This is a genomic window from Myxococcus sp. XM-1-1-1 (genome assembly GCF_020037095.1).
GTDB classification, from domain to species: Bacteria; Myxococcota; Myxococcia; order Myxococcales; family Myxococcaceae; genus Myxococcus; species Myxococcus fulvus.
On record NZ_JAIQDH010000031.1, the window covers coordinates 1 to 57671 of the forward strand.

General features: G+C 69.5%; 42 protein-coding genes, 1 tRNA gene and 1 pseudogene (1 of these 44 running past the window's edge). 33 read left to right on the forward strand and 11 right to left on the reverse strand.

The annotated features are described in order from the left end of the window. From tuf to K8640_RS37965, 20 genes and pseudogenes are all read left to right on the forward strand, one after another. Positions 1 to 135, forward strand: a pseudogene (tuf, locus tag K8640_RS37870) (elongation factor Tu); the annotation flags it as partial. 101 nt (positions 136 to 236) lie between these two features. Beyond that, positions 237 to 401, forward strand: coding sequence for a 50S ribosomal protein L33 (rpmG, locus tag K8640_RS37875; protein WP_015349099.1), 165 nt, complete (start codon positions 237 to 239; stop codon positions 399 to 401). A gap of 23 nt (positions 402 to 424) precedes the next feature. Continuing rightward, positions 425 to 500: transfer RNA gene (locus K8640_RS37880), tRNA-Trp, on the forward strand. A gap of 101 nt (positions 501 to 601) precedes the next feature. Next, on the forward strand, positions 602 to 1045 hold the full coding sequence (secE, locus tag K8640_RS37885) for a preprotein translocase subunit SecE (protein WP_223751553.1): 444 nt from the start codon (positions 602 to 604) through the stop codon (positions 1043 to 1045). Continuing rightward, complete coding sequence (gene nusG, locus K8640_RS37890; protein WP_046713309.1) at positions 1045 to 1587, forward strand: transcription termination/antitermination protein NusG; 543 nt, start codon at positions 1045 to 1047, stop codon at positions 1585 to 1587. The genes secE and nusG overlap by 1 nt, the downstream gene beginning before the upstream one ends. A 134-nt stretch (positions 1588 to 1721) precedes the next feature. Then, positions 1722 to 2168: a 50S ribosomal protein L11 gene (gene rplK, locus K8640_RS37895; RefSeq protein WP_015349101.1), complete on the forward strand. Its 447-nt coding sequence runs from the start codon at positions 1722 to 1724 to the stop codon at positions 2166 to 2168. 34 nt (positions 2169 to 2202) lie between these two features. Continuing rightward, complete coding sequence (gene rplA, locus K8640_RS37900) at positions 2203 to 2913, forward strand: 50S ribosomal protein L1 (protein ID WP_141326199.1); 711 nt, start codon at positions 2203 to 2205, stop codon at positions 2911 to 2913. Positions 2914 to 3300: 387 nt separating this feature from the next. Beyond that, positions 3301 to 3822 (forward strand): 50S ribosomal protein L10, encoded by a 522-nt coding sequence (rplJ, locus tag K8640_RS37905; protein WP_141326200.1) that lies wholly within the window; start codon positions 3301 to 3303, stop codon positions 3820 to 3822. 99 nt (positions 3823 to 3921) lie between these two features. Further along, the gene (gene rplL / locus K8640_RS37910) at positions 3922 to 4296 is read left to right on the forward strand and encodes a 50S ribosomal protein L7/L12 (RefSeq protein ID WP_223751554.1); all 375 of its coding nucleotides are present in this window, start codon (positions 3922 to 3924) and stop codon (positions 4294 to 4296) included. 178 nt (positions 4297 to 4474) lie between these two features. Beyond that, positions 4475 to 8704 (forward strand): DNA-directed RNA polymerase subunit beta, encoded by a 4230-nt coding sequence (gene rpoB, locus K8640_RS37915; RefSeq protein WP_223751555.1) that lies wholly within the window; start codon positions 4475 to 4477, stop codon positions 8702 to 8704. A gap of 133 nt (positions 8705 to 8837) precedes the next feature. After that, complete coding sequence (rpoC, locus tag K8640_RS37920; protein WP_141326203.1) at positions 8838 to 13052, forward strand: DNA-directed RNA polymerase subunit beta'; 4215 nt, start codon at positions 8838 to 8840, stop codon at positions 13050 to 13052. A 217-nt stretch (positions 13053 to 13269) separates the two neighbouring features. Continuing rightward, positions 13270 to 13761, forward strand: coding sequence for a hypothetical protein (locus K8640_RS37925; RefSeq protein WP_223751556.1), 492 nt, complete (start codon positions 13270 to 13272; stop codon positions 13759 to 13761). 171 nt (positions 13762 to 13932) lie between these two features. Next, on the forward strand, positions 13933 to 14283 hold the full coding sequence (locus tag K8640_RS37930; protein WP_141326205.1) for a phasin family protein: 351 nt from the start codon (positions 13933 to 13935) through the stop codon (positions 14281 to 14283). Then, the gene (locus K8640_RS37935; protein WP_141326206.1) at positions 14280 to 15020 is read left to right on the forward strand and encodes a lytic transglycosylase domain-containing protein; all 741 of its coding nucleotides are present in this window, start codon (positions 14280 to 14282) and stop codon (positions 15018 to 15020) included. Before K8640_RS37930 ends, K8640_RS37935 begins: the two co-directional genes overlap by 4 nt. A gap of 129 nt (positions 15021 to 15149) precedes the next feature. Beyond that, the gene (locus tag K8640_RS37940) at positions 15150 to 15878 is read left to right on the forward strand and encodes a hypothetical protein (RefSeq protein ID WP_223751557.1); all 729 of its coding nucleotides are present in this window, start codon (positions 15150 to 15152) and stop codon (positions 15876 to 15878) included. A 25-nt stretch (positions 15879 to 15903) separates the two neighbouring features. Beyond that, positions 15904 to 16368, forward strand: coding sequence for a hypothetical protein (locus K8640_RS37945; RefSeq protein WP_046713319.1), 465 nt, complete (start codon positions 15904 to 15906; stop codon positions 16366 to 16368). Positions 16369 to 16401: 33 nt separating this feature from the next. After that, entirely contained in the window at positions 16402 to 17163 is a 762-nt protein-coding gene (gene tgl, locus K8640_RS37950) for a social motility TPR repeat lipoprotein Tgl (protein ID WP_223751558.1), read from the forward strand. 22 nt (positions 17164 to 17185) lie between these two features. Continuing rightward, positions 17186 to 17572, forward strand: coding sequence for a RodZ family helix-turn-helix domain-containing protein (locus tag K8640_RS37955; RefSeq protein WP_223751559.1), 387 nt, complete (start codon positions 17186 to 17188; stop codon positions 17570 to 17572). Between the two features lie 8 nt (positions 17573 to 17580). Further along, positions 17581 to 18315: a DNA repair protein RecO gene (gene recO, locus K8640_RS37960; RefSeq protein ID WP_141326210.1), complete on the forward strand. Its 735-nt coding sequence runs from the start codon at positions 17581 to 17583 to the stop codon at positions 18313 to 18315. Positions 18316 to 18349: 34 nt separating this feature from the next. Continuing rightward, complete coding sequence (locus tag K8640_RS37965; protein WP_223751560.1) at positions 18350 to 19354, forward strand: carbohydrate kinase; 1005 nt, start codon at positions 18350 to 18352, stop codon at positions 19352 to 19354. 11 nt (positions 19355 to 19365) lie between these two features. On the opposite strand, the gene K8640_RS37970 is transcribed toward K8640_RS37965, so the two are convergent. Next, positions 19366 to 20742 carry a hypothetical protein gene (locus K8640_RS37970; RefSeq protein WP_223751561.1) on the reverse strand — a complete coding sequence of 459 codons (1377 nt, stop codon included), beginning with the start codon at positions 20740 to 20742 and terminating at the stop codon, positions 19366 to 19368. 59 nt (positions 20743 to 20801) lie between these two features. Next, a complete protein-coding gene (locus tag K8640_RS37975; RefSeq protein ID WP_223751562.1) occupies positions 20802 to 21311 on the reverse strand; it encodes a GyrI-like domain-containing protein in 510 nt (169 codons plus the stop codon). Between the two features lie 54 nt (positions 21312 to 21365). On the opposite strand from K8640_RS37975, the gene K8640_RS37980 reads away from it, so the two are divergent. From K8640_RS37980 to K8640_RS38000, 5 genes are all read left to right on the forward strand, one after another. Further along, positions 21366 to 22115, forward strand: a complete 750-nt coding sequence (locus tag K8640_RS37980) for a MerR family transcriptional regulator (protein WP_223751563.1) — start codon at positions 21366 to 21368, stop codon at positions 22113 to 22115. An 84-nt stretch (positions 22116 to 22199) separates the two neighbouring features. Further along, positions 22200 to 24071 (forward strand): OPT family oligopeptide transporter, encoded by a 1872-nt coding sequence (locus K8640_RS37985; RefSeq protein WP_223751564.1) that lies wholly within the window; start codon positions 22200 to 22202, stop codon positions 24069 to 24071. A 13-nt stretch (positions 24072 to 24084) separates the two neighbouring features. Next, on the forward strand, positions 24085 to 27966 hold the full coding sequence (locus tag K8640_RS37990) for a serine/threonine-protein kinase (RefSeq protein WP_223751565.1): 3882 nt from the start codon (positions 24085 to 24087) through the stop codon (positions 27964 to 27966). Between the two features lie 165 nt (positions 27967 to 28131). Beyond that, on the forward strand, positions 28132 to 29622 hold the full coding sequence (locus tag K8640_RS37995; protein WP_223751566.1) for a hypothetical protein: 1491 nt from the start codon (positions 28132 to 28134) through the stop codon (positions 29620 to 29622). A 3-nt stretch (positions 29623 to 29625) separates the two neighbouring features. Beyond that, positions 29626 to 31026, forward strand: coding sequence for a serine/threonine-protein kinase (locus tag K8640_RS38000; RefSeq protein ID WP_223751567.1), 1401 nt, complete (start codon positions 29626 to 29628; stop codon positions 31024 to 31026). 3 nt (positions 31027 to 31029) lie between these two features. Here K8640_RS38000 and K8640_RS38005 read toward each other — a convergent pair whose 3' ends face one another. The 3 genes from K8640_RS38005 to glsA form a co-directional block, all read right to left on the reverse strand. Then, complete coding sequence (locus K8640_RS38005) at positions 31030 to 32448, reverse strand: sigma 54-interacting transcriptional regulator (protein ID WP_223751568.1); 1419 nt, start codon at positions 32446 to 32448, stop codon at positions 31030 to 31032. A 423-nt stretch (positions 32449 to 32871) separates the two neighbouring features. After that, positions 32872 to 34068 carry a porin gene (locus K8640_RS38010; RefSeq protein ID WP_223751569.1) on the reverse strand — a complete coding sequence of 399 codons (1197 nt, stop codon included), beginning with the start codon at positions 34066 to 34068 and terminating at the stop codon, positions 32872 to 32874. A gap of 256 nt (positions 34069 to 34324) precedes the next feature. Continuing rightward, positions 34325 to 35488 (reverse strand): glutaminase A, encoded by a 1164-nt coding sequence (gene glsA / locus K8640_RS38015; protein WP_223751570.1) that lies wholly within the window; start codon positions 35486 to 35488, stop codon positions 34325 to 34327. Between the two features lie 259 nt (positions 35489 to 35747). On the opposite strand from glsA, the gene K8640_RS38020 reads away from it, so the two are divergent. Beyond that, positions 35748 to 38552 (forward strand): aminotransferase class I/II-fold pyridoxal phosphate-dependent enzyme, encoded by a 2805-nt coding sequence (locus K8640_RS38020; protein ID WP_223751571.1) that lies wholly within the window; start codon positions 35748 to 35750, stop codon positions 38550 to 38552. An 8-nt stretch (positions 38553 to 38560) separates the two neighbouring features. Here the strand turns inward: K8640_RS38020 and K8640_RS38025 are convergent, their stop codons facing one another. The 4 genes from K8640_RS38025 to K8640_RS38040 form a co-directional block, all read right to left on the reverse strand. Further along, complete coding sequence (locus K8640_RS38025) at positions 38561 to 41440, reverse strand: PAS domain S-box protein (protein WP_223751572.1); 2880 nt, start codon at positions 41438 to 41440, stop codon at positions 38561 to 38563. 96 nt (positions 41441 to 41536) lie between these two features. Then, the gene (locus tag K8640_RS38030; RefSeq protein WP_223751573.1) at positions 41537 to 45130 is read right to left on the reverse strand and encodes an efflux RND transporter permease subunit; all 3594 of its coding nucleotides are present in this window, start codon (positions 45128 to 45130) and stop codon (positions 41537 to 41539) included. Then, positions 45127 to 46254 (reverse strand): efflux RND transporter periplasmic adaptor subunit, encoded by a 1128-nt coding sequence (locus K8640_RS38035; RefSeq protein WP_223751574.1) that lies wholly within the window; start codon positions 46252 to 46254, stop codon positions 45127 to 45129. Before K8640_RS38035 ends, K8640_RS38030 begins: the two co-directional genes overlap by 4 nt. 166 nt (positions 46255 to 46420) lie before the next feature. After that, complete coding sequence (locus K8640_RS38040) at positions 46421 to 47053, reverse strand: hypothetical protein (protein WP_223751575.1); 633 nt, start codon at positions 47051 to 47053, stop codon at positions 46421 to 46423. Positions 47054 to 47192: 139 nt separating this feature from the next. On the opposite strand from K8640_RS38040, the gene K8640_RS38045 reads away from it, so the two are divergent. Further along, on the forward strand, positions 47193 to 47927 hold the full coding sequence (locus K8640_RS38045; RefSeq protein WP_223751576.1) for a TetR/AcrR family transcriptional regulator: 735 nt from the start codon (positions 47193 to 47195) through the stop codon (positions 47925 to 47927). 6 nt (positions 47928 to 47933) lie between these two features. On the opposite strand, the gene K8640_RS38050 is transcribed toward K8640_RS38045, so the two are convergent. Further along, entirely contained in the window at positions 47934 to 48173 is a 240-nt protein-coding gene (locus K8640_RS38050; RefSeq protein ID WP_223751577.1) for a hypothetical protein, read from the reverse strand. Positions 48174 to 48315: 142 nt separating this feature from the next. Between K8640_RS38050 and K8640_RS38055 the strand changes: the two genes are divergently transcribed. After that, positions 48316 to 49515 carry a cyclic nucleotide-binding domain-containing protein gene (locus tag K8640_RS38055; RefSeq protein ID WP_370640437.1) on the forward strand — a complete coding sequence of 400 codons (1200 nt, stop codon included), beginning with the start codon at positions 48316 to 48318 and terminating at the stop codon, positions 49513 to 49515. Between the two features lie 9 nt (positions 49516 to 49524). On the opposite strand, the gene K8640_RS38060 is transcribed toward K8640_RS38055, so the two are convergent. Continuing rightward, positions 49525 to 49914: a hypothetical protein gene (locus tag K8640_RS38060; RefSeq protein ID WP_223751579.1), complete on the reverse strand. Its 390-nt coding sequence runs from the start codon at positions 49912 to 49914 to the stop codon at positions 49525 to 49527. Positions 49915 to 50098: 184 nt separating this feature from the next. Here K8640_RS38060 and K8640_RS38065 point away from each other — a divergent pair, with 184 nt between their 5' ends. The 5 genes from K8640_RS38065 to K8640_RS38085 all read left to right on the forward strand — a co-directional run. Then, positions 50099 to 52399 carry a serine/threonine-protein kinase gene (locus K8640_RS38065; RefSeq protein WP_223751596.1) on the forward strand — a complete coding sequence of 767 codons (2301 nt, stop codon included), beginning with the start codon at positions 50099 to 50101 and terminating at the stop codon, positions 52397 to 52399. A gap of 86 nt (positions 52400 to 52485) precedes the next feature. Next, positions 52486 to 53478, forward strand: a complete 993-nt coding sequence (gene glyQ, locus K8640_RS38070; RefSeq protein WP_046713338.1) for a glycine--tRNA ligase subunit alpha — start codon at positions 52486 to 52488, stop codon at positions 53476 to 53478. Then, positions 53468 to 55573: a glycine--tRNA ligase subunit beta gene (gene glyS, locus K8640_RS38075; RefSeq protein ID WP_223751580.1), complete on the forward strand. Its 2106-nt coding sequence runs from the start codon at positions 53468 to 53470 to the stop codon at positions 55571 to 55573. The genes glyQ and glyS overlap by 11 nt, the downstream gene beginning before the upstream one ends. Before the next feature lie 144 nt (positions 55574 to 55717). Beyond that, positions 55718 to 57190, forward strand: coding sequence for a YncE family protein (locus tag K8640_RS38080; protein WP_223751581.1), 1473 nt, complete (start codon positions 55718 to 55720; stop codon positions 57188 to 57190). Continuing rightward, a protein-coding gene (locus K8640_RS38085; RefSeq protein ID WP_223751582.1) for a hypothetical protein crosses the window boundary here: on the forward strand, positions 57187 to 57671 show its beginning. Its footprint extends 1681 nt past the window's final position; only the first 485 of its 2166 coding nucleotides appear in the window; it begins with the start codon at positions 57187 to 57189; its stop codon lies beyond the right edge, outside the window. The genes K8640_RS38080 and K8640_RS38085 overlap by 4 nt, the downstream gene beginning before the upstream one ends.

The window sequence follows — 57671 nt, forward strand, 5'->3', positions numbered from 1 at the left end:
GTGATGCCGGGCGACAACATCGCGATCGAGGTGGAGCTGATCACCCCTGTCGCGATGGAGAAGGAGCTGCGCTTCGCTGTTCGCGAGGGTGGCCGCACGGTGGGCGCCGGCGTCGTGGCGGAAGTCATCGAGTAACCCGCCCGGGGAGCTTTCAAGCTCCCTGGCCCCAAACACCGGATTCCGAGGGGAAGGTGCCTGATGGTAACCTTCCCCTTCCGTGTCTGAAGAGGTAGGCCATGCCGAAGGGCAATCGTTCCATCATTTCGCTCGAATGCACGGTGTGCAAGGAGCGGAACTACACGACCACGAAGAACAAGCGGAAGAGCCAGGACAAGCTCGAGCTGAGCAAGTTCTGCTCGCGGTGCCGCAAGCACACGGACCATAAGGAAGGTAAGGTCTAGGTCGGTAGTTCCTGAGAGATTCTAGGCCAGTAGCTCCAACGGTAGAGCAGCGGTCTCCAAATCCGCGTGTTGGGGGTTCGAATCCCTCCTGGCCTGCCAAGTCTCAGTGGGAGCGGGGCCCCCGGTACCTGGAGGTACCGGGGGTTCCTGTGTTTCCGCAGTTCGTGAAATTTCGCTTTCGCAGTACCTCGTGAGGCACCATGGCGACGGCATCAGAGGCCAGCCAGCAGGCTAACCGCTCGGCGATGGATCCGAAGCGGCTCGTGGTCATCTTCTACCTCCTCGCCGGCATCATCCTGGCGCTGTTCCTGGAGCGCTTGTTCGGAGCGCTGTGGGCCAGCTTCGGATGGCCCGATGCGGTGCTCGTCGAGGGGTTGGACTGGAAGGTGTCCACGCTCGTGGGCTACCTGGCGGCCGTGGGCCTCGCACTGGCCGGCTACTTCCACCCCAAGACGCACACCCTCTCCATGGAGGTCGCGTCCGAGCTGATGAAGGTGTCCTGGCCTACCTGGCCGGAGACCCGGACGTCGACCGTGGCCGTGGTCGTCGCCTCGCTCGTGGCCGCGGTGCTGCTCTTCTGCATCGACACCGTCGCATACAACTTGATGGTGGAGTGGCTGCCGTCCCTGTGGGGGAAGCTGTAATGGCGATGAAATGGTTCGTGGTCCACACCTACTCGAACTTCGAGAACCAGGCGAAGAAGAGCCTGGAGGAGAAGATCCGCCTCGAGGGGCTCCAGGACCAGTTCGGTGAGATCCTCATCCCCATGGAGCAGGTCGTGGAGATGGTGAAGGGCGAGAAGAAGACCTCTCGTCGCAAGTTCTTCCCGGGCTACATCTTCGTGCAGATGGAGCTGAACGACCGGACGCTCCACCTGGTGAAGAACACGCCGAAGATCACCGGCTTCCCGGGCACGGGGCAGAACGAGCAGCCGCGGCCCATCTCGGAGAAGGAGGTCGCGAACCTCACGTCGCAGATCTCCGAGGGCACGCTCAAGCCCAAGCCCAAGGTGCAGTTCGACGATGGTGACACGGTGCGTGTGGTGGACGGCCCGTTCGCCAACTTCAACGGCACGGTGGAAGAGGTCAACGCGGAGAAGGGTCGCGTGAAGGTGCTCGTGAGCATCTTCGGTCGCGCCACCCCCGTGGAGCTGGACTTCATGCAGGTGGAGAAGACCACCGGCTAGTTTTTCGCGGGCGACTCGGATAGAGCGCGCCTCGCGGTACTTCCGCGTCCGTCAGGACGCGGTCCCATGGGTGGGAGAGCCTCCCCGTCTGGAGGCCCGTCTGGACCACCCCCTCGAAAGGCAGTTGTCAGCCGATGAAGAAGGTCACAGGTCAGGTCAAGCTGCAGATTCCCGCCGGCAAGGCGAACCCCGCTCCGCCGATCGGCCCCGCGCTCGGTCAGCAGGGCGTGAACATCATGGAGTTCTGCAAGCAGTTCAACGCGAAGACGCAGGCGGAGGCCAAGGAGGGTCTGATCATCCCGGTGATCATCACCGTCTATCAGGACCGCTCCTTTACGTTCATCCTCAAGACGCCTCCGGCGGCCGTCCTCATCAAGAAGGCGGCGGGCCTGCACACCGAGAAGAAGAAGGGCTCGGGAGCGAAGAAGCCTGGCAAGGAGAAGGTGGGGCAGATCACCCGCGCGCAGCTCGAGGAGATCGCCAAGAAGAAGATTCAGGACACCACCGCCGCGTCGCTCGAGGCCTGCATGAACACCATTGCTGGCACCGCGCGCTCCATGGGCATCGACGTCGTCGGCTAGGCCGCCGCCCCACTCACGGACGAGGATTTCTGTCATGGCTAATGGGAAGAAGTTCCGGGCGGCCGCCGCGCTGGTGGACCGCGAGAAGCGTTACACGGTGGCCGAGGGTTTCGCGCTGCTGAAGAAGACGGTGGATGCGCGCGCGTCGAAGTACGACCAGACGGTCGACGTGGCCATCAACCTGGGTGTGGACCCGAAGCACGCGGACCAGATGGTCCGTGGCGCCGTGGTCCTCCCGAACGGTACGGGCGCCACCGTGCGCGTGGCCGTGTTCGCCAAGGGCGAGCGCGCCACCGAGGCTGGCAACGCGGGCGCGGACATCGTGGGCGCGGAGGACCTCCAGAAGCGCATCGAGGAGGGCTTCCTCGACTTCGACACCGTCATCGCCACCCCGGACATGATGGGTATCGTGGGTCGCCTCGGTAAGGTGCTCGGTCCTCGTGGCCTGATGCCGAACCCGAAGGTCGGCACGGTGACCATGGACGTGGCCAAGGCCATCCGCGACGCCAAGGGCGGTAAGGTCGACTTCCGCGCGGAGAAGGCCGGCATCGTCCACGCGAAGATGGGCAAGGCCTCCTTCTCGGTGGACAAGCTCGAGGGCAACTTCAACGCGCTGGTGGACCTGGTGATGAAGCTCAAGCCGGCCACCGCCAAGGGCGTGTACCTGAAGGGCATCGCCATCTCCACGACGATGGGCCCGGGCATCAAGATCGATACCCAGGAGATTCTGGCCCGCCACCGCTAGGCGGCCAGCAGGCGGGCGGTGCTCACTTCCCCGCAGTGGGGGAGTCAGAGCTGCCGCCTGCCTGACGTCTCAGGTTCGAAAGTTCTGGATCTTTGCCGAAGCCGGGGGTATAGGCCCCCGGCTTTTGCAATTGGAGCGCCACGTCATGAGGCGTGCGCTTCGACCTGGTTCATGACAGCAGGGACCCGGTCAGAGGAGAAGTGCCCCGTTGGGAACCGGACAACCGGTCGGGGCGTGGCTTCCTCTGTCGGGTTCAAACGGCCGCAAGGCCAGCCCTGCCGAGACTGGAGGTGCGGTGTGGTGTCTCTCGGAGGCTCCTCTCGCTCTGCCACTTTGGCCCAGGCATCACGCCCGTCGGAAGACGGGCCAAGAAGGAGGTGAGTCAAAGTGCTGAAGAGCGAGAAGGAGGAGATGATCAAGGAGCTCCACGAGAAGTTCTCGCGGACCAAGTCGGCCATCGTCGCGGAGTTCTCCAAGGTGGATGTGGAGACGGTGACGAAGCTGCGCAAGAAGTTCCGCGAGGGCGGCGTCGAGTACAAGGTCATCAAGAACACGCTGGCGCGCCGTGCCGCGCAGGGCACGGACGTGGCTGTCATCGCTGATGACTTCACGGGTCCGGTGGCTCTGTGCCTGAGCTACGGCGACGTGGTGGCCCCGGCGAAGATCCTGACCGAGTTCACGAAGGACCTCGAGGACAAGATCAAGATCCGCACCGCCGTGGTCGACGGCCGCAAGGTCGACGTCAACGGCGTCAAGCAGCTGGCGAAGCTGCCGGGTCTCAACGAGCTCCGGGCGCAGCTGCTCGGCATGCTCAACCAGCCGGCTGGCAAGCTGGTTCGGACGATTGCCGCCCCGGGTTCCCAGCTCGCGCGGGTCGTTCAGGCCCACGCGGACAAGGCGCAGGGTTAGTTTTCCTGATTCATCCGAGAAGTTTCTCTACACCAACCTTGACGGCCGTAGCTCCCACGGGGACGCAGGCCGTTAGTCAAACCCAGAAGGACGAGTTCCATGGCTGACCTGAATGCAATCGTTGAGCAGCTCTCCGGCCTGACCATCATCGAGGCCGCGAACCTGGTGAAGGCCCTCGAGGAGAAGTGGGGCGTCTCCGCCGCCGCCGTCGCCGTTGCCGCCCCCGCGGGTGGTGCTGCGACCGCCGCCCCGGTCGAGGAGAAGACGGAGTTCACGGTGGTGCTGTCGAACGCCGGCGCCAACAAGATCAACGTCATCAAGGAGATCCGCGCGATCACCGGCCTGGGCCTGAAGGAGGCCAAGGACCTGGTCGAGGGCGCGCCCAAGACGGTCAAGGAGGGCGTCAACAAGGACGACGCCAAGAAGATCAAGGACCAGCTCGTTGCCGCTGGCGCCACCGTCGACATCAAGTAAGTCGTACAGGGGCTGCTTGGTTTCCGGGAATTTCCAAGCAGCCTCCTGACCGGATGAGCAGGCCGGCGCTCCCAGTAGGGGAGCTGCCGGCTTTGCCCATTTGACCGTTGCAAATTTCCCGGCGCCGCCGCGCGTTATTGAAGTTTGCCCCGCCCGAGCAGCCGTCCCCGGAGCCAGAATGCCGACGCAGATCCAGAACAATTTCCGCGTGCGGAAGACCTTCGCGAAGATCGCGAAGATCATCGACATTCCCAATCTTATCAACATCCAGAAGCAGTCCTACGAGAAGTTCCTCCAGGCCGATATCGCCCCGGAGAAGCGTGAGGACATCGGCCTTCAGGGTGTCTTCAACTCGGTTTTCCCGATTCGGGATTTCAACGAGACGTCGTCGCTGGAGTTCGTCAGCTACCACCTGGAGAAGCCGAAGTACGACGTCGATGAGTGCCACCAGCGTGGCATGACCTATTCCGCGCCCATCAAGGTCGTCGTCCGCCTGGTGGTGTGGGACAAGGATGAGGAGACCGGCGCGCAGTCCATCCGCGACGTGAAGGAGCAGGAGGTCTACTTCGGGGAAATCCCGCTGATGACCCAGAACGGCACCTTCATCATCAACGGCACGGAGCGCGTGGTCGTCAGCCAGCTGCACCGCAGCCCGGGCGCGTTCTTCGACCACGACAAGGGCAAGAGCCACTCGTCGGGCAAGCTGCTCTACAACGCGCGCATCATCCCCTACCGCGGTTCGTGGATCGACTTCGAGTTCGACCACAAGGACCTGCTGTACGTGCGCATCGACCGGCGTCGCAAGCTGCCCGCCACGGTGCTCATCCGCGCCCTGGGCGCCGTCAGCGACACCGCGAAGAAGAACCCGCTGGAGTTCAAGGGTTCCACCGAGGAGATCCTCAACTACTACTACGCCACGGAGACCATCTACCTCCAGAGCGCGACGGACTTCGAGAAGAGCGTCGAGCTGGAGCTGCTCCCGGGCCAGCGCGCCACCCGCGACATCAAGACGAAGACGGGTGAGCTGATCGTCAAGAAGAACCGCAAGTTCACCCGCGTCGCCATCAAGAAGCTCGAGGCGGCGAAGATGAAGACGCTCCCCATCGACGCGGACGAGCTCTTCACGAAGGTGTCCGCGTACGACGTGGTGGACGAGAACACCGGCGAGGTCATCCTCGAGTGCAACGAGGAAGTCTCGCAGGAGAAGGTGGACGAGCTCCTCAAGCGCAACATCAAGGAGTTCAAGGTCCTCTTCATCGACAACCTCAACGTGGGTCCCTACCTGCGTGAGACGCTCATGCTGGACAAGCTCGAGACGCCCGAGCAGTCCATCATGGAGATCTACCGTCGTCTGCGTCCTGGCGATCCGCCGACGCCCGAGACGGCCATCAACCTGTTCACGAACCTGTTCTTCAACCCCGAGCGCTACGACCTGTCCAAGGTGGGTCGCCTCAAGCTGAACTTCAAGTTCGGCCTCGAGGAGCCGCTCGACGGGCAGATCCTCACCAAGCGGGACATCCTCGAGGTGATCCGCTACCTGATCGATCTGAAGAACGGCAAGGGCACCATCGACGACATCGACCACCTCGGCAACCGGCGCGTGCGCGCGGTGGGCGAGCTGCTCGAGAACCAGTACCGCATCGGTCTGGTTCGCATGGAGCGGGCGATCAAGGAGCGCATGAGTCTCCAGGAGATCGAGACGCTCATGCCGCACGACCTCATCAACGCCAAGCCCGTCACGGCGGTCATCAAGGAGTTCTTCGGGTCCAGCCAGCTGTCGCAGTTCATGGACCAGACGAACCCCCTGTCCGAGGTCACGCACAAGCGTCGTCTGTCCGCGCTCGGGCCCGGCGGCCTCACGCGTGAGCGCGCGGGCTTCGAGGTCCGCGACGTCCACCCGACGCACTACGGCCGCATCTGCCCCATCGAGACGCCGGAAGGTCCGAACATCGGCCTCATCGCGTCCTTGTCCACCTACGCGCGCGTCAACGAGTTCGGCTTCGTGGAGACGCCGTACCGCAAGGTCGACGCGGGCGTGGTGACGACGGACGTGGCCTTCTACTCGGCGCTCGAGGAGGAGAAGCACACCATCGCGCAAGCGAACGCGGAGACGGACAAGAAGGGCAAGTTCGTCAACGCGCTCGTGTCCAGCCGCCGCGGCGGTGAGTTCGTCCAGGCGCGCGCCGAGGACGTGGACCTGATGGACGTGTCGCCGAACCAGCTGGTGTCGGTGGCCGCGTCGCTCATCCCGTTCCTGGAGAACGACGACGCCAACCGCGCCCTCATGGGCTCGAACATGCAGCGCCAGGCGGTTCCGCTGCTGCGCACCAGCGCTCCGCTGGTGGGCACGGGCATCGAAGCCATCGTCGCGCGCGACTCGGGCGTGACGTGTGTCGCGCGCCGTGACGGCACGGTGGAGAGCGTGGACGCCGGCCGCATCGTGGTGAAGGCGGACGTGCCGGCCTCGCTGAGCGACGTGTCGAGCGAGGTCGACATCTACAACCTGCTCAAGTACCAGCGCTCCAACCAGAACACCTGCCTCAACCAGAAGCCCATCATCAGCAAGGGCGACAAGGTCCGGAAGGGTGACGTCATCGCCGACGGCCCGGCCACCGAGACGGGCGAGCTGGCGCTGGGGCAGAACGTGGTCGTCGCGTTCATGCCGTGGCAGGGCTACAACTTCGAGGACTCCATCCTCATCAGCGAGCGCATCCTCAAGGACGACGTCTTCACGTCGATCCACATCGAGGAGTTCGAGTGCATCGCGCGCGACACCAAGCTGGGCAAGGAGGAGATCACCCGCGACATCCCGAACGTGGGTGAGGAGGCCCTCAAGGACCTCGACGAGTCCGGCATCATCCGCATCGGCGCCGAGGTGAAGCCCGGCGACGTGCTGGTGGGCAAGATCACCCCGAAGGGCGAGACCCAGCTGTCTCCCGAAGAGAAGCTCCTGCGAGCCATCTTCGGCGAGAAGGCCGGCGACGTGCGCGACAGCTCCCTGCGCGTGCCCCCGGGCGTGGTGGGCACCGTCATCAACGCCAAGGTGTTCAGCCGCAAGGGCGTGGAGAAGGACGAGCGCGCCAAGCAGATCGAGTCCATGGAGGAGGCGAAGCTCCTCAAGGACCAGAACGACGAGATCAAGGTCCTCCAGGACAGCGCCATCGGCCGCATCCGCGCGCTGGTCCGCGGCAAGGAGGTCCAGGGCAAGCTCGTGGACGACAAGGGGAAGATCCTCCTGAAGAAGGGGGACATCCTCGACGACGCGCTGCTGGCCACGGTGCCCTACAAGTACTGGGGTGAGATCTCCGTCGGCGACCCGCTCGACTCCCGCGTGCGCGACATCCTGCGCAACCTGGAGGAGACGAAGGAGGCCGTGAAGCTGGCCTTCGGCGAGAAGATCGCCCGCATCAAGAAGGGTGATGAGCTGCCTCCGGGCGTCATCAAGATGGTGAAGGTGTACGTCGCCATCAAGCGCAAGCTGGCCGTGGGCGACAAGATGGCCGGCCGCCACGGAAACAAGGGCGTCGTGTCCCGCATCCTCCCCGAGGAGGACATGCCGTATCTGGAGGACGGCCGTCCGGTGGACATCGTCCTCAACCCGCTCGGCGTTCCCAGCCGCATGAACATCGGGCAGATCCTCGAGACGCACCTGGGCTGGGCCGCCAAGGGCACCGGCGAGGCGCTGCAGCGCTACGTGGAGGACAACTGGGGCGCGGAGGCCATCAAGGAGCGCCTCAAGGTCATCTACGGCGCGGAGACCCCGTTCGCGGCGTTCCTCGACAAGCTGGACGAGGAGGAGATCCGCCAGCTGTGCCGTCGCTCCAAGCGCGGCATCCACGTGGCGACGCCGGTGTTCGACGGCGCCCAGGAGCTGGAGATCCACCAGCTGCTCGACGAGGGCAAGCTGCCCCGCACGGGCCAGATGGTGCTCTTCGACGGCCGCACGGGTGAGCCGTTCGACCAGAACGTCACCGTGGGCGTGATGTACATGCTCAAGCTGCACCACCTGGTGGACGAGAAGATCCACGCGCGCTCCATCGGGCCCTACTCCCTGGTCACCCAGCAGCCGCTGGGCGGCAAGGCGCAGTTCGGCGGTCAGCGTCTGGGCGAGATGGAAGTCTGGGCGATGGAGGCCTACGGCGCGGCGTACACGCTGCAGGAGTTCCTCACCGTCAAGTCGGACGACGTGGTGGGCCGCACGCGCATGTACGAGGCCATCGTCAAGGGCGACAACGTCCTGGAGAGCGGCCTGCCCGAGTCGTTCAACGTGCTCCTCAAGGAGCTCCAGTCGCTCGCGCTGGACGTCGAGCTGCTCGAGAGCGCCCCCCCGGAGCGGCAGCGCAGCTTCGGCGGCGACTTCCTCGGCGGCGGTGACGGCGAGGAGCGCAAGACCGGGACCGAGGCCTGAGTTAGAGCCGGCGCGCCCGCCTGACCGGCCGCCCGCCACCCCGTGAGGGGGTGGGCGCGGCCGGGTCCGGGGCGGGGGCCCGAATCAGCTGGCGTTCCCCACGGGGGACGCCTCACGAGATTTCGGAGGCAACGTGAAGGACATTTTCAACTTCTTCGAGAAGCCGAAGGACCCGTTGTCGTTCAACGCCATTCGCATCGCGCTGGCGTCGCCCGACAAGATCCGCCAGTGGTCGCACGGTGAGGTGAAGAAGCCCGAGACCATCAACTACCGCACGTTCAAGCCGGAGCGTGACGGCCTGTTCTGCGCCCGCATCTTCGGGCCGGTGAAGGACTACGAGTGCAACTGCGGCAAGTACAAGCGCATGAAGCACCGTGGCGTGGTGTGTGAGAAGTGTGGCGTGGAGGTCATCCAGTCGAAGGTCCGCCGCGAGCGCCTGGGTCACATCACCCTGGCCACGCCGGTGGCCCACATCTGGTTCCTCAAGTCGCTGCCCAGCCGCATCGGCAACCTGCTCGACATCACGCTCAAGGAGCTGGAGAAGGTCCTCTACTGCGAGAGCTACATCGTCCTCGACCCCAAGTCGACGCCGCTGCAGGCCGGTGAGCTCATCAGCGAGGAGAAGATGCACCGGCTCTACCAGGAGCACGGTGAGGACTCCTTCACCACGGGCATGGGCGGCGAGGCCGTCCGCGAGATGCTCAAGGGCCTGGACGTGGAGAAGCTGTCCGAGGCGCTGCGCAAGGACATGCGCGAGACCACCAGCGAGGCGAAGCGGAAGAAGTACGCCAAGCGCCTGAAGGTGGCCGAGGCGTTCCGCGTCTCCGGCAACAAGCCCGAGTGGATGATGCTGGACGTGATTCCGGTCATCCCGCCGGACCTGCGCCCGCTCGTTCCCCTCGACGGTGGCCGCTTCGCGACCTCCGACCTGAACGACCTGTACCGCCGCGTCATCAACCGCAACAACCGTCTCAAGCGCCTGCAGGAGCTCAACGCTCCGGACATCATCATCCGCAACGAGAAGCGGATGCTGCAGGAGGCCGTCGACGCGCTGTTCGACAACGGCCGCCGCGGCAAGACGATCACGGGCCCCAACAAGCGCCCGCTCAAGTCGCTGTCCGACATGCTCAAGGGCAAGCAGGGCCGGTTCCGTCAGAACCTGCTCGGCAAGCGCGTGGACTACTCGGGCCGCTCCGTCATCGTCGTCGGTCCCGAGCTGCGCCTGCACCAGTGCGGCCTGCCGAAGATCATGGCGCTCGAGCTGTTCAAGCCGTTCATCTACAACAAGCTCGAAGAGAAGGGCTACGTCACCACCATCAAGTCGGCGAAGAAGATGGTGGAGAAGGAGCGTCCCGAGGTCTGGGACATCCTCGAGGACGTCATCCGCGAGCACCCGGTGCTCCTCAACCGCGCGCCCACGCTGCACCGCCTGGGCATGCAGGCCTTCGAGCCCGTGCTCATCGAGGGCAAGGCCATCCAACTGCACCCGCTCGTCTGCGCGGCGTTCAACGCCGACTTCGACGGTGACCAGATGGCCGTGCACGTGCCGCTCTCCATCGAGGCTCAGATGGAGGCCCGCGTGCTGATGATGTCGACGAACAACATCCTCAGCCCCGCGAACGGCAAGCCCATCATCGTCCCGACGCAGGACATGGTGCTCGGCATCTACTACATGACCCGAGCCCGCGAGTTCGCCAACGGCGAGGGCCGCGTGTTCAGCTCGCCCGACGAGGTCCGCGCCGCGTACGACCACGGCGAGGTGCACCTGCAGGCGAAGGTGGTCTGCCGCATCGACGGCAAGCGCAAGGAGACCACCGTCGGCCGTGTCCTGCTGTGGGAGGTGGTTCCCCGCCGCGTGGGCTTCGACGCCATCAACAAGGTGCTCGACAAGAAGTCGCTCGGCGGCCTCATCGACCTCTGCTACCGCCTGACGGGTGAGAAGGAGACGGTGCTGCTCGCGGACCGCATCCGCAGCCTCGGCTACTTCAACGCCACGCGCGCCGGTATCTCCATCGCGCTGAAGGACATGATCATCCCCGCGAAGAAGCAGGAGTTCCTGGACTACGCGGGCAAGGAGGTGTCGGAGATCGAGAACCAGTACCTCGAGGGTCTCATCACCGACGGCGAGCGCTACAACAAGGTCATCGATATCTGGGCCGAGGTGACGGAGAAGGTCGCCCAGGAGATGATGCAGCAGATCTCCCAGGAGGAGGCCTCGCGGGAGAAGGACGGCAAGCGGGAGTCGCGCAAGCAGCCGTCGTTCAACCCCATCTACATCATGGCCGACTCGGGCGCGCGTGGTAGCGCCCAGCAGATCCGTCAGCTCGCCGGTATGCGCGGACTGATGGCGAAGCCGTCCGGCGAAATCATCGAGACGCCCATCACCGCGAACTTCCGCGAGGGTCTCTCGGTGCTCCAGTACTTCATCTCCACGCACGGCGCCCGCAAGGGTCTGGCGGACACGGCGCTCAAGACGGCCAACTCCGGTTACCTCACCCGCCGTCTCGTTGACGTGGCGCAGGACGCCATCATCAACGAGTACGACTGCGGCACCATGGACGGTCTGTTCATCGGGGCCCTGGTCGAGGGTGGTGAGATCATCGAGCCGCTCGGCGAGCGCATCCTGGGCCGCGTGGCCCTGGACGACATCCTCGACCCCGTCACGGGCGAGGTGCTGGTGCGCGCCAACGAGGAGATCGACGAGGACCGCGTCCGCCGCATCGAGAACAGCGGCCTGGACAAGGTGAAGATCCGCTCGGTGCTCACGTGCCAGGCCAAGCGCGGCATCTGCGTGGAGTGCTACGGCCGTGACCTGGCGCGTGGCCGCAAGGTGTCCGTGGGCGAGGCCGTGGGTGTCATCGCGGCGCAGTCCATCGGTGAGCCGGGTACGCAGCTGACGATGCGCACGTTCCACATCGGTGGCGCGGCGACGCGGCGCGCGGAGCAGTCCAGCCTGGAGAACCGGTACGCCGGTAGCGTGAAGTTCGCGGGCCTCATCACGGTGCAGAAGACGGACGGCACGCTCGTGGCGATGAACCGCAACGGCGAGCTGGTCGTCGTCGACGACTCCGGCCGCGAGCGCGAGCGCTACCAGGTCATCTACGGCGCCCGCATCCTGGTGAAGGAAGGCCAGCGCATCGAGGCGAGCACGCTGCTGGCGGAGTGGGATCCGTTCGCCATCCCGCTGCTCACCGAGGTGGGCGGTACCGTGCGCTACGAGGACATCATCGAAGGCGTGACGATGTCCGAGACCCTGGACGAGGTGACGGGTCTGTCGCGCAAGACGGTCATCGAGTCGAAGGACCCGGAGGCGCGTCCGCGCGTCTCCATCCGCGACGCCCAGGGCAACACGAAGGACCTGCCCTCGTCCCGCAACCCGGCGAGCTACTTCCTGCCGCAGGGCTCCATCATCACCGTCAACGACGGCGATGAGATCCACCCGGGCGAGGTCATCGCCAAGGTGCCGCGCGAGACGACCAAGACGAAGGACATCACGGGCGGTCTGCCCCGCGTGGCCGAGCTGTTCGAGGCGCGCAAGCCGAAGGATGCCGCGGCCATCGCGGAGATCGACGGCGTGGTGTCGTTCGGCAAGGACACCAAGGGCAAGCGCAAGCTCATCATCACCCCCGAGGTGAACGGCGAGCAGCGCACGGACCTAGCCAAGGAGTATCTGATCTCCAAGGGCAAGAACATCAGCGTCCACTCCGGCGACCGCGTGAAGGCCGGCGAGGCGATGATGGACGGCGCGGCCAACCCGCACGACATCCTCAAGGTGCTGGGCGAGAAGGAGCTCGCGCGCTACCTGGTGGACGAAGTGCAGGAGGTCTACCGCCTCCAGGGCGTGAAGATTAACGACAAGCACATCGAGACCATCGTCCGGCAGATGCTGCGCCGGGTGCGCGTCACGGATGTGGGCGACACCAACTTCCTGGTCGACGAGCAGGTGGAGAAGTGGGTGTTCGAGGAGGAGAACGAGAAGATCATGGCCGAGGGCAAGCGCCCGGCCGTGGGTGAGCCGCTGCTGCTCGGCATCACCAAGGCCTCGCTCTCCACCGAGTCGTTCATCTCGGCGTCCTCCTTCCAGGAGACCACCAAGGTGCTCACCGAGGCCGCCATCAACGGCAAGGTGGACTACCTGCGCGGCCTCAAGGAGAACGTCATCATGGGTCGGCTCATCCCCGCCGGTACGGGTCTGCCGAACTACAAGCACCTCGACATCGAGGTGGAGAGCCCGACCGACGAGGTCAACGAGATGGAGGCCGCGCTGGCCGGTGCCCACGGCGATGGTGGGCCCCTGTCCGCTCCGGCTCCCCGTCCGGAAGGCACCCAGACGACGGGCGCCGCCTAGCGCTCGCCAGGCCGCCCCTCGGGCGAGCCTGGGTGCAGTCCTCCCGCCGCTCCGGTCTTCGTGCCGGGGCGGCGGTTTCATTTTCAGACCCAGTTAGTCGGGCTTTCCGGGACGTCGTCCTTGACGGTCATGGCGCGCCGCGTTATGTTTTGCGCGGAGAGTTTTTGACTCACTGGGTTACTGCCCGGCATGCCGGGTGAAAAGGGGAGGACGACACATGGCCACGACGAAGCAGGCGGAGACGAAGCACGAGGAGACGACCCCCGCGGTGGACGCGAGCGCCGAGGCGGCGAAGAGCGGTTTCTCCAACGTGGAGGTCTTTCTCAAGGCCCAGCTCGCGCAGGCGCAGAAGCGCATCGAGGAGCTGGAGGGTGAGGCGGGCAAGGTGGTGAAGGCGCTGGACGCCCGCCGCCAGGAGGCCACGAAGGAGGCCCAGGCCCTGTGGACCAAGTTCCAGGCCGGTGAGCTGCTGACGGACCCGCGCGTGAAGGAGCTGGGCAAGAAGGTGGACGCGGCCGGCGCCGAGCTGAAGAAGCGCCTGGACGGGCTGCAGACCAAGGTGGTGGGCGCGGTGGGCGTGGCCAGCCAGTCCCAGCTGCAGGAGCTCAACAAGGAGCTGTCCAAGCTGTCGCGCAAGGTGGACTCGCTCTTGAAGCCCATCCGACGCTCGGGTGCCTCGAAGGGCACGGACTCCTCTCCCCGCGCCTGAACAGCGACGGGTGGTTGACGCATGGTGCCCCCTTCCCACTCCACGAGTGGACATGAGGCAGGGGAGGGGGCTCGTTCTCGTTTCCTTCACCCCGGGGGTGTGATTACGTGGCAGGTCCGTTCGACTGTTCCAGGCCCACGGGTCTGGTACACCCCCTCCCGGAGAGACCCATTGGACAACAAGCCCGAGGCCCCCCGAGAGAAGAACCCTGTCGCGGAAACTTTTGAGCGCATCTGGAGTCAGGCGCTCCTCGCGGTCAGCACGGCCGAAGAGGAGGCCTCCCGCGCGGTGCAGAAGGTGGCGTCCGTGGCCGGCTGGAGCCAGGACGAGGTGAAGCGCCAGGCCCAGGCCTTCTCGGACCGCCTGGCCGGCCACCGTAGGGATTTGGAGCACAATGTGGAGGACCGGGTTCGCACGGCCCTCACCCGGATGAAGCTGCCCCGTCGCGAGGAGCTCCAGGCGTTCGGCTCCCGGTTGGAGCGCGTGGCCGAGCGCATCCAGGCCCTGGAGCAACGCAAGTGACTTCTCCCGCCCCCACGGGCGGGAGGTCGTTCGCGACGCGTTTCTTCGAATCTCTCCACGCTCTGAGCTCAGGCTGTTCCCGACTCCCCCTGCTGGCGGGGGTGGCGCTCGTCGTGTCCGCGCGGCTGGTGCCGCTGCTGGAGGAGCGCTCGGTCCAGCCTGTCCTGTCCGAGCGCGTGGTCGCCGAGAGCCCCTCTCCGGAGGCGTCCCTCATCGACCTCGTGCTCGCGCGGCGCGCTCCGGGCCTGGGCCTCACCCTGCGCCGGCAGCTCGGCAACGCCATCGCCGAGGAGGCCCGGACGGCGGGGTATGATCCGCTCCTGGTGCTGGCCCTCATCGACGTGGAGTCGGACTTCGCCGAGGAGGCGGTGTCCGAGAAGGGCGCGCGGGGGCTGATGCAGATCAAGCCCAGCACGCTCCACTTCCTGGCGGAGAAGGAGGGCCTTCGCCTCTCCCGGGAAGAGGTGACGGCCGACACGGCGCTGTGCGTGCGGCTGGGCATCCGCTACCTGCGCTCGCTGCAGGACCGCTTCGGCGGCGACCTGGAGCTGGCGCTGATGGCCTACAACGCCGGCCCCACCCGCATCCGCAATGCCATCAAGCAGGGCGAGCTGGACCGCTTCCGGCGCTACCCCCGGGCCGTCCGGCGCGACTTCCGCCGCTTCCGCGAGGGCCATGGCCTGGGCGGAGACTGGGCGCTCGCCCAGCGCGAGGCGGACGCCGTCCCCACGCCTTGATACACCCCGTGTGAATCTCGCCGCGCCATGGCCGCTCCAAGCGGAGGCATGTGCGCCTTGTCCCGGTCCCCAGGGTGCGCTAAGCGTTGCAAGTGCCCGGGACTGTTGAAGATTCCGAGGAGTGAACCCATGCATCGTCCCTTTTCGCGCGCGGCGCTCGTCGCCACCCTGGTGGCGCTGGCCCCGCTGAGCACCCTGGCGGGTTCCGTCTATCTCAACGGCGTGTTGATCGACGGCGTCACCAACCAGAAGTTCGAGAAGGCCACCGTCCGCATCGACGAGTCCGGCAACGTCCACATCGAGGCGGCGGGCTACCGCGTCTCGACGGTGACGACGCCCGCTCCGGCGGCTCCCGCCCAGGCCGCGGTCCCCACGCCGAGCGCCGCGCAGGCCGTCCCCGCGGGTGGCGCCGCCACGGCGGCTCCGGCGGCGCAGGCGGTACCCACGGCGGGGATGGCCTCGGCGCAGCCGACGGTGGCCGCGGCCACCCAGCCGACGCGCATCACCCAGCGCTACTGGCTGGTGACGGAGCAGACGGTGCCCGGGATGACGGAGTACGACATCGACGTGTACGTGAACTCCCGGTGGCTGCGGAAGCTGCGCGGCAACGAGGACCAGGTGGTCGCGGACATCACCCAGCACCTCAAGCCCGGGGCGAACCAGGTGATGCTGATGGCCCGGAAGATTTCCACCGGTTCCAAGCGCAGCGATTCGCCCAAGCACCTGTTCCGGGTCATCATTGGCGAGGGCAACGAGGGCGGTGGCAACGTGATGATCGACAACCCGCTCATCCGCTTCCAGACGTCGGCGGCGGAGTCGAAGGACATCACGCAGGAGTTCACCCTCACCACGCGCTGAGGGGCGAGACTCTCGGAGACACGACGTGTTCAACCTGGATGAGCGCTACCGCGGCCTTCCCGCGACGCGCGAGCAGATCCTCGCGCTGCACACCTCGCTCAACACGCCGCACGTGGCCATCCCCGGCAAGCAGGCCGGGCCGGCGCAGGCGTTCGTCGTGGGGCTGCGCGGAGGGCAGGGCGCGGCCGTCTTCGTGTACCTCTACCTGGCGGAGGCCGAGGACTGCGCGGTGTACCTGTCCGGCCGCCGCAACACGACGGCGGACGAGTACCGCGAGGACGAGTCGGACGCGCTCGCCTTCGTCGAGTCGCTCGGCTTCATGATGGATGACGCCAACTGGCGCGGTCAGCCCCCGGAGCAGCAGGACGAGTGGCTCAAGACGCTGCCGGTCTTCTTCAAGGACCCCACGCTGGTGCCCGCGGTGAAGGCTCGCGCCGAAGAGAAGAAGAACGTCACCACCACCCTGGGCCGCTTCCTCGCGGCCTTCTGAGTCTTGCTCACCCCCGTCGTCGAGAACCGCCCCATGCTCCGCTTCGCCTCCGCGTTCCGCCCACTCGCGCTCGTGCTCGCGCTCGCCGGCTGTGCCCATGTCCCCACGGAGAAGGAGCGCCGCAAGGCGGAGATCCACTACGACCTGGCGCTCCAGGCCCAGCAGCAAGGCCACGTCCAGGACGCGCTGCGCGAGCTGCAGGTGTCGCTGGAGAGTGATCCCGACTATCCGGAGGCGAACAACGCCATCGGCATCCTGCTGCACCTCGGCTTCGCGCGCCCGGCCGAGGCCATTGGCCACTACGAGCGCGCGTTGAAGGTGCGTCCCACCTTCTCCGAGGCCCGCACGAACCTGGCCAACGTGCACCTGGACCAGGGGCGCTACGACGAGGCCATCAAGCTGTACGAGCAGGTCCTCAACGACATGCTCTACGTGACGCCGTACATCGCGCAGGGCAACATGGGCTGGGCCTTCTACAAGAAGGGCGACACGCAGCGGGCCGTGGGGAGCCTCAAGGCGGCGGTGACGACCAACCCCGGCTTCTGCATGGGCTACCGCAACCTGGGCATCATCTTCGACGAGACGGGCAAGCTGGACGAGTCGTGCCGTAACTTCTCCCGCTACCGCGAGAACTGCCCGGACGCGGCCGATGCCCACATGCGCGAGGGCGTGTGCCTGGCGAAGCAGGGGCAGGCGGAAGGGGCCCGGCAGGCCTTCTCCACTTGCGAGGCCAAGGCGAAGGCGGGAGAACAGGAGCTGAAGGACGACTGCCGAAGGCTGCTCGAAAAGCTCTAGTCTTCTGCTATCTGGGCGCACCGTGGACCACGTCGACTTCGGCAAGTACCTCAGCCAGCAGCGGGAGCTTCGAGGCATGTCTCGCGAGGATGTCGCGCGAGAGACCAAGATTCCCCCGACGCTCATCGCCGCGCTCGAGGCAGGGCAGGTGGAGCGGCTGCCCTCGCGCATCTTCGTGGTGAACTACATCAAGGCCTACGCCCAGGTGATTGGCCTGTCCCCCGAGGAGGCCATCCTCCGGTACGAGGAGGTGGACCGCTCGGTGCCGGCGCCGTCGCCCGCGCAGCTGGAGCAGGAGCGCCGCAAGCGGGCCTACGTGGGGCTGTCCGTCCTCCTGGTGGCCCTGGCGCTGGGCCTCTACGTGTTCCTCGTGCTGAGCGGGAAGCTTCCTTCTCCGCTCGCGCGTTGAATGACGCCATGGAGCGCTACGACGACGATGCGCTCGTGCTGTCCACCGTGGACTACGGCGAGTCGGACCGGCTCGTCACGCTGCTGACGCGCGAGCATGGGAAGCTGACGGCCTTCGCCGCGGGGGCGCGCAAGAGCAAGCGGCGCTTCGCGGGCGCGCTGGAGCCGTTCATGCGGCTGCGCGTGCACATCGTCGAGACGCGCGGCTCCACGGTGCGGCTGGACTCCACGGACATCGTCGCCGGGTACTACGCCGCGCGCGAGGACCTGTCGCTCATCGCCCGGGCCCTGTACGCGGTGGAGCTGTGCCGCGAGCTGACGCGCGACCACGAACCGCACCCGGAGCTCTTCATCCTGCTGGAGGGCTACCTGGGCCGCCTGGATGCGAAGGAGGCGGGGCCCACGTCGCTCCTGGCCTTCGAGCTGGCGGCGCTGGCCCACGCGGGCCTGATGCCGCGCTTCGATGCGTGCTCGCTGTGTGGAGGAGCGCCCGGTGAGCGGCCCCGGTTCGACCAGGCGCACGGGGGCGCGGTGTGCGAGCCGTGCAGCGCCCGTGCTCGGGAGGCGGTGCTCGTCCCGTCCGCGCTGCTGTCCGGGCTGCGAGCGCTCCAGGAAGGGGCCCGCACGCCGCTTCCCGCGGACCTTCGTGCCCGCGCGCGCGGACTGCTCAACGTCTTCATCGCCCACCACCTGGGACGACGCCTCAAGAGCGTGGACTTCATGGCCCAGGTGGGGCTGGACTGACGCGGGTCCGAAGCCGTCACACGAGAGAGGTCACATGAGCGAGGGGCAGGAGTCGCCGCTGGACGTGGTGTGCTTCGGTGAGACGCTGGTGGACTTCCTTCCCTCCGAGCAGGGCAAGCGCGTGCGCGACGTGCCCGCGTGGCACCCCTGTCCCGGTGGCTCTCCCGCCAACGTCTCCGTGGGGCTGGCGAGGCTGGGGCTGAAGCCGGCGATGCTCGGCGTGGTGGGCTCGGACGAGTTCGGCCACTTCCTCAAGGACAGCCTGTCCCGCGAGGGCGTGGACGTGAGCCACCTGCGACAGACGACGGAGGCGCGCACCGGCCTGGTGTTCATCTCCCTGGATGCGAAAGGGGAGCGCAGCTTCACCTTCTTCCGCACCCGCTCCGCGGAGTTCCTCCTGGGGCAGACCGACGTGGACGCGGACTTCCTGCTGCGCGCCCGCGCGGTGCACTGCGGCTCCAACTCCCTGCAGCGTGAGGATGCCCAACTGGCGACGGTGCGGATGCTCGGCCTGGCGCGCGAGGCGGACCGCATCGTCAGCTGTGATCCGAACCTGCGGCTGCACGCGTGGGAGGACCCCACGCAGCTCAAGACGCTGCTCGCGCGGATGCTGCCGCTGTGCACCGTGGTGAAGCTGTCCGAGGAGGAGATCGGCTTCGTCACCGGCACGGAGTCCCCCCAGGAGGCGCTCACGAGACTGTCCGGCATGGGCGTGAGGCTGCCGGTGGTGACGCTCGGCGAGCGGGGCGCGCTGTTTCGCTGGAAGGGCGAGGACGTCCACGTGCCGGCGCCTCGAACCCGGGTGGTCGACACCACGGGCGCGGGGGATGGCTTCGTCGCGGGGCTCCTGCACGGGCTGGTGCGCTGGTACGGCGGCACCCGTGCGCTGGAGTCCGCCACGCGCGAGGAGCTGGTGGTGCTGGCGACCTTCGCGTGCGCCGTGGGGGCGCGGGTCGTCGAGAAGCCCGGCGCGGTGGAGGGCCTGCCACGCGCGGAGGAGCTCTCCTCGGTGTGGCCCTCCCGACCTGACGCTCGCTGAGCGGTTCGCGTCTACTCCGGCGAGACGCGCGTCAGGAACGAGTCCGTGGGCGACATCCCCGTCACCGGACCCGAGCCGAAGTCCAACGTGCCGAGCAGCCGTCCCCACAGGACGACATCCCGTCGGCCCGCCGTGGCGACGCGCATCGCGGACTGGTTGCGCAGATCGCCGAAGCCTCGGCTCCACCACGTCTCGCCGTCACGACCGAGCTTCACCACGTAGACATCATCGCCTCCCGCGCTCGTCAGGGGCCCGTCACCGAAGTCGATGCGGCTGGTGAACGTGCCCGTCACCACGGGGCTGCCCAGGGGGTCGACGTCCACGTCGTAGGCCCAGTCGAACCCGGCCCCGCCGAAGCTCCGGCTCCAGCGGTTGTTGCCATCACCGTCGAACGCGGAGACGAACACGTCACCGTCCGCGCTGAAGAGCGGTCCGCCGCCATGGTTCACCGTGCCGATGAATGCGCCCGTCGCGACGACCTGGCCCTGAGGGTCCGCGGCCAGCCGCCAGAGCGTCTGGCTCCGCAGCTCGCCGTAGCCCTTCGCCCAGAGGGGCAGGCCATGCGCGTCCAGCTTCATCACGTAGACGTTGAAGCCCGGCGTCGTGAGCCAGGGCACGCCGTCGACCGACAGCACGTCCAGGAAGCCGCTGCTGAGGTAGAGGTTGTCCTGGGCATCCAGCGCCAACGACGTGAGCGCGGTGGCCGTGCCCGCTTCGTATTGGCTGTGCCAGACGAGGGCACCGGTGTCTCCGGCGAGCCTCGCGACGAACTGATTCAGCGCACCCGTCCCGGGTATCGGTCCGGCGCCGTAGTCGATGAAGCGCTCGAAGTATCCGCTCACCAGCACGTCGCCGTTGCTCGCCGTGACGAGCGAGCCCGTCTGCTGCTGTCCGCCGTCCCCGAAGCAGCGGCTCCAGACGTGCGTGCCCTGCGCGTCGAACTTCGCCAGGAACGCGCTCGGGACGCCCGGCTCACCACGGCAGGGCAGGGGACCTCCACCGAAGTCGAGCGAGCCCCAGTAATCCCCCGTGATGACGATGTTGCCCGCGCCATCCACCGCGAGGCCCGTGGCCTGCTGGTAGTTCTCGTCACCGAAGCGCCTCGCCCAGAGGGGCTGACCGCTCGGGTCGAACCGCGCCACGAGGATGTCCCACGACGACGTGGCCACGAACGCCACCTGTCCGCTCGACTGCACCGCCACGTCCCCGAAGCCCTCGATGCCTCCGTACGTGGAGGTCCAGGGGGCCGGCACAAGCTCACTCGCTCCGAGCAGCTCCCGTTGTCCGACGGGTAAGCGCTCCGTCACCTCCGACTCACCCGGCGCACCGCAGGCCGGCACCAGGCTCAACAGCAACAGGGAGGATGAAGGTCTGAATGTCGAGCTCATGCGGACAGGCTAGGAAAGCGCTTCCGCACGAGGCAAGCCAGCGTGTCCAGGCTCGACGCTCACCCATTCCTGGGCGACTTGCTGGCGAGCAAGGGCCGCAGGATGTCGTAGTCGAAGCGCTCGTAGGGGGGCGTCACCCACTGTCGGCGACGCTCGTAGCGCTCCAGACAGTCCGCTCCCACATCCGTCTTCCGCTCTTGCGCCGTCTCCCACTGCGCGAGCCCCATGTACGCCGCGTCGATGGCGGATGCCTCGCCCAGCGCCGTCGCCAAGGCGTACTCGCGCGGAGGAAGCTCCCGACCGTCCATCCCTTCGGGAACGGAGCCGAGGTGACGGACCTGGACGCAGACGCTGTACGTGTAGACACCGTCGACGCTCTCCTTCAGGTGGTCGCTCTCCGGGAACACGCCGTAGAGCACGTCCGGATTCACGGCGTTGGGAATGGAGCCCAGGCGCGCGACGAGCTCGAGCCACGCCAGGGGGACGCGGTGGCTCAGCTCGCTGCGGCGCCCCACGACCTTGAGGCCGACCAGGCACAGGCCACCCAGGGAGACGATGGAGATGTTCATGCGGCCATACCCTGCACCTTGAACCTGGTTGAAGCTCCAGGAGAATGTCGTCGCATGCTGTCGATTTCCCAGTTCTCCGAACGATGTGGCATCTCCGCGAGCGCCCTGCGCTTCTACGAGCGCAAGGGCCTGCTCGTCCCCGCCGGGCGGCAGGAGAATGGCTACCGCGCGTATTCGCCCAAGCAGGTCGCTGAGGCGCGCTTCCTCGGGAGCCTTCGCGCCGCGGGCATCCCCCTGCGCGCCATCCGCGACTTCCTCCGCAAGGACGTCCGCGCGAGAGAGGCGATGCTGTCCTCCTGGCGCCAGGAGATGGCCGCGAGGCTGCTCTCGCTCCAGGTCGCGAACCAGTACCTGCGCGGCCTGACACCCGAGCGCCCCCCGCTGCATCTGGAGCACTGGAACGAGCCTTCCGTCCTTGTCTGGTTTCCCGCGAGCGCGGACGAGGCGCCGCTCCCGTTCCGCGCGGAGGTGGCCTCCAGGAAGCGGGCCCTCCAGCAACGGGGAGTGCCGGTGCTCACCGGTGGCTACGTGAGGACGCTCGACTCCCAGGATGGGACGCTGTCGGGGGAGGTCGGGTTCCGCATCAAGGCGAGCAGGCGGACTCCCGCGGGGGCGCGGCGTCAGGAGGTCCCGCCCACGCTCTTCGCCACCTTGGAGTGCGGCCTGCGCGACGACGTGGCCGCGCACCGCGTGTTCCGCTTCCTCGACGAGCTGGGCTTCCGTCCAGGCGCTCTCCATCTGGAGCGTTACCTTCCCGGAACGCCGGACCGCTACCTGCTCATGTTGGCCGTGCAGCGTCGCTGACGCCTCCCGGCCACCACGTGTCCACCCGGAAGCGACGGGAGGGGCTCGTGCGGAAGAGGGCGGGGTGGAAAGATGGAGAGGCCCATGGCTTTGTCCCCCCCTCAAGCATCGCCCGAGGCAACGGCGCCTCCGCGCTCGCCGTCCGCCGCGTCATTGACCCTGCTGAGCATCCCAGGGGACTCGCCCGAGGCGACGGATTCGTACTGGCTGGAGCATGTGTACCAGGGAGACCGACTGCCGCAGCTCACGCTGCGCTCGGTGCTGTTGGGCGCGGCCATCGGTCTGGTCACCTGTGCCACCAACCTCTACGTCGGCCTCAAGACGGGCATCGTCTTCGGTGTCGCCATCACCGCCGTGCTGCTCGCGCAGGGCGCCCATGGATTGTTCCGGCGCCTGGTGCCCGGCATCGCGGGCGCGCCGCTGTCTCCGCTGGAGACGTGTAATGCGCAGGCGGTCGCCTCGGCCGCGGGCTATGCCACCGGTGGCGCGCTCGTGTCCGTGCAGGGCGCGTGGCTCGTCGTCACCGGACACCATCCCTCCGGGCCGATGCTGCTCGCGTGGACCTTCTTCCTGTCCGCGCTCGGTGTCCTGTTCGCCGTGCCCTTCAAGCGACAGCTCGTGGACCATGAGCAGCTGCCCTTCGCTTCCGGCACCGCCGCGGCGACCACCATCCGCGCCATGCATGGCACGGATTCGGAGGCGTCCTCCCGGTTGCGGCTGCTCGGAGGTGGCGGGCTCTTCTCCGGACTCGTCACGCTGGCACGCGATGCGTGGGGAAAGCTGCCTGTCTCCGTGCCCTTGCCGGGGACCTGGCGTGGACTCACCCTGGAGCGCCTGGGCTTCGGACTGGAGCTGAGCCTGCTGCCCATCGGCGCCGGCGTGCTGCTGGGGCCGCGCATCACGACGTCGATGCTGCTGGGCGCGGTGCTCATCCACGGCGTCGTCGCGCCCCGCGTGTTCGCCTCGGGCGTGGTCGACGCGAAGGAGGGGAGCTACCTCGAGTGGAGCCTGTGGCCCGGCACCGCCGCGCTCGTCGTCGGCTCGCTGCTGCACTTCCTGCTCCAGGGCCGTGTCGTGGGTCGTGCCCTCCGCGGTGTCCTCTCCCGAGCGCCCGGAAGGCCGCATCCGGTGGATGCGCTGCAGGTTCCGCGAAGCTGGTTGCTCACGGGGCTCGTCGTGCTGACGCCCGCGTCCGTCGCCGTGGCGTACGTCGGCTTCGGGGTTCCCGTGGCGCACGGAGCGCTCGCCGTGGCGATGTCCTTCGCGCTGTGCCTCATCTCCTGTCGTGTCACCGGTGAGACGGACTCGACGCCGGTGGGCGCCCTGGGGCAGGTGACGCAGGTGACCTACGGAGTGCTGCTGCCGAACCAGGTGCAGGCCAACCTCGCCACGGCGGGCATCACCGTGAACACGGCATCGTCGTCCGCGGACCTGCTCACCGACTTGAAGACGGGACACCTGCTGGGGGCCCACCCCCGTCGCTTGTTCCTCGCGCAGTTGATCGGCTCGGGCATCGGCGCGCTCGCGGTGGTTCCGCTGTTCTTCCTGCTCGTGCCGAACGCGGAGGCGCTGGGCGGCGAGCGCTTCCCCGCACCCGGTGTCTTCAGCACGGCGGGTGTCGCGCGCATCCTCGCCTCGGGCCTCGACAGCCTGCCGCCGATGACCCGCGCCGCGGTCGGGTGGGCCTCGCTCCTGGCGGCGCTCCTCGTGCTCGCCGAGCGACTGCTCCCCGCACGGTGGGGCCGGTGGATACCTTCGCCCCTGGGCATGGGGTTGGCTTGTCTGCTGCCCGCGTCGTACGCGCTCGGTTTCTTCCTGGGCGGCGTCATCTCCGGAGTCGTGAGCTACGTGAAATCCACGACAGCCGAAGGGCGGGTGGTGACGCTCGCGGCGGGCTGCATCGCGGGCGAGGGGCTGGTGGGCGTCGCCATCGTCCTGTCGCAGTCGCTCTGGTAGCGTCTCCTCACCGATGCGCTGCCTGAACTGTCACCGTCGCCTTGCTCCGGGCGCGGCTTGTCCCGTGCACGGCGCGAGTGTTCCAGGCGGCTCGCTCGCCGGGACACTGACGCTCACGGACGTGCCGGGCGTGCGCGGCGCCGCGCCGCTGGGGCGTGGTGGCTTCTCGCAGGTGTTCACCGCGTATCGCGACTCGGATGGTCGCGAGGTGGCGCTCAAGGTCGGGCATGGGCCGCATCACGAGCGCTTCGCGCGCGAGGCCGCGGCGCTGCGGCGCGTGGGGGCTCCCATCGTCCCGGAGCTGCTGGAGCACGGCGTCGCGCGCGGACGACCGTTCCTGGTGATGGAGCACCTGCACGGGCAGACGCTCGCGGCGTGGATGGCGGCGCTGCCGGGCACAGGCGCCGCGTCGCTGCCGCGCGTGCGGGAGCTGCTCCGTGGCTTGTGCTCGGCGCTGGAGCACATGCACGCGGCGGGCGTGGCGCACCGCGACCTCAAGCCGGAGAACATCTTCCTGCGCGAGGGCGGCGCGCTGAGCCTCCTCGACCTGGGGCTCGCGCGCTTCCACGACCTCGAGGACCCGGACGACGCGGACGCGCTCCCGCCCGGAGTGACGCCCGCGGGGCAGCGGCTGGGCACGCCGTTGTACATGGCTCCGGAGCAGTGTCTGGACGCGCGTCTGGCCAGCACGCCCGCCGACATCTACTCGCTGGGCATCGTCCTCTTCGAGCTGCTCACGGGCGCGCCGCCCTTCGTCGGCAGCCCGGAGCAGATCCGCCACGGACACGTCAGCCTGCGCCCGCCGAAGGTCTCCGAGCGCGCGGAGGTCCCCGCCGCGCTCGACGATGTCCTCCGCTCCTGTCTGGCCAAGTCGCCGCTGGAGCGCTTCGCCAGGGCCCCCGACGTGCTCGCGGCCTTCGACGCCGCATGTCGCGCCACCACCGCGCTCGGCCCCGTCGCGCCGGGCGAGGCCGTGTCCCCGCAGCAGCCGCTCTCGTCGGGCGCGGGGCCTCGGCAGGTGGCGCTGCTCGGGCTCCACACACCGCTGGCGTTGGACGCGGTGAAGGCCGCCATCGAACCGCGCGGCGGGCTCATCGCGCGCGTGAGGCCCGGTGGCTACGTCATCGCCTTCGCGGAGTCGCTCACCGCCGAGGCGAACGTGCGCGCGGGCGCGCTCGCCGCGAGGAAGCTGCTCGAGGAGTCGGAGGCCTCGGCCGTGCTCCATCTGGCGGAGCTGCACGTGCGCGTCGGTGCGTCCACGTTGCGATTGGCGGGGGCCGCGCTGGACTCGCCCGCGGACTGGTGGCCGCAGACATGGGTGCCCGGTGAGACGCGCGTCACGGAGGCCGCGGCCGCGCGCCTGGACTCCAGCGCCACCGAGGCCGTGGGCCGCGACACCGCGAGCCTCCTGGACTCCACCTCGGACGTGGGGCGGCTGAGACTGCTCGACAGCGCGGCGTCCAGCGCCTCCTCCGAACCGCCTCCGCTCTTCGGCCGCGAGGACCTGCTGGAGTCGCTGGCGAAGGAGGCGTTCCGCAGCCTCTCGGAGAGCGTCCCGGGCTTCTCGGTCGTCACCGCGGACGTGGGGCTCGGCAAGTCGCGCGTCATCGAAGCGCTCGCCGCGCGGTTGGAGTCGAGCGGCCAGGCCCAGGTCATCCGCTTGCGCGCCACGGCTCCGGACGTCCGATCGCCGGAGGCGCTGCTCGAGACCCTGCGCGCCGCTCTCGTCGACGGGCCCTCGCCGCTGCCCGAGTCCCCCAGGACCAGCGGCGTCCCGCTCGCGGACGCACGTCACGCGGCGGCGCGCTGGCTCGCCGAAGCGCTTCGTCACCGCGCTCGCGAGCTGCCCCGGGTGTTGCTGCTGGATGATGCGCACCTGGCGGACCCGACGACGCTCGACGCGCTGGAGGTCGCCACGCTCACGGGCGCGTCCGCGCCGCTCTGGGTCTGCGTCGTCGCTCGACCGGCGCTGCTCGGCCTGCGGCCCCACCTGGGCGAGCGCAGCGCGAGCGCCGCTCGACATGTCCTGCCGCCGCTGCCTCCCGAGGCCAGTCGCGCGCTGATGCTGCACCTGCTGCGTCCCGCCGAGCACATCCCGGAGCCGGTGCTCGCGCGATTGGAGCAGCTGGCCCAGGGCGTGCCGCTGTCGCTCGTGGAGCTGGCCGTGGCCCTGCGGACCGCAGGCGCGCTGAGGGCCTCGCCCGGGGGCGGTTGGTACATCGCCCCGGACGCGCTGCTCGACGTGTCCGTGACGCCGCTCTTCCAGCGGCTCGCCAGTCGCGCGCTGGATGGACTGCCGGATGCGTACGGCGGGCTCGCGCGACTGTGCGCGGTGCTCGGCACGGAGCTGGAGGTCGAGCGCGTGGACGCGGCCTTGCGACACCTCGGGCCCGCGGAGGAGGGCGTGGGCATGGCCACCTCCCTGGACGCGGGCGCGGGCCTGCAGCGTCTGGCGCGCGCGGGGCTCCTCAGGCCCGTGGGCCTGGGCCGCTTCGCGTTCCGTCACCCCTTGCTGCGCGAGTCCATCGAAGCGCTCCTGCCTCCGGTGACTCGGCGTGCGCTGCATGCCGCCGCGCGACTGGCGACCACCGGGGATTCACCCGTCGAACGTCATCGTCGCGCCCTCCACGCCGCGGCCTGCGGCGCGCACGACGAGGCCGCCACCGCGTTCCTCGTGTTGGCCGAGGAGTCACGCCGCGCGCACCGCTCCGTGGAGGCCGAGCAGCTCTACACCCGCGCGCTCGCGCTGCTGCCGGACCGCGACTCCGAGCAGCGGGCACGGGCTCTCGCGGGACGAGGACGCGTGCGCCATCGCCTCCAGCGCTTCCACGAAGGGCTCGGTGACCTGGCCGCCGCGCGCGCCCTGGCGGAGGTCCGCGGCGACAAGGCCCTGTGCGTGGACCTGCTCCTGGAGGAGGCCACCGCGCGCGACTGGATGGAGGACGTGGAGGGCTCGACGCTCTGTGCTCGCGAGGCGCTGGAGCGCATCGAGCAGCTCGACGACCCGCGCCTGTCCCTGCGCTGCACCCTGGCCCGAGGACGGTTGCACGTGCGCCAGGGGGAGTGGGGCAATGCGGCCCGCATCCTCGACTCCGTCATCGAGGGCGCAGAGCGCGCCAGGGAGCACGAGACCCTGGTGGTGGCCCTCACCATGCTGGGCTCGTCGCTGACGTTCCTCGAGCGCACGGAGGAGGCCGCGTCGCGCTTCGAGGAGGCCCTGGCCCGCTGCGAGGCCGCGGGCGATGCGCTGCACCTGGCCGCCACGCTCATCAACCGCGTGCTCCTGTGGCTGGGGCAGGGCGATGTGGCGAGGATGGAGGAGGACCTGCGGCGCGCGATGGGCCTGGGACGCGAGCTGGGACACGCGCAGGTGGAGCGCTGGTCCACCTTCAACCTCGCCGAGGTGCTCTACATGCAGGGGCGCCTGCAGGAGGCGCTCCCGTTGGCGCGCCGGGCCCATGAGCTCGGCGTGCGCTTCTTCCTCGAACATCCGGTGCCCGTGGACGCGCTGCTGCTCGCGCGCATCGGCGTGGCGCTCGGCGATTGGGAGGAGGCGTCCCGCCAGCTGCGCTGGATTGAGTTCCATTGCCCGCCCGCCTCGCTGCCGCCCACCGCCGTCATGCGCAAGCTGGTGGAGCTCCAGGTGCGCGAGGCCGAGCGCGGAGGCGGAGTGCACGAGTCGCCCGCATGGACGGCGCTGGAGGACGAGGCCCGCGAGCTGGCCTCTCCCGACGAGAAGGCGGAGCTGCTGCTCCAGGCCGCCCACTCCGCCTTCCGCTCCCGCCTCCCGGACGAAGCCCGCACGTGGCTGACCCGCGCCGAGAGCGCCATCGCCTCCGCTCCGCTCTGGCGGACCCGCTGGGAGGCCCTGCGCGACACGGTGGGGCGGGTGTAGCGCGGGACGTCACAAACCCGCCGGGGAGTGACCTCCCACGCTACAGCGGACGACCTCCCAGGGCGGTTTCCCGCCGGCAAGGTGACGGGCGGCGCGGCTGGCCTGGAGCGTGCTTCAGTGGGGGGGTATTTCTCCAATTTCATGTTTTTCACTGGAGGAGCGTCCATGGGTGTCACTGTCCGTCGCGCCCCGTCGGGTGTCGTGTCCTTGCTGTTGTTGGCCCTGGCCGGCTGTGGGGGAGGGAGCAGCGTGCCCGTCGCCGACGCCCCGACGTCCGACGTCGGGGAGAGCCGGGCGGAGATTCGCATCGCGAACTCGCTGTCCACGGATGCGCTGGTCCTCAACGCCCTCTCCACCAACGCGCTGGCCAACCGGATGTTGGCGACGCAGAAGCTGCAGGACCTGTTCAGCGCATCGGGAGGGGACGCGTACATCCGCAAGCAGCTGCATGATCCGGATGCCCAGACGTTCATGAGCTACCTGGTGAGCTGCGCGCTGGGGCCCAACCAGGTGCTCTGGTACTACAACCCTCGCGGGCCGACGCCGGGCGCCAACCTGTGGCAGGGCAAGGCGGGCCTGTGTACGTCGTGGCTGACGTCGGCCCCGACGCCCGATTGCCTCAACCGCGTCTCCGCGTGCCTGCTGGCGCGCAACAACGCGTTCGGCCGCCGCGTGGAGCTGTCCATCCGCGGCGAGGTCTCCGGCAACCCGAGCATCTTCTACCTGGAGCCGGTGTCGCGGCCGGCGGAGTACGACCCGACCACGGCGACGAAGCTGCCGAGCTTCGAGGGCTGCCATGAGGGCGAGACGGGCGCGCAGCGCGACTGCGGGTGGACGCCGGACGGTATCGGCTCCTGTCTGCCCGGCTCGCAGGTCTGGGTCGGGGCGGGCGGCGCCGTCTCCTGCCCGGGGCCGACGCTGGGGGCCTCGACCGGCGGGCGCATGGCGCTGCGGGTCTGCTCGGGCGTGGTGGGCTGTGGCTCCGCCAGCGACACGGCGCTCGGCGAGTCGGAGTCCAGCTGCTCCGGCACGGGGCCGGTGGTCGGCTTCACCTGCCCGGCGGAGGGATACTTCAGCGTGATGACGGCGCCGTATGACAGCAACGACAGCGGCGTCGCGAGCGTGGCCGCGGACTCCTCCGAGCTGGCGGCGTATCCGCTGGCGGAGGCCGAGGTCTTCGGCGTTCGCGAGGGCGCCTTCTACGGCAACATCTTCGACTCGAAGGCGCTGGCCACGCAGGTGTATGTGGAGGAGGTCCGCCAGGGCGACATCACGCGCTATCGCGTGGTGGGAGATGACGCGGTGGTGGATGGTGCCATCTACAAGCGCATGTACTCCTGTTACGACCCGCAGTGGAGCAACGGCGCGGCGTACTCCTCGTACCGCGTCTGCGCGCTGCCCGGCACCGGCGCCAACTGCGCGTCCACGGTGGCGGGCCCCTGCTGGGGGAGCGCGACGAAGGGCGAGGGGCGGTGTGAGATCGACGATGGCCCGGAGGTGCCGGGGGATGGCGACTACGAGCGGTGCAGGGATCCGTTCGGCGGTCTGTGGAGGGAGCCGGTGACGACGTTCCTGCATGACGCCTGCGGCCCGGTGAAGGGTGAGCGCGCGCTCAAGCTGTGCTCACGGACGATTCGCACGAGCAAGGAGCGCTAGTCGATGACGAGCGGAGGCGTGGAGGCCCTCTACGGTGAGGAGCTGCGGCCCGGCGCGCTGGTGGGGCGCTGGGTCGTGGAGCGTGTCCATTACCGGGGGCCGGTCTCCACCCTCTATCGGGCGCGGGATGCGACGAGCGGGACGCTCGCCGCGCTCAAGGTCCTGCAGTCGTCGGCCTTGTCCACGGACACCGCGCTGCGCCGCTTCCGACGGGAGGCGGCGACGCTCCAGCGGCTGAGTCATCCGCACATCGTCCAGGTGCTCGACTATGGCGAGCTCCCGGAGGGCCGGCCCTTCATCGCCATGGAGTGGCTGGAGGGCCGCGACCTGGCCGCGGAGCTGTCCGCGCGAGGGCCCCTGTCCTCACGTGAGGCGCTGGAGGTGCTGGAGCAGGTGGGCGCCGCGCTGGGCGTCGCGCACGCGGCGGGCGTGGTGCACCGGGACCTCAAGGCGCAGAACGTGATGCGCCTGTCCGGCGGGGGCGAGGCCCCGTGGGTGAAGCTGGTGGACTTCGGCGTGGCGAAGGCGCTGACGCCAGGGGTTCCCGGGGCCTCGTCGCTCACGCACACGGGCGTCGCCCTGGGCACGCCGCTGTCCATGGCGCCCGAGCAGATCCGCGGTGAGGTGCCCGACGCGCGCACGGACCTGTATGCGCTGGGCGTGCTCCTGTTCCAGCTCGTCACCGGGCAGCCGCCGTTCCAGGGCGCCACGCGGCACGAGGTTGAGGAGCAGCACCTGCACGCGCCACCCCCCAGGCCCACCGAGCGCGCGCCCGTGCCCTCGGGGCTGGATGACGTGGTGTCGCGCTGCCTGGCCAAGACTCGCGAGGAGCGCTACCCGGACGTGGCCCTGTTCCTGGAGGAGCTGCGTCGAGCGGTGGGGGGCGTGGGGCCTCGCGCGAACCCGGGCCACGCGGTGGCGCTCTACGCGGAGGCCCGCATGTCCCACGCGCCCGACTCGACGAGCCTGGAGCGCATGGACTCCCTGCTGGAGCGCGCGGGCCTGGTTGCCCGCGAGGTGGGGCTGGAGGTGCGGCTGGAGGGGAGCGGCTGTCTGATGGCGCTGGCGCCGCTGCCCGATGACGCGGCCTCCGAGCGCGCCGTGCGCGAGCGCGTGCTGGCGGCGGCGCTGTCCCTCCTGGAGCAGGAGGGGGCGCGAGACCAGGACGCTCGCGAGACCGCGTCCCCCGTCCGCCTGGCCATCACCGTCCACGTGGACCAGCTGCCGGGCGCGGAGGGCCGCGTGGGCGCGAGCCTGTTGCACCTGCCGGGCTGGGTGGCGGACGCGACGGACGGAGGGCTGGTGGCCACCGAGTCGGCGCTGAGAGGGCTGGAGTCCGGCTTCCTCGCGGCGCCGTTGCCCGGTGGCGGGGCCCTCTGGTCCCGCGTCACCGGACGGCGGTGAGGCTCACGGCTTGATGCCGTGCCGGCGCAGCAGCCGGTAGAGGTGCACCCGGTCCATGCCCGCGGTGACGGCGGCCTGGGCCACCTTGCCCTGGTGCTTCTCCAGGAGCGCGCGCAGGTAGCGGCGCTCGAAGTCGTCGACGGCGCGGCGGCGCTGGTCGGCGTAGGGCAGGGTGGGGTCCACCTCCATGGGATTGCCCGAGCGCGACTCGTCCTCGGTCAGCTCCACCGCCTCCTCGAAGACGAGGCAGCGCTCCAGGTAGTTGCGCAGCTCGCGCACGTTGCCGGGCCACGCCGCGTAGCGCAGCCGGGCCAGGAAGTCCGGCGTGCGCAGGGACGCGGTGCGCTCCTTGTCCGCGCCCAGCGTGCCCAGGATGCCCTCCACCAGCAGCGGCAGGTCCTCGGGCCGCTGACGCAGGGGGGGCAGGGCGATCCTCAGCACCGCGAGGCGGAAGAAGAGGTCGGAGCGGAAGCGCCCCGCGTTCACCTCCGCGCGCAGGTCTCGGTGCGTGGCCGCCATCAGTCGCACGTCCACCGGCTGGTACGTGTTGCTGCCGACGCGGCGGATCTCCCGGTTCTCCAGCACGCGCAGCAGCTTGGGCTGCAGCTCCGCGGGCAATTCGCCGATCTCGTCGAGGAAGACGGTGCCGCCGATGGCCTCCTCGAAGACGCCCGCCCGGCGCTGGAGCGCGCCGGTGAAGGCGCCCTTCTCGTGCCCGAACAGCTCGCTCTCCAGGAGGTGCGCGGGGATGGCGCCGCAGTCCACGACCAGGAAGGGGCCGTCCTTGCGCCGGCCCGCCTCGTGGATGGCCTGGGCCGCCTGGCTCTTGCCCGTGCCCGTCTCGCCCTCCAGCAGCACGGTGACGTCGCGCGACGCGGCGCGCTCCATCATCGCGAAGCACACGCGCATGGCCACCGACGCGCCCACCAGCGTCCCGAAGCGCGTGCTCTCCGACACCGGCAGCCGGTTGTTCTCCGCGCTGAAGTCGAAGCGCAGCACCACCCGGCCCAGCCGCAGCAGCGAGCCGCTGCGCAGCACGCCCTCCATCACCAGGACGCCGTCCAGGATGACGCCGTTGAGGCTGTCCAGGTCGCGCACCTGCGGCCCCTTGGGCCCGATGCGAATCTCGCAGTGGAAGCGCGACACGGTGGAGTCATCCACCGCGAAGTCGTTGAGCGGATGCGAGCCCACCGAGCACGTGTCCGCCGTGGACTCCCACGTGCTGCCGGACTGGGGGCCTTCCACCACCGTCAGCCGGAAGCGGCGCACGGTGGAGGCGTCGTACGCGCGGCGGCCCTGCTCGTAGGGGAGCGTGACGTGGAGCGCCTCGTCGCCGGAGTCCCGTGCCTCGACCTTCCAGACCGGATCACTCTTCACGTCGGGAATCGGAGGCGGTGTGCGGGCCCGGTCGGAAGCAGACATGAGCTTCAAGATACCATGGCCACGTGACGCGAAGTTCCGGTCGTCCATCCTGTCCCATCCGTCAGGTTGCTCCGTGAAAGCCCCCGCGGAGGCCCGGCTCGGTCTGTCTCCCGGCCGGGCCCCGCGTCCCCCCTCTCCGCCCCCCGGCCCCCCTGCTGCACGGAGCGCACGGTCGTGGTGGGTTGCGCCCGACCGTGTGGCACTCCACGACAATGCAGCGGGTGTGCCGTTCCACCCTCACCCTGGGGTCACTCCCGCCCTCGAGACAGGGGCGTAGCCTGGAGGGTTACAAATCCGGCCCGCCTGTAGCGTGGGGCGCTACAGGTGCGGGCCCCGCCGTCGATGGGGCGCCTGGCGGCGGCGTCTCCTGGCCATCGACAGGCGCACGGCATGCGCCGCCTGGATGCTCGCAAGACGGGGGCGCTAGAACGCCAGGTTGAGCTGCAGGGTGATGAGCTGCGAGGTGCCGGGGTCCTTCGGAATGACGACGGAGGCGTCCTCCGCGCCGTTGGCGGCTTCCTGGTGGGCAATCTGGTAGCGCAGCTTGAACGCCAGGTGCGGCGCGTTGACGAACCAGGCGAGCTGGGCCTCGCCGATGTAGAGCAGGTCGTCGTCCAGGTCGAAGCTCGGGTTGAGGTAGCTCAGGCGCACGCCCACATCCACGGTCTTCTTGTAGACGACGTAGTCCGCCTGCACCCACGCGCCGAAGCTGGAGAAGTTGCGCGCGTTGTTCATCGGGTCGACGCGGCTGATGTACGCCTCGCCGAAGAGGCTGAAGCGCCGCGCCTGGATGAACAGGTCCACGCCGCCGGTGACGAAGCGGCGCTCGCCCTCGCGCAGGATTTCGAAGACGCCGGACTCCGGGTTGAAGTTCTCCTTCACCTGGGAGACGTCGCCGGCGGCCCCCTGCAGCGTGAAGGACACGTTGAGCGGAGGCGGCTCCTTGTCGCCGGACATGATGTACGGCAGCTCGCCGTAGCCGGGCTTGCCCATGGGGGAGAAGGTGGCGCGCGCGTTGAGCTGATACTTGTCGGACTCGGAGCGGACGCTGCGCAGCGGAGAGCCGCCGTAGACGCCGACGTAGTACTCCAGCCAGTCCATGGTCCCGAAGAACGTCACGCCCTTGTCGCGACCGGTCCAGTAGTAGTTGGCGATGGTGGAGAACTCGGGGAAGAGGATCTGCTGCGGGCCCCAGGACTCGTGACGGCTCAGCGGGGTGTACTGTTGGCCCGCGCGCACGCCCAGCTCGTCCCAGGGTTGGATCTCCACCAGCGAGTCGAGCAGGTACAGCGGCGGGTCCGCCAGCTCCAGCGACGTCCAGAAGCGAATCCAGGGGCGGAAGACGTTGCCGCGCATGATGGGGCGCAGGAACGAGAAGGCCGTGCGGGACTCGGCCTTGCCATCCAGGAAGACGGGCTCGAGCTTGTAGCCGGCCTGCAGCCCGATGCCGAGCAGGTAGTTCCCGTCCTCGGACTGGACGTGGAAGCCGTTCTTCTCATCATAGCCTCCGGTGATGGTGGGCTTGTCGTCGTCCTTCTTCTCGTCCTGCGCGTGACTCTCCGTCGGGGCGAGCAGTCCGCTCACGCCCGCCACCACCGCCGCCACTCGTATCCAGCGCATGCCCTGTTCCCTCGAATGAGCGCGGTCCCCAAGCGAGGCGACTCGCCAGGGGCCGAGCGGCACGGTGGGCATGCGGCTGGAGGGCGCCAGTCGGGGGCGTCGTGCGCTATCCGCGAGCGGACGGCGGGCGCGGCGCGACGATGGCTGACGGACAGCGGCCTCGCCCTCGTGGACGGGGCTCATCGAACACGCAACGTGAGAGGGCGCCCCTCCCTCGTGATGGGAAGAGGCGCCCGCGAACCACGGCGGCGAGGGTCTATGGCGACGGAGGCGTCTTCTGCTCCGCGCCGTCGCGGCCCGCGCCACCGGTCCCCATCGTGCCCGCGCCGCCAGGCGTGGCGGCGTACAGGTTGTCACCCAGCGAGTTCACGACATGGGTGATGGCGCGCTGGGCTCGCACGCTGTTGCCCGCCTTGTCGAGCGGCGGGGAGAAGGCCGCGATGGCGTAGCGGCCCGGCACCACGGCGACGATGCCACCGCCCACGCCGCTCTTCGCGGGGACGCCGGCCTGATAGAGCCACTCGCCGGTGTTCTCATACAGACCATTGGTGGCCATCAGCGCCAGGGTGCGCCGCGCGGTGTCCGGGCTGATGACCCGCTCACCCGTGACGGGGTTGATGCCACCGTTGGCGAGCGTGGCGCCCATGGTGGCCAGCTGCCGGGCCGTGACGTTGACCGAGCACTGCCGCGTGTAGAGGTCGAGCGCCTGCTCGCGCGGAGAGCCGAGGACGTCATAGGACTCCAGCAGCGCGGAGATGGACTGGTTGCGCGTGTTGGTGGCCGTCTCCGACTTGTAGACCTCCTCGTTCACGGAGAGCGGCTCGCCCGCGAAGGCGTTGAAGTTGCCGCTGATCTTCCTCCAGCGCTCGTCGGGCGTCTTCGCGGGAATCAGGCTCACGGAGGTGATGGCGCCCGCGTTGACCAGCGGATTGCCGGCGCGGTGGTCCTCGTTCATCTCGATGGCGACGATGGAGTTGAACGGCTGCCCGGTGGCGTCCACGCCAATCTTGTCCTCGACCTTCTTGGCGCCCACCTCCTCCATCAGCCGCGCCAGCGTGAAGGGCTTGGAGAGCGACTCGATGGGGAAGGGCGAGGCGGCGTCGCCGGCGGTGTAGATCTTCCCGTCGACGGTGACGAGCGCGAGGCCGAAGAGGTTGGGGTTCACCGTGGCCAGGTACGGGATGTAGTCCGCGTTCTTGCCTTCCTTGTTCCCCTTGAACTGCGTGTGGGCCTTCTGGAGGGCCTGCTGGATGTCCGTCTCGGACGGCATCGCCTCGTCTCCCGGGGAGGGGCGGGCGGTCGTCTGGGACGCGGCGGGCTTGGACCTGGGCGCCGCGCCGAGCGCGACACCGGGGCCGGTGAGGGCCAGCAGACATGTGGAGAGCAACCAGCTTCTGCGACCGCGACTTGCGAGCTTCATGTCATCTCCTCCCAGCGACGTGGGCGCCCGCGAGCGCAGGCTGCTGGCGCGTCGGCTTCGGTGGTTGAGGAGTGGGGGCCGCCCGGCCGCGCGGCAACGCCGGGAGCGCACGAGCGAAGAGGCCCTCGCGTCCATGCGTGGGCCCAGGAACCCTCCCCGCCGTCCGGGCTTCGCGTCGATGACGTGGCGCCTACCTTGTCCGACGTCGAGTCGCACGGCGCTCCGCCCGTGCCCGTCGACGAAAGGAGGGCGTGCCGCCATGGCGGAGCCCCTGAGCTCGCTGGAGTCCGGTGTCCAGGCACACCTGTTGTCCGCGGTCTTCAATCCCGAGCAGGTCCGACTGGACGTGTGGAACCGGCTGCGGGAGGAGGTGACGCGGCTGGAGGCGCGGCACGCCGAGGGGCAGGTGTCGCCCGAGCACATGGAGCAGGTGCTCTCGCTCTTTGCGGAGGTGCATCCCATCGAGCGGCTCTTCGTGTTCCCGGGCGAGGCCCGGCTGCAGAGGCTGGCGGAGATGGCGCGCCGGCACGATGTGGAGGAGCTGGCCGAGGAGGTGCGTCGGCTGGTGGGCCTGTTGAGCCTGCATCGCGACCGCGCCTGTCTGCTCACGGACCTGGATGGGACGCGCGCGGCGGCGCCGGAGGGCTCGCACTACTTCACCACGCTGGTGGTGGATGACATGGCGGCGGCGGACTTCGAGCGGGTCCACCGCGGGATGCTCGAGGCGCAGCGCGGGGAGCACCAGTTCCTCTACGAGCTGCTCCAGGTGCGCTCGGTGGAGGACGCGCTGGTGGCGGTGCTCGTCAACGACGACGTGCAGGTGTGCGTGGTGCGGCAGGACCTGCCGCTGCGCTCGCGCTCGCCCGTGAAGCAGCTTCGCTCCACGCTGGAGCCCATCCTCGCGGAGGCGGAGCGCAACGGCGACGAGGCGGGGCTCGTGGTGGCGCGCTGGGTGCGGCGGCTGCGTCCACACCTCAACGTCTACCTCATCACCGACGAGTCCCTGGTGGGGCGGGAGATGCACACCGAGCGCCTGTTCGACCGCGTCTTCTACCGGTACGAGTCCGCGCACGAGCTGAACGTCACGGTGGTGGACGGCGTGCGCGAGCGCTACCGGACGCCGTTCTTCGACGCGCTCAAGCACTACGCCTCGCGGCCCATCGGCAACTTCCACGCGCTGCCGATTGCCCGAGGCCACTCGGTGTACAACTCGCGCTGGCTGCGGGACATGGGGGAGTTCTACGGGCCCAACCTGTTCATGGCGGAGTCCTCCTCCACCGCGGGTGGACTGGACTCCCTGTTGGAGCCGACGGGCTCCATCAAGCAGGCGCAGGAGAAGGCGGCCAAGACGTTCGGCGCGCAGCAGACGTTCTTCGTCACCAACGGCACGTCGACGGCGAACAAGATCGTCCACCAGACGCTGCTCCAGCCCGGTGACGTGGTGCTCATCGACCGCAACTGCCACAAGTCGCACCACTACGGGCTGGTGCTGGCGGGCGCGCACACGGTGTACCTGGATGCGTATCCGGTGCGGGAGTTCGCGATGTACGGCGGCGTGGCGCTGAGCACGCTGAAGGCGAAGCTCCTGGAGCTGAAGTCCGCGGGGCGGTTGGACCGGGTGAAGCTGGTGGTGTTGACCAACTGCACCTTCGACGGGCTCGTCTACCACCCGGAGCGGGTGATGGAGGAGCTGCTGGCCATCAAGCCGGACCTGGCGTTCCTCTGGGATGAGGCGTGGTTCGCCTACGCCACGTTCATGCCGTTGGCGCGTCAGCGCACGGCGATGCGGGCCGCGCAGAAGCTGGCGGAGCGGCTGCGCAGCCGCGCGTACCGCGAGGAGTACCGGGCGTGGCGTGCACGGCGCGGAGACGGGGACGCGGTGGCGGGGGCCCGCGCGCTGGAGGAGCGACTGCTGCCGGACCCGGACAAGGTGCGCGTGCGCGTGTACGCGACACAGTCCACGCACAAGTCGCTGTCGGCGTTCCGTCAGGCCTCGATGCTGCACGTCTGGGACGAGGACTTCGAGCGCCGCGCGGCCGCGCCGCTGACGGAGGCGTACTTCACGCACATCACCACGTCGCCGAACCACCAGCTCGTGGCGTCGCTGGACCTGGCGCGCCGACAGATGGACCTGGAGGGCTTCGCGATGGTGAAGGAGGCCTACCAGCTGGCGATGCGGATGCGCGAGCGGCTGCGCGAGGACCCGCTGCTGCATCGCTACCTGCGGCTGCTGGACGCGGAGCAGATGGTGCCGGAGGTGTTCCGGAGCTCGGGGTTGAACCGCTACGTGGGGCCGGGCTCGGCGGGCGTGGACGAGATGACGCGGGCGTGGGCGCAGGACGAGTTCGTGCTGGACCCGACGCGCCTGACGCTCTTCACCGCGCTCACCGGGCGCAACGGGTTCGAGTTCCGGAGCAAGGTGTTGATGGAGCGGCTGGGCATCCAGGTGAACCACACGTCCATCAACACGGTGCTGATGAACGCGACGATTGGCGTGACGTGGGGCTCGCTGTCGTTCCTCCTGGACGGGCTCCGGCACGAGGCGGAGCGACTGGAGGCGACGCTGGCGCAGGCGACGGGCGCGGAGCGCAGGCTGTTCGACGCGAAGGTGCGCGCCATCACCGAGGAGCTGCCGCCGCTGCCGGACTTCAGCGGGTTCCATCCGGCGTTCCAGCCGTCGGGCGGAGTGGGGGAGGGCGACTTGCGCAGCGCCTTCTTCCTGGCGTACCGCGAGGAGAACGCGGAGTTCGTGACGTTGCCGGAGGCCGCGCAGGCGCTGGACTCGGGGCGGCGGCTGGTGTCCACGCGCTTCGTGGTGCCGTATCCGCCGGGCTTCCCCATCCTGGTGCCGGGGCAGGAGGTGAGCCCGGGCATCGTGGAGTTCATGCGGAAGCTGGACGTGAAGGAGGTCCACGGCTACCGGCCGGAGCTCGGGTTGAGTGTCTTCACGGAGGACGCACTGGAGCGCGCCGCGAGCACCCCGGCACCGGAGGTCCCCGAGCCCCGGACGCGCGGCCCACGCCACGCGCCGGGCCACAACGGGTCCACGCCCGCGACGCACTGAGCGCGGCCTCAGACGTGCCAGGTGAGGGAGCTGTCCGCCGAGTGGATGGCGGGCAGTGAGCAGTAGAAGGTGGTGCCGAGTCCGGGCTGGCTGTCCACCCAGACCCGGCCGCCATGGGCCTCGGTGATGCCCTTGACGATGGTGAGCCCAAGGCCCGCGCCTTCCTTGGCGCGGCTCCGGGCCTGCCAGAAGGGCTCGAACAGGTGGTGCTGGTCCTCGGGGGGAATCCCCGAGCCCGTGTCGCTCACCGAGCAGCGCACCATCTCCCCCCACGGGCGCGCGCGCAGGACGATGCAGCCGCCCATCGGGGTGAACTTCAGCGCGTTGCCAATCAGGTTGGAGAAGAGCTGCAGCACCCGGTCCCGGTCCACGAAGAGGTCCGGCGTGTCGCGGCTGACGTCCAACTGGAGATGGACGGACTGGGCCTCGGCCAGCGCCCGGTGCAGCTCCAGGGCCTCCGTGAGCAGCGCCATCGTCGACTCAGGCCGACGGTCCACGGTGAGGCTGCCGCCCTGCATCCGCGCGACATCCAGCAGGTCCGCGATGAGCGCGGTCGCCCGCGTGACCGCCTTCTGGATGGAGGTCAGTGGACGCGAGTCCGCGGCGCGCTCCGCCGGCGAGCGCTTCATCATCGTCCCCGCGCTCAGCGAGATGACATTCAGGGGCGCGCGCAGGTCATGGGCGACGATGCGCAGCACCTCGTCGCGAAGGTGCGTGGCCTGCTCGGAGCGCGCATGCAGGCTCGCGTTGTCGATGGCCAGCGCCGCGCGCCGCGCCAGCTCCTCGACGAGCGCCAGGTCCCGACGCCCGTAGCTCCGCCCGGACTCGGAGGTGCCCAGCGCGACGACGCCCACCGTGTGCCCGCGCGCGCTCAGCGGCACCACGATGATGGAGCGGGGCGCGAGCCGTCGCAGCAGGTCCAGGTGCCGGGCATCCTCCGCGGTGCTCTCCAGGAGCGACGCGGGGACCTCTTCCAGCAGCAGCGACTGGCCGCTGGTGAAGACCTCCGCCAACGCATGTCCCCGCCGCAGGTGGGCCTGCGGATACGCGCCGAACAGCTCCTCCATCAACAGCGTCCTCTCGTGCGTGGAGGCGAGGCACTCGCGGCGTTGGACCTTCCCGTGCTCGTCGATCATCGTCACGACGCAGAAGTCCGCGAGCGCTGGGACGAGCAGCCGCGACACCGTGGTGACCGTCGTCCCCGGGTCCAGCGAGCTGGCGAGCCTGGGCCCGGCCTCCGCCAGCAGGCGCTGCTCCCGCTCCTGCTGCTCGCGCTCGGAGATGTCCTGCACCTGGGAGATGAAGTGCAGCGGTCTGCCCTTCGAATCGTGGACGAGGGACGCGGTGAGCAGGACGTACACCAAGTGGCCCAGCTTGTGACGGTAGCGTTTCTCGAGCTGATACGTGCCCAGCTCCCCATCCAGCAGCCGCCCCACCTGGAGCAGGTCCCCCTCCAGGTCCTCCGGGTGGGTGAGGTCCTGGAATGTCATCGCGCACAGCTCCTCGCGCGTGTACCCGAGCATCTGGCTCAGCGCCTCGTTCACGTTCAGGAAGTGTCCGTCCAGGCCAACCAGGGACATGCCGATGGGGGCATGGTCGAAGGCGGTGCGGAACAGCTCCTCCCGGTTGCGCCGGGCCTCCTCCGCTCGCACCCGCGCGCTCAGGTCGCGCAGGATGACGGCCCTGAACGCGACATCATCCACCCGCACGTCGGCGAGCGTGGCCTCCGCGGGAAACACCTCCCCACTCCTGCGACGGCCGGACAGGGGTCTTCCCTCCTCGTCGCCCGGGCCTGTTCCGGCGGCCTCCCGCGCCGGGAGGTCCAGGGGGCCGCTCAGCAACAGGTCCATCGACCTGCCCAGCACCTCGCCCGCGGCGTAGCCGAAGATGCGCTCGGCGCCGGTGTTGAACAGGGTGATGTTCCGCTGCTCGTCGACGGCGATGATGGCGTCCGCGGCGTTGTTGACGATGCCGGCGAAGCGGGCCTCGGAGATGCGCAGCGACTGCGCCACTTCGCGCTGACGCGCATCCAGTCGGGAGAGGGCGTTCGCGTTGCGAGCCAGCAGGAGCACGAAGGCGAGCACCGTGACGAGCGCGAAGACCGACGTGCCGAACGGGCCGCTGCGAAAGCCGAGCTCCTCGCTGACCAGCCGCAGCCCCCACACGAGCAGTGGCAGGGTGATGACGGCGGGCAACAGCCTGCGCGCCATGAGGCCGCCGGCATCGTCCCGCAGCAGCACCCCCATCAGTCCATATCGGGGATGCACGGAGAGGATTCCCACCGAGAGCAGCAGGAACAACAGCGCCGAGTGCAGCGCCATGGGCGTGTAGGGCCCGAAGGCCCGCTGCCCGATGAACGCGGTCAGCGGAGCCTCCTCCAGATACGCATAGCCGATGAGGGCCTGGGCGGAGACGAGCGCGACGAGCAGGGCGAGCGGACGGGCCGGATGCCACCCCGAGCGGGTCCTGACGTGCAGCAGCAGCAGCGCGGACCCGAGCAGCACCAGGCTCGCCGCTGTCAGGGGAGACGGCCGGCCCGGCATGTGCGGCGACAGCCGGGTGAGGGTGTCCGCGAAGAAGAGGGGGGCGATCCCGAAATCCCGCCGCGTCAGGTACTCGAGCAGCACCAGTCCGCCCAGCACCATGGCGAGCAGCGCCAGTGCCAGCCCCAGTCCCCTTGCCAGGCGCTCCGCCGACTTCCTCCTCAGCAGCCACAGCGCGCAGCCGATGGAGAACTGCCCCACGGCGGTGAGGGGCATCATCACCCCGGCTCCCGGGAGGAAGACCACACGGGTGAGCCGCTCGCTGGCCATCGCCCAGCCCGCCAGCACGGTGGCCGTCACCAGGACGGTGAACGTGCACACGAGCGGGACCAGCCAGTCGAGCACCCTTTCCAGAGGGCGCGACGAAACCTCCATCCACGAAACTGGAGTCACGTCCTGTCGTTGACCAATGTCGCGGCGGCGACCGCTCCGCCGCCTGCTTCAGCGCTCCTCCCAATGAATCCAGCGCAGGTCCCTCACGAAGAGCGTGTAGAGGACGGGGACGAGCAGCAGGGTGAGCACCGTGGCCACGGTGAGTCCGCCGATCTGCGCGTAGCAGAGCGGCTGCCACAGCGGGCCGCCGTGCAGCGCCAGGGGGATGAGCCCCAGCACGGTGGCTCCCACCGTCACCAGCACGGGCCGCAGGCGGTGGACCCCGGCGTCGAGCAGGGACTCGCGCAGGGACTCTCCGCGCTCGTGGGCCTCCTCGATGTAGTCGAAGAGCACGATGATGTGGCTGACGATGACGCCCATCAGGCTGATGATGCCCAGGAAGGCCATGAAGCTGAAGGGCGCGCCCATGAGGACCAGCGACACCAGCGCCGCCGCCGCGCCGAAGGGCAGGGCGGCGAACACGACCAGCGGCTTGACGGCGTTCTTGAACTGGATGACCAGCGCCACGTAGATGGCGACGATGAGCATGCCGAGCACGACGACCATGCTCGCGAAGCTCTTCTTCTGCTCCTCCGCCTCGCCGCCGATCTCCAACGTGTAGCCGATGGGCAGGTGCTGCTGGAGCTCATCGAGCTTCGGACGGGCCTCCTTCAGGACCTCCGACGCGAGCACGCCCTGTTGCGGGAACGTGGAGATGGTGATGGTGCGGAACTGGTTGCGGCGGCGGATCTTCTCCGTCTGGAGCGAGTAGGCGACGCGGGAGACCTGCCGCAGGGGCACCTTCTGGGGCCCGCTGCGCGAGCTGATGTACAGGTTCTCGATGTCACCCAGCTGGGCGCGCTCCTCGGCGCGGAGCCGGGCGACGATGTCGATTTGATGGATGCCCTCGCGCAGCTGACCCACCGTCATGCCGTTCATCGCCGAGGCGGAGGACGTGGCCACGTCCAGGTTGGTGACGCCCGCGAGGTTGGCCCGGTCCGGGTCCACCTCCAGCTTCACGGAGAACGTGTCGCTGCCCCAGTCGTCGCGCGTGCGCGCGGTGCCGGGGACGGAGCGGAAGATGGCCTTGGCCTGCTCGGCGATGTCGCGCAGCACGGAGATGTCCTCGCCGGAGACCCGGATGGACACGGGGATGCCCACGGGCTTGCCCGTCTCCAGCTCGCGCACGTCGACGCGCGCCCCGGCGATGCGGCGTGACAGCGCGTCCTGGAACAAGGGCACCAGCATGCGGGTGTCCTCCTTGTCTCGGACCTGGATGACCAGCTGCGCGTAGTTGAGCTGCTGGAGCTCCGGTGCGACGGAGAACCAGAAGCGGGGACCTCCGCCGCCGATGAACTCCGTCACCGACTCGAGCACCTGGCGCGGCTTGCCGTCGCTCGGGTGGGCCTTGCCGTACTCCTCGGCCACCTCCTGGAGGATGCGGGTGGCGTCCCTGGCGGTGTCGCGCGTCGCGGTGAGGGTGGCGTCCTCGGGCAGCCAGACGTCCACGTAGGACAGATAGGACAGGTCCTTGGGGAAGAAGGCGGAGCGGACGCGGGTGCCCACGAGCGCGCCCGCGATGAGGACGAGCAGCGCCACGCCGACGACGAGCAGCCGGTGGTCGATGGCCCAGCCGACGACCTGCTGGTATCTCCGGGCGAAGCGCGAGGTCTTCTGGTCCGATGCGGGAGTCTCCGTCTCGGGCGCGCGGAGGATGGCGGAGCCCAGCAGCGGGATGAACGTCATGGAGACCACGCGCGAGGCGACCAGGGACAGCGTGAGGACGATGGGCAGGGTGCGGATGAACCTGCCCGTGTCTCCCGGCAGCGAGAGGAAGGGCAGGTAGGCGGCGATGTTGGTGAGGGTGGCGAAGAGGATGGCGGTGGCCAGCTTCGTGGGACCGAGCCACGCGGCGATGCGCGGCTTCCACCCCATGGACATCGAGCGCTTGATGGCGTCGCTGGCCACGACGGGGTCATCCACCAGCAGGCCCAGCGCGATGATGAGCGACGCGATGGAGATCTGCTGCAGGTCCACGCCGAACAGGTGCATCAGCCCGAAGGTCATCGCCAGGGTGATGGGGATGGACAGGGCCAACAGCAGCGCCGTCCTCCACTCCCAGAAGCCGATGAGCGCGACGAGCACCACCAGGATGATGGCCTCGTAGAGCGAGGACATGAACAGGTCCACGTTCTCCTTCACCTGGAGCGGCTGGTCCGAGGTGCGGCGGATGACCAGGTCCTCGGGCAGCAGCCGTTGGACGTGCGCCAGCTCCTCGCTCACGGCGTGGCCGAAGGTGTCGATCTGCTCGCCCGGGCGCATGTTGACGGCGAGGGTGATGGCGCGGTTGCGGACGAACTCGCCCTGGGCGTTGCGCGCGTCCAGGTAGTTCAGGAAGCGCGGCGGGCTCTGGTAGTCGCGGCGCACGTCCACCATGTCGCGCAGGTACACCGGCGTGCCGTTGGTGCTCGTGGTGGCGACGATGTCTCCCAGCTCGCGCTCGCTGGACAGCTCGCCCGACGGGTCGATGGTGATGCTCTTGCCGCCCATCTCCAGGATGCCGCCGGGCGCGGTGATGTTGCGCGCGGAGATGAGGTTCGCGAGCCCCGAGGCCTGGACGCCGTAGGAGGCGAGGCGCTCCTGCGAGTACTCCAGGAAGATCTTCTCCGGCAGCACGCCCACGCGGGTGACCTTGGAGACGACGGGCAGCCGCTGGAGGTGTCGCTGAATCGTGTCGGTGAAGTCGTCGAGCTGCCGGTGGCTGTAGCGGTCTCCCGCGTTCGCCGTCAGTCGGGCCCGGACGTCCTTCGGGTCGCGGACGATGATGGGGCGCCACACGTCGGGGTGGAGCTCCGACAGGCTCAGGTGGTCCTGGGCGAAGGCGCGCAGGTGTCGCAGCAGCGTGTCGTCGTCCAGGGACGTGGCCATGTCCACGCCGATGAAGCCGGGGCTCTGGATGAAGCGCGCATCATCCGTCTCGGGCAGGGCGTCGAAGAAGCGCAGGGCCTGGTCTCCCAGGCGCTGCATGGACGTCGCGTTGATGGAGGGCGGGAAGCTCACCACCAGCGTGGCCCGTGGAGCGGAGGACGACGCGGACGCGCGCACGTCCTCGATGGCGCGGGCGACGGCGCGCGAGCGCAGCTCCAGCTCCACGTCGTTCGCCGGAGGGCTGGCCACCGTGAGCATCAGCGTCGCGGTGTCGCCGAAGTCCTTGAGGAACTGCACCGGCCCCGCGCCGCTCGGCAGGTCGCGAATCGTGTCGAGCCGCCCCTGGATGTCGTCGAACTCCTTGGCGCGGTCCGCGACGTCCTCCTTCAGCGTGACGTAGACGACGGACAGGCTGGTGCGACTGATGGACTCGATCTTCTCGACGCTGGCGTTCTCGGAGATCTTCTGCTCGATGCGGCGGGTGACCAGCTGTTCAATCTTCTCCGCCTCCGCGCCGGGCCACAGGCACGTGGCCACCGCGACGCGCACTGCGATGACCGGGTCCTTCGCCTTGGGCATCTTGAAGTAGCCGTAGACGCCCCACACCAGCGTGAAGGCCAGGAACACCCAGGCCACCTGCCGCTTCTCGGTGAAGTAGCGCGCGGTGTTGTGTTTGTGGCGCACCAGCGCTTCGTCGCGCTCCCGCTCCGCCTGCTCCGCCTGCTCGGGCGTCACGGAATCACCTCCACCGCCTCGCCGTCGGACAGGAGGCTGGCGCCGGTGACGACGATGCGCTCACCGGCCTCCAATCCCTTGCGCACCGGGATGACGTTGCCCAGGTACTCGCCCAGCTCCACCTCGCGGGCACGCACGAGCGACTTGCCGTCCTGCTGCTGGAACACGAAGACGGCGAACCCGTCCGGCTTGCCGGGCGCGCGGACGATGGAGGACAGCGGCACGAGCAGCTCCGGCTGGAGTCGGGCGGAGCCGCCGTCTCGCAGCGACAGCGCGGCCACCATGCCGGGCTTGAGTCGCTGGTCCTCGTTGGGGATGGAGACCTCCACCGCGAACACGCGGCTCTTGGGGTCCGCGGAGGGCGCGATGCGGGAGATGCGCCCCTCGAAGCGCTGTCCGGGGAAGGCCTGGGTGATGACGGCCTGGGGCGCGCCGAGCCGGACGCTGGGCAGGAGCGTGTCCGGGACGCCGAACACCACGCGGACGCTGCGCGTCTCCGCCACCGAGAAGGCGACGGTGCCCGGCGCGGCCAGGACGCCCACCTCCACGGTGCGCTTGAGCACCACGCCGGAGAGCGGCGAGCGCAGCTGGGTGTCCTCGAGCGCCGTGCGCGCTTCCTCCACGCGGGCCTGGGCGACGGCCGAGGCGCCGACGGCGCTGTCCTTCTGCGTGCGGGCGGCGTCGAGCTGCGCGGGCGTGGACACCTCCGCGGCGACGAGCTTCGTCGTGCGCTCGAAGTTGATGCGCGCCTGCTCCTCGGCGGCGCGGGCCTGGGAGAGCGCCGCGCGGGCCTCGGTGAGCTTCTGCGAGTAGTCCGTCTTGCGCAGCGCGGCCAGCTCCATGCCCTCGCGCACGGCGTCGCCCTCCTGGATGAGGCGGGGGCGTCCGTCCACGTCCTTCACCTTCGCGATGGACTCCACGTAGCCGCCGACCTTGAAGGCCAGGTCCACGCGCGTGGCGGGCTGGATCTCCGCGGAGAAGCGCGCATCCGCCGTCGTCCCGGCGCGGCCCACGGTGGCGATGCGCACGGCGGTGGGAGGCGCGGGCGGGGGAGGGGAGCGCCCGCAGGCGAGCCCGAGCGGGGCGCCCAGGACGAGCGTGAGGGCCAGCAACGACGTCCTCATGAGACGGACTCCAGCGACGCGTCGGAAGCGACGACGTGAAGGACGGCGCCCGGGATTCGGGGCCGTCCGGGGGGAAGCTCACCACGATGAAGAAGGGACTCAGGGGGTGGGCACGACGGGGTGGGCCTTGCCTGTCGCGCGCCCGACACGGTGGGCCGCCGGATGCTCAGAGGACGACGAGCAGGCCGAGGGACGCTGTCGGGTAGACCTGCCGCAGCTTCAGCTCACCATTCGAGATGCGCAGCGTGCGCACGTCCGTGAAGGTGAAGCCCGGGCCTCCGCGCGCCGTCAGGCCCAGCCGCCCCGCGCCCGGCCGCCACATGAGTCCCACCGCGGGCTCCACGAACGCCGCCGTGCTCGCGCCCTGCGAAGGGCCCTTGCCCGTGCGCGCCACGAACTCCTCGAAGCCCGCCGTCAGCCCGACGAAGGGCCGCAGCGTGCCGTTCGCGAACGTCGTCACCGTGTAGCGCGCGTCCGCGCCCACCGCGTAGTTGAGCTTCACCTCGCCCAGCTCCGCCCCCTCGAAGCGCGTGCGCACGCCCACCGCGTTGCCCCACTGGCCCGCGCGCGCCATCAGTCCGAAGGAGAACGGCCCCTCGAACCGGGGCGAGATGTCCAGTCGCACTCCGTACATCGACGCGTCCAGCGCGGGCGGCTGCAGCTCCAGCAGCACCGAGCCCCGGCGCTCCCGCTCCCGCGAGGGAATCAGCTCGCCCGCGTCGTCCGCCCACGCCGGTGCGCCCATCAACACCGCCGCCGCCAGCACTCCCGTCAGGACTCCCTTGGACTGGACCTTCATCTCGTGCTCCCGTGTTTTTAGTCGTTCGACTAATTTAGTTACACGACTAACTAAGACTGCGCCCGGGTGATGTCAAGGCGACCGGGCGGCCGGCCTCGGGGTGCTTGCGGGTAGGTGTGTGGCGTCCTATGGGAGACAGATGGCCCGTCCACGCAGCCCGAAGAAGCCTTCGTCCCCTCCGCCGGAGCCGGCGCTCACGGGAGAGCCGGATGCCCGGGAGCGGCTCATCGCCGCCAGCTCGCGCGTGCTGGCGGAGCGGGGCTACGACGCGACGACGGTGAAGGAGGTGGCGCGCGTGGCCGGGGTGAACCAGGGTCTGGTTCACTACTACTTCGGCAGCAAGGACGCGTTGCTGCTCGCCGTCACGCGCGCGCACAGCGCGCAGTACGTGGCGGAGCTCAAGAAGCTGCGGGACGAGACGCCGCTGGAGGACCTGGCGGACACCAGCTTCGCGTGGGGCGAGCGCCACCTGCGCGCGTCACCCGAGCAGTTCCGGCTGCGCTACGAGCTGTTCGCGTTGGGGCTGCGCAACGCGGAGCTCACCTCGGCGGTCTCCGAGCTCCAGGCGGAGGGTGACCTGGAGGTGGCCCGCACGGTGGCGCGGTATCGGGGGGGGGAGGCCTCGCGCCCCGAGCCCCTGGACCACCACTACGCCGTCATCATCAAGTCGTGCTTCGACGGACTGGCGCTCCAGGCGCTGTTGGATCCGAAGTTCGACCCGGGGCCGGTGTACGCGCTGCTGAAGCATCTGGTGCTGTCGAGTGTCGACGGACCCGGGAGCGGCAAGGCGCCAGCGCGTCGGGGAACTCGGAGCCAGGCGCGTCGAGGCACACCGAAGCCTCGACGTCGCCCGAGCACTCGGCCCCGCCGCTGAGCGTCGTCAGAGGGCGGTCTGCTCGCCGGGCGTGAGGAATCGCACGCGGCGGTCTCCCTGGAACGCGGCGCGGACCTGGGCCTCGGTGGAGAGGGGCTCGAAGGCGCCCGCGTACGTCACGGTGAGTCCGTGGGCGGTGGCGTGGCCTGTCCACAGCCGGGTGTCATCCTCTACTCGGAGGACATGGACCCCGGGGGCTCCGGCGGGCGTCCAGGTCGAGACGGTGATGGGCCGCGCGCGGGGCATGGGATGTTGTCCGGCTGGATGCTTTCTATCTCACGTTTAAGGCCTGTACGAGGTATGGGGGCGTCGTGTCAGTCGGTGGCGTCGCGATACAACGCGTCGAACCGGGCCTTTTCTGGCGGCCAACCGGGCCGGAGGATGAGACATGCCAGGAGCCACAGTGGGGCTTCGCGTGGGGGGAGCACGCATGGGGACGGATGCAGAAGGGGCGTTGCGCGCCGTGCGGTCTTTGGTGGAGCTGGAGGACACGGAGCAGGCAGCGCAGCTCTACGAGGAGCTGGGGGCCTCCCAGCGCGAGCGGCTGCGCAAGCAGGCCGCGCAGGGGCCGGTGAAGGAGCGACGCGGGTTGGTGGAGGTGCTGCGACGCGCCCGGGACTTCCTGGGCGCCGCGCGGCTGATGGACGGCAGCGGTGACGACGCCGTGGCCGCCGATCTCTACGTCCAGAGCGGCCAGTACCTGGAGGCGGCGGAGGCCTGGCTGCGCGCGGGTGAGTCCGAGCGCGCCGCGTCGGCCTTCGAGCGCGCGGGGGCCCTGGAGCGCGCGCTGGAGGTGTACCGCGGCCTGGGCGCGCGTGAGTCCATGGCGCAGTGCCTGGTGCGCCTCAAGCGTCCCTTCGACGCGGCGGACCTCTACCGCGAGCTCGGTCAGCCCCACGCGGAGGTGGAGACCCTGGGCGGCGTGACTCCCGAGGACCCGCGCTACATCGAGGCCGTGCTGCGCATGTGCCGGCTGCTGGACGTCGAGGGCTTCACGCACCGCGCGCTCGCGGTGCTGGTGGACGCGCTGACCAGCTCCGACGTGGCGCGGGCCGAGCCGGCGATGGTCACCGAGCGCGCGCGCCTGTTGCGTCGCATGGGCATGAACGCGGAGGCGGAGGCGGTGCTCGGCCGTCGCAACACGCCCTCCACCACGCCCGTGGCCAACGGCTATCGCTTCCTCAAGGCCATCCCCATCTTCAGCGAGCTGTCGCTGGAGGACATGAAGGACCTCTACCGGCAGGCCCGGCAGGTGGTGCTCGCGCAGGACTCCGTGGTGCTGGAGAAGGGAGAGCCGGGCGTGGCGCTGCTCGTCCTGATGGAGGGGACGGTGGACGTCTTCAGCGGCCCGGAGTCGGACGCGCGGCTGCTCAACTCGCTGGGGCCGGGGGAGTACCTCGGGGAGATCTCCCTGGTGCAGGACGCGCCGGTGTCCGCGCACGTGCGGGCGCGCACGGCCGTGCGCGCGCTGCGCATCAGCCGCACGGCCTTCGAGCACTACCTGGACACCCACGAGGCCGCGGCGCTGCGCATCTACCGCCTCTTCACGCAGAACCTCGCGGCCCGGGTGCGCGCCCTCAGCGCTTGAAAAGGCGGCTCACTTCCAGGAGCAGCCCTTGATCTTCTCGCAGAAGGCCGCGTTCGTGGCCTTCGTGCACTCCATGGCCAGCCCCATGCACCGGTTGGTGGAGTACGAGTAGGAACAGCCGGGCTGGCTGTTGCAGAAGACGCTCGAGTACACGCCGCAGAAGGTCGCCTTGCCGGTGCACTGGCCGCCCTTGCTCGGCGCCGCGTCCTCCGCGGCCTGCTCCGTGTCCTCCTTCACGGGTGTTTCCTGCTTCGCGCCGTCCTTCTTCGGGGAGGACTGGGTTTTCGTGTCCTTGGGGGCCGCGGCCTGTTCGTCCGCGTGCGCGGGAGCACAGGCGATCAGCACCAGGGTGGCGAGCATTCCCACGAGGAGTCGAGGCTGCGCTGCGTGGCGAGACATGGGCGTCCTTTCGGCGAGGGGCTCGGCTTTCGCCCCGGCGTGATGAGAACAGCGCACTGTAGAGGACTCCTTCCGGGCGTGGGGAAGAGGGCACGGCGGGTGGCTCGGCTCACCCAGGAGGTGGGTCCTTTTCGCGCGACTGTCATCGACGTGGACGCAGCGCGCGGCTAACATGTCCGGCTTCATGGCCAGGCAGGATGGCGCCAGCGAAGATCCCGACCGGGGGCGGCGCATTGGAAAATACGAGATCCTCACCCGCCTCTCGATGGGAGGAATGGCGGAGCTGTTCCTCGCCTTCACCTCGGGGCCGGGCGGATTTCGCAAGTTCGTCGCCGTCAAACAGATCCTCCCGGACATCAAGAAGGACGAGCAATTCGTCCAGATGTTCCTGGATGAGGCGCGGATCACCGCGGCGTTCTCGCACGCGAACATCGGACAGGTCTTCGACCTGGGCGAGGACGGCGGCGAGCTGTTCCTGGCGATGGAGTTCCTGCCCGGGCAGAACCTGGAGCAGGTCATCAAGGCCGCCTCGCGGCGCCAGTACGGGCTGCCGCTGGGGTTCATCGGTCGGGTGATCCGCGACACGTGCCTGGGGCTGCACTACGCGCACCACTTCACGGACCCGTCGGGGCGCTCGGTGGCGGTGGTGCACCGGGACGTGTCGCCGAAGAACGTGATGCTCACCTACGACGGCGTCGTCAAGGTGATCGACTTCGGCATCGCGAAGGCGAGAGGGCGGCTGGGGCGCACGCAGGTGGGCACGGTGAAGGGGACCAGCGGGTACATGTCCCCGGAGCAGGTGCGTGGCCACGCGATGGACGGCCGCAGCGACCTGTTCTCCGTGGGCGTGATGCTCCACGAGATGCTCACCGGCCAGCGGCTGTTCAACGGTCCGCACGAGGCCGCGGTGATGTTGCAGATCGTGGAGGCGGACGTCACGTCGCCCCGCGCCGCCAACCCGGACATCCCGGAGGCGCTGGACGCGGTGGTGATGCGCTCGCTGGCCCGGGACGCGGCGCAGCGCTTCACCAGCGGCCGTGAGATGGCGCGCGCCATCGAGGCGGCGCTCGGCCCCGAGCTGTTCGATGAGGACGGCGTCACCGCGGTGATGGGCGAGCTGTTCGAGGAGAAGCGTCAGAAGACGCGCACGCTCCTGGAGCTGGCCAGCCGCGCCGAGGACGCCCGGGTGAGCGAGGCGGCCGGCGAGCTGCAGCAGGACGACGTCGGCGAGATGGGCGCCACCGCGCAGCTGCCGACCCCGACGATGGCCCGCACGGTGGCGCGCTCGGATGGGAGCAGCGCGCCCAAGCCGACGCCGCAGCGGCGCACGGATGGGAGCAGCGCGCCCAAGCCGGTGCCCCAGCGGCGTCCGGCCACGCCCACGGACCCGGAGGTCCCCACCCGCGCGGGCAGCGGACCCAAGCCGGTGCCGCAGCGGCGTACGGGGGCCGAGGCGGCCTCGACGACGCCGCGTGCCCCGCGCGCGCTGCTGGAAGCGGGCGGCACGTCCCGCACGCCGCGCCCGCGTCCCGCCGCGCGCGAGGAGCCGCTGGAGGACGTGGACTCGCTCGATGAGCCGAGCGACCTGTCGACGCAGCAGTTCCGCACCCGTCCTCCGCGCCCGGGCGCCGGCTCCTCGGGCCGTGGCCGGGGCGTGTCGCGCTCGGACACGCCGGTGCAGACGCCGGCCGCGAAGCCGAAGTCCCGCTGGATGGGGCGGCTGTTCCTGCTCGTGCTGCTGGGGGCCGTGGGCTGGGCCTCGACGCAGCCCATGGTCCGCGCCCAGTTCGTCCCCGCCTTCGAGTCCGCGAAGGCCTGGGTGAAGGCGGAGCTGGATCCGCAGCCGCCCGCGGACCCCACGCTCAACGCCGCGTGGCCGCCCCAGCAGAAGCCGGGACCGCCGCCGGGCTTCCCCGGCACCACGCCCGCGCCGGACCCGCGTCCGGGCGCCCAGGCGGAGGCGCCCTCCGCGCCGGAGCCCACCGCCCAGGTCGAGACTCCGCCCGAGCCGTCCCCGGCCGCGCCCGACGTGCGCCCCGCGTCCACCTCCACGGCGCGCAAGGGGAAGGAGACGCCGAAGGAGGACCCGGCCCGGACCGCCGAGGCCTCCAAGCCCGTCACCCGCAAGCCGCGGGTTTACGCCGGCAAGGAGAAGCCGGAGGATGAGCCCGTCACCACGGTGACGAAGGACCCGGACGCGCTGGCGGAGGTGATGGACACCAGCACGCCCAAGGGCGCGGCGAAGGCCGGGCTGGGGTGGATCACCCTCTACACGGTTCCCCGGGCGGCGGTGTTCGACGGCGCCACCCAGCTGGGCACCACGCCGCTGTTGAAGTTCCCGCTGCCGGTGGGGACCTACACGCTGCGGCTGGTCGACCCCACGAGCCCCGACGGGGTGAGCCGGCGCCTGTCCGCGCCGGTGAAGCCCGGCGAGGTGACCAAGCTGCAGATTCGACTGGCGGACCTCCCTCTGTACAAGGAGTGAGCGCCGTCCTTGACGCCCTCGGACCCCCTCAATAGGGTCCGCGGGCTCTTTTCCTTCGACGCACTGCGAGAAGGACACCCATCGCTATGTATTTCCAGGACCTCATCTTCACGCTCCAAAAGCACTGGGCCGACCAGGGCTGCCTCTCCACGCAGCCGTACGACCTCGAGGTCGGCGCCGGCACCATGGCCCCGACGACGTTCCTCCGCGCGCTGGGGCCGGAGCCCTGGAACGTGGCGTACGTGCAGCCCTCGCGTCGCCCCGCGGATGGCCGCTTCGGTGAGAACCCGAACCGGCTGTTCCAGCACCATCAGTTCCAGGTCATCCTCAAGCCCGCGCCCAAGAACGTGCAGGAGCTGTATCTGGAGTCGCTGCGGAAGATCCGCATCGACCCGCTCGAGCACGACATCCGCTTCGTCGAGGACGACTGGGAGTCGCCCACGCTCGGCGCGTGGGGCCTGGGCTGGGAGGTGTGGTGTGACGGGATGGAGGTGACGCAGTTCACCTACTTCCAGCAGTGCGGCGGCTTCGACTGCAAGCCCGTCTCCGCGGAGCTCACGTACGGGCTCGAGCGCATCTGCATGTACCTGCAGAACGTGGAGAACGTCTTCGACATCGAGTGGGTCAAGGGCGTGAAGTACCGCGAGGTGTTCCACCCGAACGAGGTGGAGATGAGCCGGTACGCGCTGCAGGAGTCGGACGCGGCCATGCTCTTCTCGCTGTTCGATGCGTACGAGAAGGAGTGCAAGCGGCTCATCGAGCGGCAGTTGCCGCTGCCCGCGTACGACTTCGCGCTGAAGTGCTCGCACACGTTCAACCTGCTGGACGCGCGCGGCGCCATCTCCGTCACGGAGCGCGCGGCCTTCATCAAGCGCGTGCGCGACAACGCGCGGCTGTGCGCGGAGGGGTATCTCCAGATGCGCGAGCGGCTGGGCTATCCGCTGCTCAAGACGCCGTGGACGGTGGGGGAGCAGCCCGCCATCCTCGAGGGCAAGGCGGCCAGCGACTACTGGAAGACGGTGCAGCTCAACAAGCCGGTGGAGAAGAAGGAGAAGGCGGAGGTGACCCGTGGCGCGTGATCTGCTCCTGGAAGTGGGCGCGGAGGAGATTCCTGCCTCGTTCATCGCCCCCGCGCTGGAGGACCTGCGCCGGGTGGTGACGGAGCGCCTGGCGGACGCGCGCCTGGAGCACGGTGAGGTGAAGGTCTACGGCACGCCCCGGCGCCTGGCGGTCTGGGTGCGCGACGTGGCGGACGCGGGCAAGGACGTGGTGAAGGAGGTGCTGGGGCCCAGCGCCAAGGCCGCGTTCGACGCGCAGGGCAAGCCCACCAAGGCGGCGGAGAAGTTCGCCGAGGGGCTGAAGCTCTCGGTGGACCAGCTGGGCCGCGCGCAGACGGCCAAGGGCGAGTACGTGTCCGCGCGCGTGGAGGAGAAGGGCCGCGCGGCGGCGGACATCGTCCCGGACGCGCTGCACGCGGCGGTGCACTCCATCAACTTCCGCAAGTCCATGCGCTGGGGTGACGTGGAGTCCTCCTTCGCCCGGCCCGTGCAGTGGCTGGTGGCGCTCTTGGGCGGCGACGTGGTGCCCGTGGTCTTCGGCGACGTGAAGAGCGGCCGCGTGACGTACGGCCACCGCTTCCTGTCGCCCGGCGCCATCGAGCTGAAGGCGCCCGCGGACTACGAGGCCGCGCTGGCGAAGGCGAACGTGGTGGCGGACATCGCCAGGCGCCGCGCCATGCTCGTGGAGAAGGTGACGGCGGCGGCGAAGGCGGCCGGCGGCGCGCTGCTCGAGGACGAGGGCCTGGTGGACCAGGTGACCAACCTGGTGGAGCTGCCCAGCCCCGTGGTGGGCACGTTCGAGGAGCGCCACCTGGACCTGCCACCGGAGGTGCTGGTGCAGGAGATGAAGAGCCACCAGCGCTACTTCTCGCTGGTGGACGGGGCGGGGAAGCTGTTGCCCAAGTTCATCGCCGTGTCGAACACGCCGGTGCGCGACGAGCAGCTGAGCCTGCGCGGCTACCAGCGCGTGCTGCGCGCGCGTCTGGCGGACGGCCGCTTCTTCTTCGACGAGGACCGCAAGACGCCGCTCGCCGACCGCGTGGAGAAGCTGGGCCGCGTGGTGTGGCAGGGGCAGCTGGGCACGTATCTGGAGAAGGTGGAGCGCTTCCGCTCGCTGGCGGTGTGGCTGGCCGGGCAGACGAAGCGGGCAGGGGAGAGCGCCACCATCGAGCGCGCGGCCACGCTGGCCAAGGCGGACCTCGTCACCGGCATGGTGGGCGAGTTCCCGGAGCTCCAGGGCGTCATGGGCCGCGAGTACGCGCGCGCCAGCGGCGAGCCGGACGCGGTGGCCCTGGCCATCTTCGAGCACTACCTGCCGCGAGGCGCCGAGGACGCGCTGCCCACGCAGGACGCGGGCGCGCTCATCGGCATCGCGGACCGGCTCGACTCGCTGTGCGGCATCTTCGCCATCGGCAAGGTGCCCAGCGGCGCGGCGGACCCGTTCGGTCTGCGCCGCGCGTGTCTGGCCATCATCCGGCTGGTGCTGGGGCGGGGCTACCGCTTCAGCCTGTCGGCGGCGGTGGACGAGTCGCTGCGGCTGCTCGCGCCCCGGCTGGCCAACGTCAAGCGCAAGGCGGGCGAGCCCGCGCCGCGCGAGCAGGTGCTGGAGTTCTTCCGCGGCCGCCTCAAGGCGCTGTGGGGCGAGCAGCACCGCACGGACGTGGTGGAGGCGGTGCTCGCGGCGGGCTTCGATGACCTGGTCGCCGCGCAGAAGCGCCTGGAGGCGCTGAGCCTCATCGTCGGGCGGGCCGACTTCCAGCCCCTGGCCGCGGCCTTCAAGCGCGTGGTCAACATCGTGGAGAAGCAGGGCCGCGACGTGGCGGGGGGGCAGACGCAGGCCCAGAAGCTGGTGGACGACGCCGAGAAGCAGCTCCACGCGGCCTTCTCCCAGGCGCGCACGTCCGTGACGGGCCTGCTGCAGGGGGATGATTTCTCCGGCGCCCTCAAGGAAATCACCGGGTTGAAGCCCGTGGTGGACACCTTCTTCGACAAGGTGATGGTGATGGCCGAGGACAAGGAGCTGCGGGAGAACCGCATCCGGCTGCTCACGGAGATTGGCGCCCTGTTCAACCAGGTGGCCGACTTCTCGAAGATCCAGGCCGAAGTCGCGGCCTGAGGCCCTCACGAGGCCGCCTGCCCCCCGGGGGATGGAGCACGTCCCCGGGGGCGCCGGTTCGTCGGCTGCCGTGCGCCCGGGAATGACGCGGCCCCTTTCCGGTTGCCCGGGGGGAGGCCCCTTCCTACACTCCCGCCCCCTCTGATGCGCCCCTACCTCGTCACCTCCGCGCTGCTGCTGCTGTCGTCTTGTGTCGACACCACGCAGAAGCCTCCGCCGTCCTCTCGCCTCGTCTATCCGAGCGGTGTCGCCTTCTGGCGCCCCGAGGTCACCTCGTCCACGAACGGCTTCCTGTACGTGGCGGGAGCCAACTTCGACAAGTGCTACGAATCCGGCGCGGTGACGGCGCTGGACCTGGACGCCCTGGGCCTGCGGCCCTTCGGCAAGGACTTCGCCGACGCGGAGGAGCTCGCAAGCTTCCCCGCGCTCTTGACCGACCTGAAGGTCGACGCCAACCGCAGCTACGTGCGCATCGACAGCTTCGCCGGCGAGATGACGCTGTGGACCCCGCCTGGACGCTCACCCCGCCTGTTCGTCCCGACGCGCGCCGAGGGCAGCTACCTCCAGGTCATCGACGTGGCGGATGACGGGCTGGGCCTGACGTGCGCCCAGTCCACGTCCAACCGCGACTGCCGCGTCAACGCGCTCTCGCTGGTGGGCGTCCCGGGCGCGAACAAGGATGGCGTCCCGGGCGCGCCGGCGCCGCTGGGCGTCACGGTGGACCGCTTCAACCCGGACGGCCGGGTGTGGGTGACGCACACGGAGCTCGTCGGCCCGCAGTCAACGGACGTCCAGCAGTCCGACCTCCAGGGGTACCTGGTGAACCTGCCCGCCGCGGCGCCCACGCGCGAGACGCTGACCACGTCGAGCTTCGTCCCGCTGGGCGTCAACGGGCTGTTGCCGGGCGCGGCGCACTCGGTGGCCATCGGCAGCCGGTACCTGTACGCGTCCGGCCGCAGCTCCGCGACGCAGCAGCTGGGCACGCTGTCGGCGGCGTACGTGCTGCGCCTGGTGGACCGCACCGCGACGGACCGCGTGCTGGAGTCCGACGTGCGGAGCATCTACTCCATCCGCGAGGCGCGCGGCGTGGCGGTGGTGTCCCGTCCCCGGCGCGACGACCCGACGCAGGTGGACCTGGACCGCGAGCGCGTCTACCTGCTGGCGCGAGGTCCGGACACGCTGCTCATCATCGACATCGAGAACGCGCGCGCGGACCTGCCGACGCTGCGCGTGGTGTCCGCGCAGTCGCTGCCCGAGGGCGCCAGCGAGCTGGAGGTCATCCCCCGGGCCGCCGGTCGCGGCAACCTGGTGGCGGTGACGGGCAGCGGCGACGAGGCGGTCTCCATCTACGACGAGGAGGTGGGCCAGCTGGTGGCCCAGGTGCTCGTGGGAGACCAGGACCCGGCCCAGCCCAGCCAGCCCTACGGGTTGACGGCGGACGTGCGGGGCAACTCGGCGCGCCTGTTCACCACCACCTTCGGCGACGGACGCGTCGCCGTCATCGACATCCCCAACCTCGACCGGCCGCAGGATGCGCGGCGGGTCGCCCTGCTCGGCGTGCAGCAGCTCCGCGACACGCGTCAGGGCACCAGCGTGTGTCAGGAGTCCTCCCCGTGAAGCGCGGCACCCTCACCGTCCTCCTCGCGTGCGCCGGGCTGGGCGCCGGCTGCTCGGATACCCAGGCCACCACGGGCTTCGCCGGCCTGTCCGGCACCTATGACCTGACCATGGTCGGCGACCTGGTCTTCGTCACGTCCTCGGACCGCGACGAGCTCCAGGTCCTGGACCTGTCGAAGGACCCCAAGCAGTTCATCCCCGCGCCCAACCCGCTGCAGACGCTGGCCATCCCGGTGCTGGACCGGCCGGACTCGCTCACGCGGGACGTGGGCTACAAGGCCGACGGCTCCGACCATGCGGGCCCGTATGTCTACGCGCGCAGCGCCGGCGCCTCGCAGATCTCCGTGGTGGCCGCGGGCCCGGACCGGCTGGTGCAGGTGCTCCGGCTGGAGGGCCGCAGCCTCATCACCGCGTTCGCGGCGCGCTCTCCCGCGCCCGTGCCGGAGGGCCAGACGCCAGGACCCGGCGTGCTCTACTACGG

Bases quoted from the DNA above. Each gene is read 5' to 3' on its own strand.
- rpoB (WP_223751555.1), top strand. From the start codon at position 4,475: ATGCCGACGCAGATCCAGAACAATTTCCGCGTGCGGAAGACCTTCGCG.
- nusG (WP_046713309.1), top strand. From the start codon at position 1,045: ATGGCGATGAAATGGTTCGTGGTCCACACCTACTCGAACTTCGAGAAC.
- K8640_RS37925 (WP_223751556.1), top strand. From the start codon at position 13,270: ATGGCCACGACGAAGCAGGCGGAGACGAAGCACGAGGAGACGACCCCC.
- K8640_RS37970 (WP_223751561.1), bottom strand. From the start codon at position 20,742: ATGAGCTCGACATTCAGACCTTCATCCTCCCTGTTGCTGTTGAGCCTG.
- rpmG (WP_015349099.1), top strand. From the start codon at position 237: ATGCCGAAGGGCAATCGTTCCATCATTTCGCTCGAATGCACGGTGTGC.
- glyQ (WP_046713338.1), top strand. From the start codon at position 52,486: ATGTATTTCCAGGACCTCATCTTCACGCTCCAAAAGCACTGGGCCGAC.
- K8640_RS38035 (WP_223751574.1), bottom strand. From the start codon at position 46,254: ATGAGGACGTCGTTGCTGGCCCTCACGCTCGTCCTGGGCGCCCCGCTC.
- K8640_RS38050 (WP_223751577.1), bottom strand. From the start codon at position 48,173: ATGCCCCGCGCGCGGCCCATCACCGTCTCGACCTGGACGCCCGCCGGA.
- tgl (WP_223751558.1), top strand. From the start codon at position 16,402: ATGCTCCGCTTCGCCTCCGCGTTCCGCCCACTCGCGCTCGTGCTCGCG.
- glsA (WP_223751570.1), bottom strand. From the start codon at position 35,488: ATGAAGCTCGCAAGTCGCGGTCGCAGAAGCTGGTTGCTCTCCACATGT.
- K8640_RS38080 (WP_223751581.1), top strand. From the start codon at position 55,718: ATGCGCCCCTACCTCGTCACCTCCGCGCTGCTGCTGCTGTCGTCTTGT.
- K8640_RS38010 (WP_223751569.1), bottom strand. From the start codon at position 34,068: ATGCGCTGGATACGAGTGGCGGCGGTGGTGGCGGGCGTGAGCGGACTG.
- K8640_RS37965 (WP_223751560.1), top strand. From the start codon at position 18,350: ATGAGCGAGGGGCAGGAGTCGCCGCTGGACGTGGTGTGCTTCGGTGAG.
- K8640_RS38055 (WP_370640437.1), top strand. From the start codon at position 48,316: ATGCCAGGAGCCACAGTGGGGCTTCGCGTGGGGGGAGCACGCATGGGG.
- K8640_RS37940 (WP_223751557.1), top strand. From the start codon at position 15,150: ATGCATCGTCCCTTTTCGCGCGCGGCGCTCGTCGCCACCCTGGTGGCG.
- K8640_RS38060 (WP_223751579.1), bottom strand. From the start codon at position 49,914: ATGTCTCGCCACGCAGCGCAGCCTCGACTCCTCGTGGGAATGCTCGCC.
- rplK (WP_015349101.1), top strand. From the start codon at position 1,722: ATGAAGAAGGTCACAGGTCAGGTCAAGCTGCAGATTCCCGCCGGCAAG.
- K8640_RS38040 (WP_223751575.1), bottom strand. From the start codon at position 47,053: ATGAAGGTCCAGTCCAAGGGAGTCCTGACGGGAGTGCTGGCGGCGGCG.
- K8640_RS38005 (WP_223751568.1), bottom strand. From the start codon at position 32,448: ATGTCTGCTTCCGACCGGGCCCGCACACCGCCTCCGATTCCCGACGTG.
- K8640_RS37990 (WP_223751565.1), top strand. From the start codon at position 24,085: ATGCGCTGCCTGAACTGTCACCGTCGCCTTGCTCCGGGCGCGGCTTGT.
- K8640_RS38065 (WP_223751596.1), top strand. From the start codon at position 50,099: ATGGCCAGGCAGGATGGCGCCAGCGAAGATCCCGACCGGGGGCGGCGC.
- K8640_RS37975 (WP_223751562.1), bottom strand. From the start codon at position 21,311: ATGAACATCTCCATCGTCTCCCTGGGTGGCCTGTGCCTGGTCGGCCTC.
- K8640_RS38000 (WP_223751567.1), top strand. From the start codon at position 29,626: ATGACGAGCGGAGGCGTGGAGGCCCTCTACGGTGAGGAGCTGCGGCCC.
- K8640_RS38045 (WP_223751576.1), top strand. From the start codon at position 47,193: ATGGCCCGTCCACGCAGCCCGAAGAAGCCTTCGTCCCCTCCGCCGGAG.
- recO (WP_141326210.1), top strand. From the start codon at position 17,581: ATGGAGCGCTACGACGACGATGCGCTCGTGCTGTCCACCGTGGACTAC.
- K8640_RS37995 (WP_223751566.1), top strand. From the start codon at position 28,132: ATGGGTGTCACTGTCCGTCGCGCCCCGTCGGGTGTCGTGTCCTTGCTG.
- secE (WP_223751553.1), top strand. From the start codon at position 602: ATGGCGACGGCATCAGAGGCCAGCCAGCAGGCTAACCGCTCGGCGATG.
- K8640_RS37980 (WP_223751563.1), top strand. From the start codon at position 21,366: ATGCTGTCGATTTCCCAGTTCTCCGAACGATGTGGCATCTCCGCGAGC.
- K8640_RS37985 (WP_223751564.1), top strand. From the start codon at position 22,200: ATGGCTTTGTCCCCCCCTCAAGCATCGCCCGAGGCAACGGCGCCTCCG.
- rplL (WP_223751554.1), top strand. From the start codon at position 3,922: ATGGCTGACCTGAATGCAATCGTTGAGCAGCTCTCCGGCCTGACCATC.
- K8640_RS38020 (WP_223751571.1), top strand. From the start codon at position 35,748: ATGGCGGAGCCCCTGAGCTCGCTGGAGTCCGGTGTCCAGGCACACCTG.
- rplA (WP_141326199.1), top strand. From the start codon at position 2,203: ATGGCTAATGGGAAGAAGTTCCGGGCGGCCGCCGCGCTGGTGGACCGC.